Source organism: Actinomycetospora sp. NBRC 106375 (genome assembly GCF_030269665.1).
Taxonomy (GTDB): domain Bacteria; phylum Actinomycetota; class Actinomycetes; order Mycobacteriales; family Pseudonocardiaceae; genus Actinomycetospora.
Genome location: NZ_BSTS01000014.1, coordinates 113,592 through 170,134, shown reverse-complemented (window position 1 = coordinate 170,134; position 56,543 = coordinate 113,592). Strand labels below are relative to the sequence as shown.

At 75.5% G+C, this 56,543-nt stretch carries 51 protein-coding genes (2 of these 51 cut by a window edge); 27 read left to right on the top strand and 24 right to left on the bottom strand.

Annotated elements, in window-relative coordinates; all coding sequences use genetic code 11:
- The 4 genes from QSK03_RS22970 to QSK03_RS22955 all read left to right on the top strand — a co-directional run.
- Window positions 1-296 carry the end of a LysR family transcriptional regulator gene (locus tag QSK03_RS22970; RefSeq protein WP_285657131.1) on the top strand. Its footprint begins 631 nt before the window's first position, so the window shows 296 of its 927 coding nt (coding positions 632-927); its start codon lies beyond the left edge, outside the window; its stop codon occupies window positions 294-296.
- A 42-nt stretch (window positions 297-338) separates the two neighbouring features.
- Window positions 339-995 (top strand): glycoside hydrolase family 27 protein, encoded by a 657-nt coding sequence (locus tag QSK03_RS22965; RefSeq protein WP_285657129.1) that lies wholly within the window; start codon window positions 339-341, stop codon window positions 993-995.
- A gap of 117 nt (window positions 996-1,112) precedes the next feature.
- On the top strand, window positions 1,113-2,858 hold the full coding sequence (locus QSK03_RS22960; RefSeq protein ID WP_285657127.1) for a GGDEF domain-containing protein: 1,746 nt from the start codon (window positions 1,113-1,115) through the stop codon (window positions 2,856-2,858).
- Between the two features lie 370 nt (window positions 2,859-3,228).
- On the top strand, window positions 3,229-5,430 hold the full coding sequence (locus QSK03_RS22955; protein WP_285657125.1) for a phosphatase domain-containing protein: 2,202 nt from the start codon (window positions 3,229-3,231) through the stop codon (window positions 5,428-5,430).
- Here the strand turns inward: QSK03_RS22955 and QSK03_RS22950 are convergent.
- A complete protein-coding gene (locus tag QSK03_RS22950; protein WP_285657123.1) occupies window positions 5,424-6,287 on the bottom strand; it encodes a type 1 periplasmic-binding domain-containing protein in 864 nt (287 codons plus the stop codon). The two genes, QSK03_RS22955 and QSK03_RS22950, sit on opposite strands and share 7 nt — an antisense overlap.
- Window positions 6,287-7,159 carry a LuxR C-terminal-related transcriptional regulator gene (locus QSK03_RS22945; RefSeq protein ID WP_285657121.1) on the bottom strand — a complete coding sequence of 291 codons (873 nt, stop codon included), beginning with the start codon at window positions 7,157-7,159 and terminating at the stop codon, window positions 6,287-6,289. The genes QSK03_RS22950 and QSK03_RS22945 overlap by 1 nt, the downstream gene beginning before the upstream one ends.
- Before the next feature lie 143 nt (window positions 7,160-7,302).
- Here QSK03_RS22945 and QSK03_RS22940 point away from each other — a divergent pair, with 143 nt between their 5' ends.
- Window positions 7,303-8,355, top strand: coding sequence for an LLM class flavin-dependent oxidoreductase (locus tag QSK03_RS22940; RefSeq protein WP_285657120.1), 1,053 nt, complete (start codon window positions 7,303-7,305; stop codon window positions 8,353-8,355).
- Between the two features lie 16 nt (window positions 8,356-8,371).
- Window positions 8,372-10,573, top strand: coding sequence for a penicillin acylase family protein (locus tag QSK03_RS22935; protein WP_285657119.1), 2,202 nt, complete (start codon window positions 8,372-8,374; stop codon window positions 10,571-10,573).
- On the opposite strand, the gene QSK03_RS22930 is transcribed toward QSK03_RS22935, so the two are convergent.
- Window positions 10,548-12,416 carry a serine/threonine-protein kinase gene (locus QSK03_RS22930; RefSeq protein WP_285657117.1) on the bottom strand — a complete coding sequence of 623 codons (1,869 nt, stop codon included), beginning with the start codon at window positions 12,414-12,416 and terminating at the stop codon, window positions 10,548-10,550. The genes QSK03_RS22935 and QSK03_RS22930 overlap by 26 nt on opposite strands.
- Before the next feature lie 145 nt (window positions 12,417-12,561).
- Between QSK03_RS22930 and QSK03_RS22925 the strand changes: the two genes are divergently transcribed.
- Window positions 12,562-13,593 carry a glycosyltransferase gene (locus QSK03_RS22925; protein ID WP_285657115.1) on the top strand — a complete coding sequence of 344 codons (1,032 nt, stop codon included), beginning with the start codon at window positions 12,562-12,564 and terminating at the stop codon, window positions 13,591-13,593.
- Here QSK03_RS22925 and QSK03_RS22920 read toward each other — a convergent pair.
- The 3 genes from QSK03_RS22920 to QSK03_RS22910 form a co-directional block, all read right to left on the bottom strand.
- Window positions 13,571-14,074 carry an SCO family protein gene (locus QSK03_RS22920; protein WP_285657113.1) on the bottom strand — a complete coding sequence of 168 codons (504 nt, stop codon included), beginning with the start codon at window positions 14,072-14,074 and terminating at the stop codon, window positions 13,571-13,573. The two genes, QSK03_RS22925 and QSK03_RS22920, sit on opposite strands and share 23 nt — an antisense overlap.
- Entirely contained in the window at window positions 14,071-15,573 is a 1,503-nt protein-coding gene (locus QSK03_RS22915; protein ID WP_285657111.1) for a linalool dehydratase/isomerase domain-containing protein, read from the bottom strand. Before QSK03_RS22915 ends, QSK03_RS22920 begins: the two co-directional genes overlap by 4 nt.
- An 81-nt stretch (window positions 15,574-15,654) precedes the next feature.
- Window positions 15,655-16,056 carry a TOBE domain-containing protein gene (locus tag QSK03_RS22910; RefSeq protein ID WP_285657110.1) on the bottom strand — a complete coding sequence of 134 codons (402 nt, stop codon included), beginning with the start codon at window positions 16,054-16,056 and terminating at the stop codon, window positions 15,655-15,657.
- 61 nt (window positions 16,057-16,117) lie between these two features.
- On the opposite strand from QSK03_RS22910, the gene QSK03_RS22905 reads away from it, so the two are divergent.
- From QSK03_RS22905 to ptsP, 5 genes are all read left to right on the top strand, one after another.
- On the top strand, window positions 16,118-18,832 hold the full coding sequence (locus QSK03_RS22905) for an ATP-binding protein (protein ID WP_285657108.1): 2,715 nt from the start codon (window positions 16,118-16,120) through the stop codon (window positions 18,830-18,832).
- Between the two features lie 119 nt (window positions 18,833-18,951).
- Entirely contained in the window at window positions 18,952-20,295 is a 1,344-nt protein-coding gene (locus tag QSK03_RS22900) for an FAD-binding oxidoreductase (protein ID WP_285657107.1), read from the top strand.
- A gap of 99 nt (window positions 20,296-20,394) precedes the next feature.
- Complete coding sequence (gene dhaK / locus QSK03_RS22895) at window positions 20,395-21,396, top strand: dihydroxyacetone kinase subunit DhaK (protein WP_285657105.1); 1,002 nt, start codon at window positions 20,395-20,397, stop codon at window positions 21,394-21,396.
- Window positions 21,396-22,037, top strand: a complete 642-nt coding sequence (gene dhaL / locus QSK03_RS22890) for a dihydroxyacetone kinase subunit DhaL (protein ID WP_285657104.1) — start codon at window positions 21,396-21,398, stop codon at window positions 22,035-22,037. The genes dhaK and dhaL overlap by 1 nt, the downstream gene beginning before the upstream one ends.
- Window positions 22,034-24,484, top strand: a complete 2,451-nt coding sequence (gene ptsP, locus QSK03_RS22885) for a phosphoenolpyruvate--protein phosphotransferase (protein WP_285657102.1) — start codon at window positions 22,034-22,036, stop codon at window positions 24,482-24,484. The genes dhaL and ptsP overlap by 4 nt, the downstream gene beginning before the upstream one ends.
- Here the strand turns inward: ptsP and QSK03_RS22880 are convergent.
- Window positions 24,465-24,896: a pyridoxamine 5'-phosphate oxidase family protein gene (locus QSK03_RS22880; RefSeq protein WP_285657100.1), complete on the bottom strand. Its 432-nt coding sequence runs from the start codon at window positions 24,894-24,896 to the stop codon at window positions 24,465-24,467. The genes ptsP and QSK03_RS22880 overlap by 20 nt on opposite strands.
- Before the next feature lie 81 nt (window positions 24,897-24,977).
- On the opposite strand from QSK03_RS22880, the gene QSK03_RS22875 reads away from it, so the two are divergent.
- A complete protein-coding gene (locus QSK03_RS22875; protein ID WP_285657098.1) occupies window positions 24,978-25,754 on the top strand; it encodes an AraC family transcriptional regulator in 777 nt (258 codons plus the stop codon).
- Window positions 25,755-25,877: 123 nt separating this feature from the next.
- The gene (locus QSK03_RS22870; RefSeq protein ID WP_285657097.1) at window positions 25,878-26,078 is read left to right on the top strand and encodes a hypothetical protein; all 201 of its coding nucleotides are present in this window, start codon (window positions 25,878-25,880) and stop codon (window positions 26,076-26,078) included.
- Between the two features lie 28 nt (window positions 26,079-26,106).
- Here the strand turns inward: QSK03_RS22870 and QSK03_RS22865 are convergent, their stop codons facing one another.
- On the bottom strand, window positions 26,107-27,018 hold the full coding sequence (locus tag QSK03_RS22865; RefSeq protein WP_285657095.1) for an NADP-dependent oxidoreductase: 912 nt from the start codon (window positions 27,016-27,018) through the stop codon (window positions 26,107-26,109).
- 120 nt (window positions 27,019-27,138) lie between these two features.
- Here QSK03_RS22865 and QSK03_RS22860 point away from each other — a divergent pair, with 120 nt between their 5' ends.
- Entirely contained in the window at window positions 27,139-28,002 is an 864-nt protein-coding gene (locus tag QSK03_RS22860; RefSeq protein WP_285657093.1) for a polysaccharide deacetylase family protein, read from the top strand.
- Between the two features lies 1 nt (window position 28,003).
- On the opposite strand, the gene QSK03_RS22855 is transcribed toward QSK03_RS22860, so the two are convergent.
- Window positions 28,004-28,639 (bottom strand): ribonuclease H family protein, encoded by a 636-nt coding sequence (locus tag QSK03_RS22855; protein WP_285657149.1) that lies wholly within the window; start codon window positions 28,637-28,639, stop codon window positions 28,004-28,006.
- A gap of 15 nt (window positions 28,640-28,654) precedes the next feature.
- On the bottom strand, window positions 28,655-29,623 hold the full coding sequence (locus QSK03_RS22850) for an SDR family oxidoreductase (RefSeq protein ID WP_285657091.1): 969 nt from the start codon (window positions 29,621-29,623) through the stop codon (window positions 28,655-28,657).
- 102 nt (window positions 29,624-29,725) lie between these two features.
- On the opposite strand from QSK03_RS22850, the gene QSK03_RS22845 reads away from it, so the two are divergent.
- Window positions 29,726-30,565, top strand: a complete 840-nt coding sequence (locus QSK03_RS22845; protein ID WP_285657089.1) for a helix-turn-helix transcriptional regulator — start codon at window positions 29,726-29,728, stop codon at window positions 30,563-30,565.
- A gap of 60 nt (window positions 30,566-30,625) precedes the next feature.
- The gene (locus QSK03_RS22840; protein ID WP_285657088.1) at window positions 30,626-32,236 is read left to right on the top strand and encodes an acetate--CoA ligase; all 1,611 of its coding nucleotides are present in this window, start codon (window positions 30,626-30,628) and stop codon (window positions 32,234-32,236) included.
- Window positions 32,237-32,269: 33 nt separating this feature from the next.
- Here the strand turns inward: QSK03_RS22840 and QSK03_RS22835 are convergent, their stop codons facing one another.
- Window positions 32,270-32,983: an alpha/beta fold hydrolase gene (locus QSK03_RS22835; protein WP_285657086.1), complete on the bottom strand. Its 714-nt coding sequence runs from the start codon at window positions 32,981-32,983 to the stop codon at window positions 32,270-32,272.
- A 2-nt stretch (window positions 32,984-32,985) separates the two neighbouring features.
- Complete coding sequence (locus QSK03_RS22830) at window positions 32,986-33,960, bottom strand: alpha/beta hydrolase (RefSeq protein WP_285657084.1); 975 nt, start codon at window positions 33,958-33,960, stop codon at window positions 32,986-32,988.
- 163 nt (window positions 33,961-34,123) lie between these two features.
- On the opposite strand from QSK03_RS22830, the gene QSK03_RS22825 reads away from it, so the two are divergent.
- Window positions 34,124-35,104, top strand: a complete 981-nt coding sequence (locus QSK03_RS22825; RefSeq protein WP_285657082.1) for a DUF5996 family protein — start codon at window positions 34,124-34,126, stop codon at window positions 35,102-35,104.
- Here the strand turns inward: QSK03_RS22825 and QSK03_RS22820 are convergent.
- Window positions 35,052-37,820 carry a helix-turn-helix transcriptional regulator gene (locus QSK03_RS22820; RefSeq protein WP_285657079.1) on the bottom strand — a complete coding sequence of 923 codons (2,769 nt, stop codon included), beginning with the start codon at window positions 37,818-37,820 and terminating at the stop codon, window positions 35,052-35,054. The two genes, QSK03_RS22825 and QSK03_RS22820, sit on opposite strands and share 53 nt — an antisense overlap.
- Window positions 37,821-37,950: 130 nt before the next feature.
- Here QSK03_RS22820 and QSK03_RS22815 point away from each other — a divergent pair, with 130 nt between their 5' ends.
- Window positions 37,951-38,916, top strand: coding sequence for an alpha/beta hydrolase (locus QSK03_RS22815; RefSeq protein ID WP_285657078.1), 966 nt, complete (start codon window positions 37,951-37,953; stop codon window positions 38,914-38,916).
- Window positions 38,917-38,962: 46 nt separating this feature from the next.
- Here QSK03_RS22815 and QSK03_RS22810 read toward each other — a convergent pair whose 3' ends face one another.
- The 3 genes from QSK03_RS22810 to QSK03_RS22800 all read right to left on the bottom strand — a co-directional run bounded on the left by QSK03_RS22810 (window position 38,963) and on the right by QSK03_RS22800 (window position 42,740).
- The gene (locus QSK03_RS22810) at window positions 38,963-40,288 is read right to left on the bottom strand and encodes an MFS transporter (protein WP_285657077.1); all 1,326 of its coding nucleotides are present in this window, start codon (window positions 40,286-40,288) and stop codon (window positions 38,963-38,965) included.
- Between the two features lie 136 nt (window positions 40,289-40,424).
- Window positions 40,425-40,601 carry a hypothetical protein gene (locus QSK03_RS22805; RefSeq protein WP_285657074.1) on the bottom strand — a complete coding sequence of 59 codons (177 nt, stop codon included), beginning with the start codon at window positions 40,599-40,601 and terminating at the stop codon, window positions 40,425-40,427.
- Window positions 40,602-40,706: 105 nt separating this feature from the next.
- Window positions 40,707-42,740, bottom strand: a complete 2,034-nt coding sequence (locus QSK03_RS22800; protein ID WP_285657071.1) for a DEAD/DEAH box helicase — start codon at window positions 42,738-42,740, stop codon at window positions 40,707-40,709.
- Window positions 42,741-43,301: 561 nt separating this feature from the next.
- Here QSK03_RS22800 and QSK03_RS22795 point away from each other — a divergent pair.
- The gene (locus QSK03_RS22795) at window positions 43,302-43,568 is read left to right on the top strand and encodes an SDR family NAD(P)-dependent oxidoreductase (protein ID WP_352232026.1); all 267 of its coding nucleotides are present in this window, start codon (window positions 43,302-43,304) and stop codon (window positions 43,566-43,568) included.
- 221 nt (window positions 43,569-43,789) lie between these two features.
- Here the strand turns inward: QSK03_RS22795 and QSK03_RS22790 are convergent, their stop codons facing one another.
- Complete coding sequence (locus QSK03_RS22790) at window positions 43,790-45,301, bottom strand: CocE/NonD family hydrolase (protein ID WP_285657068.1); 1,512 nt, start codon at window positions 45,299-45,301, stop codon at window positions 43,790-43,792.
- 94 nt (window positions 45,302-45,395) lie between these two features.
- On the opposite strand from QSK03_RS22790, the gene QSK03_RS22785 reads away from it, so the two are divergent.
- Both QSK03_RS22785 and QSK03_RS22780 read left to right on the top strand, forming a co-directional pair.
- Window positions 45,396-45,983, top strand: coding sequence for a TetR/AcrR family transcriptional regulator (locus tag QSK03_RS22785; protein WP_285657066.1), 588 nt, complete (start codon window positions 45,396-45,398; stop codon window positions 45,981-45,983).
- 178 nt (window positions 45,984-46,161) lie between these two features.
- Window positions 46,162-47,358 carry a hypothetical protein gene (locus QSK03_RS22780; RefSeq protein ID WP_285657064.1) on the top strand — a complete coding sequence of 399 codons (1,197 nt, stop codon included), beginning with the start codon at window positions 46,162-46,164 and terminating at the stop codon, window positions 47,356-47,358.
- Here QSK03_RS22780 and QSK03_RS22775 read toward each other — a convergent pair.
- Both QSK03_RS22775 and lipP1 read right to left on the bottom strand, forming a co-directional pair.
- Window positions 47,274-48,266 carry a molybdopterin-dependent oxidoreductase gene (locus tag QSK03_RS22775; RefSeq protein ID WP_285657063.1) on the bottom strand — a complete coding sequence of 331 codons (993 nt, stop codon included), beginning with the start codon at window positions 48,264-48,266 and terminating at the stop codon, window positions 47,274-47,276. The genes QSK03_RS22780 and QSK03_RS22775 overlap by 85 nt on opposite strands.
- Before the next feature lie 29 nt (window positions 48,267-48,295).
- The gene (gene lipP1 / locus QSK03_RS22770) at window positions 48,296-49,225 is read right to left on the bottom strand and encodes a LipP1 family hormone-sensitive lipase (RefSeq protein WP_285657060.1); all 930 of its coding nucleotides are present in this window, start codon (window positions 49,223-49,225) and stop codon (window positions 48,296-48,298) included.
- A 150-nt stretch (window positions 49,226-49,375) separates the two neighbouring features.
- On the opposite strand from lipP1, the gene QSK03_RS22765 reads away from it, so the two are divergent.
- Entirely contained in the window at window positions 49,376-49,837 is a 462-nt protein-coding gene (locus QSK03_RS22765; protein WP_285657058.1) for a hypothetical protein, read from the top strand.
- Between the two features lie 33 nt (window positions 49,838-49,870).
- Here QSK03_RS22765 and QSK03_RS22760 read toward each other — a convergent pair whose 3' ends face one another.
- On the bottom strand, window positions 49,871-51,094 hold the full coding sequence (locus QSK03_RS22760) for a glycoside hydrolase family 183 protein (protein ID WP_285657146.1): 1,224 nt from the start codon (window positions 51,092-51,094) through the stop codon (window positions 49,871-49,873).
- Window positions 51,095-51,314: 220 nt separating this feature from the next.
- On the opposite strand from QSK03_RS22760, the gene QSK03_RS22755 reads away from it, so the two are divergent.
- Window positions 51,315-51,935 (top strand): L,D-transpeptidase, encoded by a 621-nt coding sequence (locus QSK03_RS22755; protein WP_285657056.1) that lies wholly within the window; start codon window positions 51,315-51,317, stop codon window positions 51,933-51,935.
- Between the two features lie 16 nt (window positions 51,936-51,951).
- Here QSK03_RS22755 and QSK03_RS22750 read toward each other — a convergent pair whose 3' ends face one another.
- Genes QSK03_RS22750 through QSK03_RS22740 form a run of 3 tightly spaced genes read right to left on the bottom strand, consistent with a single transcriptional unit; the run spans window position 51,952 to window position 53,401 of the window.
- A complete protein-coding gene (locus QSK03_RS22750; protein WP_285657054.1) occupies window positions 51,952-52,581 on the bottom strand; it encodes a maleylpyruvate isomerase family mycothiol-dependent enzyme in 630 nt (209 codons plus the stop codon).
- Window positions 52,578-53,057, bottom strand: coding sequence for an SRPBCC family protein (locus tag QSK03_RS22745; RefSeq protein ID WP_285657051.1), 480 nt, complete (start codon window positions 53,055-53,057; stop codon window positions 52,578-52,580). The genes QSK03_RS22750 and QSK03_RS22745 overlap by 4 nt, the downstream gene beginning before the upstream one ends.
- The gene (locus QSK03_RS22740) at window positions 53,054-53,401 is read right to left on the bottom strand and encodes an ArsR/SmtB family transcription factor (protein ID WP_285657049.1); all 348 of its coding nucleotides are present in this window, start codon (window positions 53,399-53,401) and stop codon (window positions 53,054-53,056) included. The genes QSK03_RS22745 and QSK03_RS22740 overlap by 4 nt, the downstream gene beginning before the upstream one ends.
- A gap of 75 nt (window positions 53,402-53,476) precedes the next feature.
- On the opposite strand from QSK03_RS22740, the gene QSK03_RS22735 reads away from it, so the two are divergent.
- Complete coding sequence (locus QSK03_RS22735) at window positions 53,477-54,610, top strand: MFS transporter (RefSeq protein ID WP_285657047.1); 1,134 nt, start codon at window positions 53,477-53,479, stop codon at window positions 54,608-54,610.
- A 72-nt stretch (window positions 54,611-54,682) separates the two neighbouring features.
- Window positions 54,683-55,477 carry a class I SAM-dependent methyltransferase gene (locus QSK03_RS22730; RefSeq protein ID WP_285657045.1) on the top strand — a complete coding sequence of 265 codons (795 nt, stop codon included), beginning with the start codon at window positions 54,683-54,685 and terminating at the stop codon, window positions 55,475-55,477.
- A 51-nt stretch (window positions 55,478-55,528) separates the two neighbouring features.
- Here QSK03_RS22730 and QSK03_RS22725 read toward each other — a convergent pair whose 3' ends face one another.
- Window positions 55,529-55,804 carry a hypothetical protein gene (locus QSK03_RS22725; protein WP_285657043.1) on the bottom strand — a complete coding sequence of 92 codons (276 nt, stop codon included), beginning with the start codon at window positions 55,802-55,804 and terminating at the stop codon, window positions 55,529-55,531.
- An 88-nt stretch (window positions 55,805-55,892) separates the two neighbouring features.
- Between QSK03_RS22725 and QSK03_RS22720 the strand changes: the two genes are divergently transcribed.
- On the top strand, window positions 55,893-56,543 hold the 5' portion of the coding sequence (locus tag QSK03_RS22720) for a chemotaxis protein CheB (protein ID WP_285657041.1). The gene runs 273 nt beyond the window's last position; 651 of the gene's 924 nt are visible here — the first part of the coding sequence; it begins with the start codon at window positions 55,893-55,895; its stop codon lies off the right edge, out of view.

Genomic DNA, 56,543 nt, shown 5'->3' with positions numbered 1-56,543 from the left:
CCGTCCGCACCGCCTGCCGGCGCGCCGGCTTCGACCCGCGCGTGCGGCACCGCGCCGACAGCTCCGCCACCGCCGCGGCCATGGTCGCGGCCGGCCTGGGCGTCACGCTCGTCAGCGACCTGGGCCGGATCTTCTGCCCGCCCGCCGGCGTGGACGTCGTCCCGCTCGCGCGCCCCCTGTCCCGCACGATCGTCGCCGTCCACCTGCCCCACACCGGCGAGCGGCCGACCGCGCGGGCCGTCCTCGAGGCGTTCGGGCACGCCGCGGTGACCCGGGGGCTCGCCCCGGCGACGTGAGCGCACAGGCTGTGCTCATCGGCGTCGGGAACCATCGCCGGGATGCTCCCCGGCCTCCTCGCCCGCCTGGTCGTGCTGCTCGGCGCCGCGGCGCTCGCGCTGGGCACGGCGGCCTCGGCGCCGGCCGGACCCGTGCACGCCGTCGCCGCCACCACCCCGCCGATGGGTCTGAACAGCTGGAACGCCGTCGGGTGCTCGGCGGCGTTCGACGAGGCCTGGGTGCGCGCCCAGGCGGACGCGCTCGTGCGCACCGGGCTGCGCGACGCCGGCTACCGCGACGTCGACCTCGACGACTGCTGGGCCGCGCCGGAGCGGGACACCGGCGGGCGGCTGGTCGCGGACCCCGCGCGCTTCCCCCACGGCGTCGCGGCGTTGGCGGACTACGTGCACGCCCGCGGCCTGCGCCTGGGCGTCTACACGAGCGCGGGAACCATGACCTGCGACGCCGCCGGGTTCCCCGGCTCGCTCGGTCACGAGACCGCGCGGCCCGACCCCGAGACCGGGGACGGCCGCCTCGTCCTGCGGCGTCCCCTGGCCGACGGGAGCGTCGCCGTGTCGGTGACCGCGCTCGGCGACCGGCCGGTCACGGTCCCCGCCGACGTGGCCGGCACCGACCTGCTCACCGGCGCCGCTGTGGTCCCCGGCGGGCCCGTCGCCGCCCACGCGACCGTGCTGGTCCGGACGGCCGCGGGTGCGTGATGCTCACCGGCGCGACGTCGACCGGACGACCGGGTGTCGGTAACGTCCTGATCCGACCGGGCCGATGACCCCCGTGGGTGCTGGGACGCCGGGAGGCGGGTTCCCGGGGAGGTGGTCGTGGCGCGACCGTTGCGGTTGGTCACCGAGGTGCAGCGCCTCGGCACGATCGTCTGGGTCGCCGCGTTCCTCATCGTCGCCATCTCGATCGGCCGGCTCGCCTACTCGGCGCTGGTGACCGTCCCGGCGGGCGACGACCTGCGTGCGGGCCTGCTCGCCTACGAGGACACGCAGAACGCGGTGCTCTCCACGGACTCCTCGCTGCGCGCCTACCTCGCCACGCGCGATCCCTACTTCCTCGACCGCGCGAACGAGATGGCCCCGCAGATCGCCACGGCCGAGACGACGATGGTGGCGACCCTGGACATGCCGGAGGTGTTCCCGCACGTCCTCGACCTGGTGGCCGCGCAGCGCCAGTGGCAGACCGGCTGGGTCGGCGAGCTGTCCGGCGTCCCGGCCGAGGGCGTCCCGGCCTTCCTTGCCCGCGGCGACGTGATGTTGCAGAACTACCGCGCCGCGAGCGCGGTGACCCGGGCGGCGGTGCTGGAGGAGATCGCGACGACCGACCGGTCGGTGCGGACCCTGCAGCGCACCCTGGTCGTCGTCACGGCGCTCATCGCGGTCGCCGCGCTGGCGGTCGCGCTGCGCGGCCGGCGGCGGCTGCTCGCCCACGTCGTCGCGCCGGTCGACGGGCTGCTCGCCTCGGTCCGCGGGATCGGCGAGGGTCGCCTCGAGCCGCCGCACCCCGTCGACGGGTCGGCGGAGCTGGTGGCGCTGCGCGACGGGCTGGCGGACATGACGGTGGCGCTGGCCCGCCAGCGCGAGGAGACCTCGGTGCAGGCCGAGCGGCTGCAGGCGCAGACCGACCGGCTGCGCACCATCCTGATCATGACCCGTGAGATCGCGGGCAGCCTCGACATCCGGCACGTCGTGGACTCGACGGTGCAGGCCGCGGTGGCGGTCGCCGACGGACGGGTGCTGCTGTGGCTGCTCGAGGACGACGGGGCCGGCCTCGAGCTGGTGTACGACTCCGACCGCGGCGCGGCGGCCCCCATGGAGGCCCGCTGCGCGCTGGGGCACGGCGTCGTGGGGCGCTCGGCGCGCTACGGGCAGATCTCGCGCGGCGACCCCGGCGTCGAGGAGGACGCGGCGGTCGCGGTCCCGCTCGTGGTCGGGGCGCGGGTCATCGGGGTGCTGGAGTGCCATGACTCGCCGGAGGGCGAGGTCGACGGGCAGCGGCTGTCGACCGTCGAGATGCTGGCGACCCTGTCCGGGTCCGCGATCGAGGCGAGCCGGCTGCACGCCGCGGCCGAGCGGCTCTCGCAGTTCGACCCGCTGACCCAGCTCGCCAACCGCCGCCGGCTCGGCGCCGACCTGGCGTCGGCGGTCGCCGCCGCGCGGGCCCAGGCGTCGCCGATGTCGGTGATCATGGTCGACCTCGACCACTTCAAGGAGCTCAACGACCGCTACGGCCATCAGCAGGGCGACGTGGTGCTCCAGGAGGTCGCCACGACCCTGCGCACGGCGATGCGCGACGGCGAGACCGCCTATCGCTACGGCGGCGAGGAGTTCGCGATCCTGCTCCCGCGCGGCGGCCCCGACGACGCGGAGAAGCTCGCCGAGCGGCTGCGCCTCCGCGTCGAGACCGACTTCCGGCGCGGGGACAAGCAGCTGGTCACCGCGTCGTTCGGCGTGGCGGGGCTGCCCGAGCACGCCGGGGACGGCGAGGCCCTGCTCAGCGAGGCCGACCGGGCGCTGTACTCGGCGAAGAACGCCGGCCGCAACCGCGTCCACCGGGCGGAGTAGGGAGACAGAGCGTGGTCCCGGGCGCCCGTCCCCGGGAGCAAGCCGGAGACGGACGTCCGGGGGCCCGGGAAGGTCGGGCTACCAGGCGTGCACCGGACGCCGTGGTGGCGGTCTCGGCGTCAGGGACCGACGACCGGCCGCTGACGCAGACCCACGGCTGTCTCCGCGGAACACGGCGGTGTCGCGTGGGTACCCGGGACCCGGGCACGGAGCCCGCCGGGGGACGGGACCTTCTCCTCCGGTCCCGCCGTGGCCGACCGCAGCTCCGTTGTCGTGAGTTGTACGCGCCCCTCGCTGTGCGGACAAGGGCCCGACCAGCGGTTCCTCGTCCTCCTTGTCGCGGACCGGCCGCCACGCCAGGCTCCTGACGGTGACCTCGGAGCCACCGGACCCGTCCTCCACCCGGCGCCTCGGGGTCGTCTACGACGTCGACGGCGTGCTGCGCATCGCCCCGCTGCGGCGGCAGTGGGGCCGGCTGCGCATCCTCATGACCCGCGGTCCGCGCGACCGGCGCTCGCTGCTGGGCATGCAGCGCCTGCTGCGGGTGCTCGCCGAGAGCGGGCCCGGCGTCGAGGTGTTCTTCCTGACCGCCCTGCCGGACACGCTGCACCGTCCGCTGCGGGCCGCGCTGCGCCACGACGAGTACCCCCCGGGCACGGCGCTGATGGCCGGGCGGCACCTGATCTCGGGCTGGTGGTGGGGCGCCGGGCTCGACCACAAGCGCGCCGCGCTCGACCGCCTCGCCGCGAGCCGGCCGGACACCTCGTGGGTGCTCGTCGGCGACGACGCCGGCCACGACCCGGACCTGTTCGCCGGGTTCGCGCACGACCACCCGGGTCGCGTCGCCGCGATCGCGATGCGGCACCTCGTCGAGGTCGACGACGTCGACCGGGACGACCGCGTCGACCACGACCCGCCCGTGGTGGAGGCGCCGAACGGCGAGGAGCTGCTGCCCCGGCTGCGCGCCGTGCTGGGCCTGGACCCGGCGGCCGGAGCACCCGCGATCGACGACTGGTTCCTCACCGCGCGCGAGCGCGGCAACCCGGCGACGCGGCTGCGGCCCTGGACCGAGGGCAACGCCGTGCACCTGCGTGTCCACGGGAGCGCCTACTACGCCGCCCTCGCCGAGCGCCTCGCCGCGACCGGCGCCGGCGACCTCCTGCTCGTCCTGGGCTGGCGCGGCGACGGCGACCAGCAGCTCGGCGACGACGGCCCGACGGTCTCCGAGGCGCTCGCCGCCGCGGCCGTCCGCGGGGCCCGGCTCGCGGTGCTGCTGTGGCGCTCGCACCTCGAGGCGTTCGGTTACCACGTCCTCCAGAACCGCCGCCTCGCCGCGGATCTCCTGCGCGCCGGCGGCGAGGTGCTGCTCGACCAGCGGATCCGGGCGCTCGGCAGCCACCACCAGAAGCTGGTGGTCATCCGCGACGGCAGACACGCGCCCGACGGGGACGTCGCCTACGTCGGCGGCATCGACCTCGTGCTCGGCGCCCGCGACGACATCGTGCACCGGGGTGACCCGCAGTCCGACGCGTCCGCCGACGAGTACACCCGCAGCCCGCGCCACGACGCGATGCTCGAGCTGCACGGGCCGGTGGTGCGCGACCTCCAGGACGTGTTCGCCGAGCGCTGGGAGGAGACGACGCCGCTGGCGCGGCTACCGTGGCACGTCGTCCCGGACCTCGTCCACGGCCTGCCGCGTCGGGGCCGCCCGCTCCCGTCGCCCGCGCCGGACCCGCCCGCGGCCGGGACGTGCGCGGTGCAGGTGCTGCGGACCTACCCGCGCCGGCGTCCGCCGCACCCGTTCGCGCCGCGGGGCGAGCGCAGCGTCGCCCGCGCGTTCATCAAGGCCCTGGGCCGCGCCCAGCGTCTGGTGTACGTCGAGGACCAGTACCTGTGGTCGGCCGACGTCGCGCGCGTCTTCGCCGCGGCGCTGCACCGGTGCCCCCGGCTGCATCTGATCGCCGTCGTCCCCCGCCCCGAGCGCCAGGACCCGGGCCCCGCGGTGCTCGGGCAGGGTGAGGCGCTCGCGATGGTGCACGCCGCCGGGGGCGACCGCGTGCAGGTGCTCGACGTCGAGAACGACGACGCGCGGCCCGTCTACGTGCACGCGAAGGTCTGCATCGTCGACGACGTCTGGGCCACCGTCGGCAGCAACAACTTCAACACGCGGTCCTGGACCCACGACTCCGAGCTGACCGCGGCGATCCTCGACAGCGAGCGCGACGCGCGGGAGCCCGCGGACCCCGGCGGGCTCGGCGACGGCGCCCGGGGCCTCGCCCGCCGCCTGCGCCTCGAGCTGATGCGCGAGCACCTCGGGGTGACCGACGACGATCTCCTGCTGGACCCCGATCGCGCCGCGGCGACGGTCCGGGCGCGCGCCGACGCCCTCGACGCGTGGCACGCGGGCGGCGAGCGGGGCCCGCGACCGCCCGGCCGCCTGCGCCGCCACGTCCCCGGGCACGAGCAGGTCCGGCTGACGCTGCAGCGCCGGTGGATCATCGACCCGGCCTACCGGATGGTGCTCGACCCGGACGGCCGACCGTGGGGCGCGCGACTCCGGCGCACCTACTGAGACATCTGGTGCGCCCAGGCGGGGACGACGAACTCGCTGTCCGCGTACGGGGCCGGGCTGACGACGCGCTGGCGCCCCTGCTGGATCTGGTGGACGAGGTGGGCCTGGGCCAGGGACGGGTCGCCCGCGGCGTCGCCGGACCAGGTCCGCGCCGTCTGCCCCGGCGTATCGAAGCTGTAGGCGCCGTTGACGCCCCGGTGGACGGTGCGGCGCAGGTGGTCGGCCACCGCGGAGAAGTCGCGGAAGTCGTGCACGGCGGCCCAGGCGCCGGCGACGAGGTGGACGCGGTCGTAGGCGATGCCCGCGTGCGAGCGGCCCGGGACCTCGCCGAACCGGCGGGCGTAGCGCGACGCGAACGCGAGCCCGAGGCGGTCGGGGTAGGTGCCGGTGGTCGTCGCCCACAGGACGCCGTCGGCGAGCGTCCCGAGCCGGCTCCGGAACTCGGGCACCGACGGCGCGTAGATGCCGTAGACCAGCGCCGGGTGCGGCGCCGCGCGGAACCCGCGGACGAGGGCGACGTGGTCGTCCACGAGGTAGCTGCCCACCATGATCGCGGCGGGGTCGGCGGCCGCGGCCCGCGCGCCCGCGTCCGTCCAGCCGTCGGCGGGCGGCGCGTCGACGGCCAGCTCCCAGCCGCGCTCGTCCGCGCGCCGGGCCGCGTGCTCGAGGCCGAGGTCGACGAGGTCCCACACGGCCTGCCGCACCACGAGCAGGCGCCGCGAGGTCGGCCGCCAGAGACCGCGGTCGCGCAGGTCGCTGACGTAGTCGACGAAGTGGGGGCCGTAGTGGACGTCGCTCGGGCAGACCTGGAAGACGCGCCCGAACCGGCCGGGGTCGCCCGTCGCCCGCTGCTCCATCAGCCCGAGGTGGCGGCGTGCAGGTAGGGGACGCCCGCCGCGGCCGCGAGGTCGTGGGCGAGGTCCTGGCGCGCCAGGTAGCCCGAGGTGAGGACGTCGACGTCGTCGGCGAGCAGGTCCGCGAAGCCGCGCCCGACCGTGCCGGCGTCCTGGGGGTCGACGTCGGCGACGCGGAGCTCGAGGCGGCGACCGGCGACCCCGCCGGTGGTGTTGATCTCGTCGAGGGCCAGGCGCGCGCCCTGCTCCATCTCGCGGGCGTCGGCGGCGGCGACCCCGGTGAGGGGGAGCAGGGCGCCGACGCGCAGGGGGCGACGGCGGACGGGTCGGGGCACGGACCGGCGGGTCGGCTCCTGGTCGGCGGCGATCAGGGCCCGGCCCAGACGGATCCGCTCGAAGCCCGCCGTCCCCCCGGGCGGGGGCACCACGACGAGGCCCTCGTCGACCGCGCGGGCGGCCGCAGCGCCCCGGGACGCGACGTCGAGCTTGGTCAACACGCGGTCGACGTGGGTCCCGACGGTGCGCGCGCCGATGGCGAGCCGGGCGGCCACGCCGGCGTTCGTGAGCCCGGCGACGAGCAGCGTGAGGACCTCGAGCTCGCGGCGGCTCAGGCCGTGGGGCAGGACCTCGAGCGGCTCGACGGCGACGAGCGCGGTGTCGTCCTCGACCGCCACGATCGCCCGCACGGGGCGACCGTCGAGGTGCAGGGCCCGCAGCTCGCCGGCGCCGGTGCGCAGCGCGCCGGCGGCGAGGCGCCGCAGCGCCGGCGGGACGTCGTCAGCGTCGCCGTCCTCCACCACGCGGACCCGACCCGCCGAGTCCACCCGCAGCGCGGCGCCACCGGGCGGATCCGCCCGAGGAAGCGTGACGCTCATGGTCGTCTCCTGCGTGCCGGTCCCGCGACCGTACCCCGGCCGGTTCGGCGGCGACCGTTCGTGACGTGATGGCTTCCCCGCCGCAACACGGGGTCCGTCGTTCGACGGATTCCCGTCGCGAGCCGCGGTCCTACCGTCCCGCCATGCGCCTCGGAATCTTCGCCCCGACCCTGTCCGGCGGCTGGGTCATCTCGACCGCGGCCCCCTGGTGGAAGCCCGACTGGTTCCTCATGCAGGAGACCGCGCTCAAGGCCGAGAACTACGGCTTCGACTTCCTCCTCGCGCCCAACAAGTACAAGGGCATGGACGGGGAGATCCATTTCTGGAACTACGCGCTCGACTCGTTCACGACGATGGCGGCGCTGGCGGCCGTCACGCGCAAGGTCATGCTGATCCCGTCGATCTCGCTGCTCTCGGTGCCGCCGGTGTACGCGGCGAAGCAGTGCAAGACGATCGCCGACATCGCCGGCCCGGGCCGCTTCGGCGTCAACATCATCAGCGGGTGGGAGAAGCCGGAGTGGGCGTCGATGGGCCTGTGGCCCGGCGACGAGTACTTCGGCTACCGCTACGACTACGCCGCGGAGTACATGCAGGTCATGCGGGAGCTGTGGGAGACCGGGCAGACCGACTTCGACGGACAGTTCTTTCACATGCGCGACGCCCGCCTGGAGCCGTGGTTCGACGACGGGAACATGCCCAAGGTGATCTGCGCGGGCCAGTCCGACCGCGGCATGCAGTTCACCGCCGAGCACGCCGACTACCAGTTCATGGGCGGCAAGCTCGACATCGCCGAGCTCACCGAGCAGATGGGCCGCGTGAAGACCGCGTCCGACAAGGCCGGGCGGCCCATGGAGGCGTTCCCGCTCTACCAGTGCGTGGTCCGCGACAGCCTCGCCGAGTGCGACGACGTCATCGGGACGTGGCGCGAGAGCCAGGAGATCGAGGTCGTCAAGACGATGACCGGGCACGCGTCGATGAACTCCGAGGCCGACGAGAACTCGCTGCACGCGACCCTGCTCGGCAACGACAACTTCATGCTGTGGGAGATCATCAAGGGCGACCCGAAGAGCGTCGCGGAACAGCTGCGCGCCATCGCCGACGTGGACGGCGTCAGCGGGGTCATGTTCACCTTCCAGGACTACCTGACCGACATCGACCGCTTCGGCCAGCAGGTCATGCCGCTGCTGGCGGACTGATCCCGCAGGGAGAACGATGCCCGACGACGTCGAGGTCGCCGGTCTCGAGCACAGCGTCGAGGTGATCGTCGACCGCTGGGGCGTGCCGCACGTCTACGCGGGCTCGGCGCACGACGCCTTTCTCGCCCAGGGGTTCCAGGCCGCCCGGGACCGGCTCTTCCAGATCGACCTGTGGCGCCGTCGGGGCCTGGGCCGCCTGGCCGAGGTGTTCGGGCCCGAGCACCTCGACCAGGACCGGGCCCGCCGGCTGCTGCTCCACCGGGGCGGCCTGGACCGCGAGTGGGCGGCCTACCCCGACACCACGCGGGAGATCGTCGGCGCCTTCGTCGACGGCGTGAACGCCTACGTCGACTGGGCCCTGGTCGACCCGGGCGAGCGGCTCCCCCCGGAGTTCGCGGCGCTCGGCCACACCCCGGCCCGGTGGCGGCCCGAGGACGTCGTCCGCATCCGCACCCACGGCCTGTTCTACAACGTCGAGCAGGAGCTGGCGCGCGCCCTGACCGTGCGCGACCTCGGCGTCGCGGCCGAGGAGCTGCGGGCCGTGCGGGGGCCGGACGGCCCGCTGGTCGTGCCGGACCCCGCCGTGCTCGAGCACCTGGGCGAGCACGTCCTCGACGTCTACCGGCGCGCGTTCGAGCCCGTCGACCTCGCCGGCAGCAACAACTGGGTCGTCGCCGGCCACCGGACCGCCACCGGGCGCCCCGTGCTGGCCAACGACCCGCACCGCGCGATCACGGTGCCCTCGCTGCGCTACCTCGCCCACCTCGAGGCGCCGGGCCTGTCGGTGATCGGGGCCGGCGAGCCGGCCCTGCCCGGCATCTCGATCGGCCACAACGGCCGGGTCGCCTTCGGCCTGACGATCTGGCCGATCGACCACGAGGACCTGCTCGTGTACGCCCTGCACCCCACCGACGACGGCCGCTACGGCGTGGACGGGGGGTGGGCGGACCTCGAGGTCGTCGAGGAGGACGCCGGTGTCGCCGGCGCGGTGCACACGCTGGCCTTCACCCGGGACGGGCCGGTGCTCCACGTCGACACCGAGGCCCGCGTGCTCGTGGCCCTGCGCGCCGCGTGGCTGGAGCCGGGCATGGCGCCCTACCTCGCCAGCCTCGCCCACCAGGACGCCGCCGACGTGCACGCCTTCCGCGCCGCCCTGGCCGGGTGGGGTGCGCCCGGGGTCAACCAGGTCTTCGCCGACGTCCACGGCTCCATCGGGGTGCAGGCGTGCGGCCGCGTCCCGCGCCGGGCCGGGTGGGACGGGGCGCTGCCCGTCCCCGGCGACGGGCGGTTCCCGTGGGCCGGCGTCGTGCCGCTCGACGAGCTCCCGGGCGAGATCGACCCGGCCGCGGGGGCGCTGACCACGTCGAACCAGGACACCGGCGACGCCTCCGGGGCGACGGTCGACTGGTACTCGAGCGCCCGGCACGAGCGGCTGGCGGCGTGGCTCGCCGAGGACACGGCGGTCGACGTCGCCGCGAGCCTGCGGTGGCAGACGGACGAGCTCAACGCGCACGGCCGCGCCCTGCTCGACCGGCTGGCCGGGCTGGAGGTGCCCGGACCGTGGTGGGCCGAGCTCCAGGCCTGGGACGGCGTCGAGGACGCCGGCTCGCGGGCGGCGCTGCTCTTCCAGGTCTGGATGCGCCGGCACTGGCGACCGTGGCTGGCCGCCCGGTGCCTGGAGCACCTCGGTCACGACCCCGCCGCAGTCGGCCGCCTGGCCCGCGACGACGCGCTGTTCTCGGACCTCCGCCCGGACCTGCGGATGCTCGAGGTCGTCGATCCCGCCACCCTCGCCGACGGCGTCGCCGCCACCCTGCGCGCCGCGCTGACCGAGATCGAGGGGCTCCTCGGCGCCGATCCCGCGTCGTGGTCCTGGGGCGCCCTGCACCGCACCGAGCTGCGCCACCCGGTGCTCCCGGACGCGTCCCTGCCGCCGGTCCCTCGGTCCGGCAGCGGCGACACCGTCGGGCTCGCCGGCCACGACGCCACGTTCAACGCGGTGATGGGCAGCAGCTTCCGGATGGCCCTCGACGTCGGTGACTGGGACCGCAGCCGCGTGCTGAACGCCCCGGGGCAGTCGGGTGACCCGCGCTCGCCCCACTACGCCGACCTGCTCGACCGGTGGGCCGCCGGCGACGCGTTCCCGCTGGTCTACACCCGCGCCGCGGTCGAGGAGGCCGCCGAGCACCGGCTCATCCTGCGCCCGGCTCCTTCGTGACGTCGTCGATCGTCAGCGTCCCGAGGTCGGTGTTGGCGACGTAGACCTCGCTGCGGTCCGGGGACACGGCGAGGACGACGGCGTCGGCGTAGGGCTCCACGAACCACCCGACCTCGCTCGTGCGGTCCTGCGGATCCACCGCGGCGAGGACCGGGGGGTCGCCGCCGAGGGCGAGGAACACGCGCCGGCCGTCCCGCGAGACCGTCAGCGCCGTCACCGGCCCGGGCAGCGGCACCGAGGCGACGACCTCGCCGCGCGCGGCGTCGAGCACGGACAGGGCGTGGCGCGGCTCGGTGCTGCCGACGTAGAACGCGTCACCGTCCGGTGCGGCGACCACCACGTGCGCGGGGGCGTCGAGGGGGATCGCCGCCAGCAGGCGGCGCGTGCCGACGTCGATGACGTCGGCGGTCGAGCGGCGCTCGTCCACGGCGAGCAGGCGGGTGCCGTCGGCGCTCACCGCGAGGCCGGTGGCCGTGCGCCCGAGCGAGCCCACGACGCGGCGGCCGCCCAGGTCCACCACGAGGGTGTCGCGGGCCGTCGGGACGAAGGCCGTCGTTTGGCGGGGGTCGACGACCGGGGCGCCCGTCGGTGGCTCGGGGAGGGCGATCGCGGCGACGACCGACGCCGTCGTCATGTCGACCACCACCAGGCCGAGGCGGCCCGTGGTGGTCACGACCATCTGCCCGCCCGCGGCGTCCGCGGAGGCCCCGACGGTCCGGCCGCCGAGCGGGATCTGGGCGACCCCGGTGCGTGCCCCGGTGTCGAACACCGAGACGCCCTCGGAGCCGGCGTTGGCGAGGTAGGCCTCCCGGCCGTCGGCGGTGAACGCCACGGCGACCGGGCTGATCCCGATGGAGATGCCGTCGCCGACGTAGCGACGGGTGGCGACGACCCCGCCGACGATCAGCGCGACGGCGAGCGCGGCCACGAGCGTGCGCCGCGCCCACCGGGTCCGGACGAGCGGCGGCGCCCACCGGTGCAGCGCCCGCCCCAGGCCGTCGGCCGGGATCGTGGTCAGGCGGGTGAGCCGGGCGGTCGGCCGGCGGCGCAGCGCCGCGGACGCGGCCGCCGCGAACGCACCCGCGGACGGCGGCCGCGCCGCCGGGTCTTTCGCCATGCCCTGCGCGACGACCTCGCCGACCGCGGCCGGGATCGTGTCGTCGACCAGGGTGGGCGGCGAGAGGTACAGGTGCGCGCCGACGAGCGCCGACGGGTCCTCGTCGCCGAACGGCGGGCGGCCCGTGAGGCACTCGTGGAGCAGGCAGGCGAGCGAGTACACGTCGGAGCGCGCGTCGGCGGGCTCCGCGCGCAGCCGCTCGGGCGCCATGTACGGGAGCGTCCCGATCACCGTGCCGTCGTGGGCCGCCGTCACCGAGCCCGTGGGGCGGGCGATGCCGAAGTCGGCGAGGTAGGCGAAGTCGCCGCGGCCCACCAGGACGTTCGACGGCTTGACGTCGCGGTGCACCAGGCCCGCCGCGTGCGCCGCGTCGAGGGCGGCGGCGACCTGGGTGACCAGGCCGACCGCGCGCGCGGGCGCCAGGGGCCCCTCGCGGATCAGGGTGTCGAGGCCGACCCCGTCGATGAGGCGCATGTCGAGGAACAGCTGGCCGTCGATCTCGCCGAAGTCGTGCACCGGGACGACGTGGGGCTCGCGCAGGTCGGCCGCCGCCTCGGCCTCGCGCCGGAACCGCTCGCGGTAGGCCGGGTCGGCGCCGAAGCGGGGGTGGAGCAGCTTGAGAGCGACCCACCGGTTGCGCCGCGTGTCCCAGGCACGGTGGACCTCGCCCATCCCGCCGCTGCCCAGCGACGGGCCCAGGCGGTAGGGACCCAGATCCGCGGACACGGCCTCCAGCGTCCCCGAGGACCGGGGCCGGTGCCCAGCGTCAGCCGTGCGCGGCGATCTTCGTGAGCGTGACCACCGCGCCCAGGGCGACGGGTGACGGGGACGCGGGGAGCGGGAAGCCGGGTCGGTGTGGACCCTGCGGATCGTGCCGAACCTGCGCAGCTCCGTGGTGGAGGAGATGCCCGCGACGCAGGAGGCGCTCTTCACCTCGGCGCTGGGCGACGCCGACCCCGCCCTGCTCGCGGACCCGCGCGTGCGGCCCTTCACGTGGCGACGGCTGCTCGCGGCGCTGCGCGACCCCGAGCTCGCGCTGCTCGAGGTCGCCGAGCCGCTGTGGGCGGGGGAGTGGGTCCGGGCCCTGCGCGCCGTGGCGCTGGTCAAGGTGCTGCGTCGGGACGTGGCGGTCGCGACCTACGCGATCGAGAACCTCGACGCCCGCGAACGGCTGGGCTCCCGGCGGCGCGCGCTCGCGGTCGGGGCCTCGATGCTGACCCTGGACGCCGTGGCGTTCGGGACGTCCGGTGCGGCGACGAACTACCGGCGGGCGTTCGGGTGGTCCCTGCGCCGCACCGAGCACGCCGTCCTGCCGCCGCGGCTCGGCGACTGCCGGGTCTGCGGGCCGGGCGACGCCGAGCGCGACCGGACCGTGCTGTTCCTCGGCGCGCCGAGCGACCGCAAGGGGTTCGGGGTCCTCCTCGACGCCTGGACGCGGTGCGGGGCCGCCGACCGGGGCTGGCGGCTGGTGGTCGCCGACCCGTCCGGCGCGGTCGAGCGGGCGGTGCCGCCCGGGGTGTCGATCACGTCGCCGACCCGCGCCGCCGTGCACGACCTCCTGCGGCGCGCCGCGGTGGTCGCCCTGCCGTCGGTGCGGCGCCCGGGCTGGCGCGAGCAGATCGGGCTGCCGCTGGTGGAGGGGCTGGCGCACGGCTGCCGGGTCGTGACGACGACGGAGACGGGGCTCGCCGACGACCTGCGCGGGCACGCGCTGGTCACCCTCACCACTCCGGGCGACCCGGGGAGCCTCGCCGACGGTCTGGCGCGGGCGATGGGCGGCGGGTCGCACGACGTCGCCGAGACCTACCCCTCGGGCGGCGCGGGGTACGCGAAGAGCGACGTCGTCGCCTGGTGGCTGCAGGCCACCGGAGCCGCCGGTGTCACCGCGCCGGCGCGGCGGTGAGCGCCGCGGCGAGGTCCGCGGCGATCGTGGCGGCGTCCGCGGTGTCGGGCCAGTGCCGGGCCAGGCGCCTGTCGGGCCCGACGAGGTAGGTCATGGCGGTGTGCGGCACCGCGTACCCGTCGGGGTCGTCGGGGTCGGGGCGACGCCGGGCGAACACCCGGAACGCGCGCTTCGCGGTCTCGACCTGCTCCGGGGTGCCGGTGAGCCCGGTGAAGCGCGGGGAGGACGCGGCGAGGAACGTCCGCAGCACCGCCGGGGTGTCGCGCTCGGGGTCGACGGTGACGTAAAGGGGACGCAGCCGTGCGTGCTCCCCGACCCGCTCGAGGGCCTCGCCGAGCTTCGCCAATGCCCGGGGGCACACCACCCGGCACGCGGTGAACCCGAACTGCACCAGCAGCCAGTCCCCGCGGTAGGAGTCGGCGTCGACGGGCGTGCCGTGATGGTCGACGAGGTCGAAGGCGATCTCCGTCGGTGCGCTCACGGCACCAGCTCGAGGTCGTGCGCGGGACCCGGCGGCACGTCGACGCGCAGTCCCTCCGGCACCGCCCGCACGCCGTCGCCCGAGCGCACGATCTCGCCGTCGAGGCGCACCTGCGCGCCGTCGGGCACGCGGTCGAGGACGACCGCCCCGTGGTCGCCGTCGCCGTCGCCGTCATGGAGGCCGAGGCGGCGCAGCCGGGCGTGCAGGACCCCGTCGACGACCTCGGCCCGGCTCACCTCGACGTCCCGCCCGACCTCGGTCAGCGCCGGCTCGGCGAAGTGCTCCGGGCCCCACGGGCGCTGGTAGAGCTCGTGGAGCCCGTCCGGGACGTCGAGCCGGGCGTAGCCGAGCAGGACGTTGCCGGTCATGGGCTCGATCTCGGTGCGGTGGCCGTCGGCGTCGTTCGTCGTGTCGTTGCGCGGGTAGTAGAGACCGCCGTCCTGCCAGGTCGGCGCCATGAAGCGGTCGGCGTGGGCGAGGATGCCGTCCAGGGTGGCGCGGTCGCCCATCTCCGCCGCCCAGGCGGCCACCCAGCCGAGGTCGCAGGTGTCGGTGACGACCCTCTGGCCTATGACCTCCATGGCCGGCGTCGACCGCACGGCGATGGTGCCGTCGGGGCCGTGCTCGAGGAAGTCCGCGACCTGGCGCGGGTAGTGCTCGCGCACGAAGTCGCGGTTCCAGGTGTTCATCAGGGCGCCACACCAGGCGTCCACCCACGGCGCCTGCAGCGCGTTCGGCCGCACGACCTTCGAGTCCTCGAGGATCATCTGGTTGTAGTGGCCGGTGTCGTCGAGGCGGCCGAAGTCCGCCCAGGCCTTCTCGTAGCCGGCGACGACCTCGGTGGCGCGGTCGCCGCCGGTGATCGCGTCGTGCAGCCGGAACCCGAGGATCGCGGGCTGGTTGCAGATCTGGAACACGCAGTTGGGCTCGCAGGCCACGCCGAGGTAGCCGTTCTCGACCATCTGCCAGTAGAGGTGCTCGTTCAGCGAGTCGCGGTCGTAGGCGAACCGTTTCGGCTCGCCGCCCCAGAAGAACGACCAGTGCTCGAAGGTGAGCGCGCCGGGCTGCGCGTAGCGGTCGTCGGCGAAGAGGTGGTCGTGCAGCAGGGCGCACGACTGCACGTACGCCGAGTACATGATGTTGTCGCGCACCACCGGGTCCCACTCCTCGTGGTAGCCGTCCGAGAGGTGCGCGTTCATGACCATGCCGCCGCGGGAGACGTCGCGCCAGTAGAGCCAGACGTCGGGCATGAGCAGCTTCTCGATCAGCCGCTGGATCGTCGGCCGGAAGAGCCCCGGCGCCGCGGGGAGGCGGTGCCGGTGGGCGAGGGCCAGCCCGTAGATCATGTAGGCGAGCTGGAAGCGGTAGCTGCCGAAGTCGTCCTCGCCGGCGCCCTTGCCCTGCATCTGCGACCAGTCGTGGGGCAGCCGGCGGGACAGGTTGTCCCAGTGCCGCAGATGGCCGATCTGGTTCGCGTCCAGCACCGACGGCGTCGTCATGTACCCGGACGCTAGCCAGGTCCGACCCACCGCCGGTAGGCCTCGGCGTCGACGACCGGTCGCCTGCACGGGCGGCCCCGCTCAGCGGCCGGAGCGGGGCGTCTCCACCGACACCATCGTCGACTTGATCACCGCGATCGCGAGGTCGCCGACCTTGAGGTCCAGCTCCTGCACGGCTTCGGTGCTCATCAGCGAGACGATGCGCGCCGGCCCGCACTGCATCTCGACCTGGGCCATGACCGTGTCCGTCACGACGTCGGTCACCAGCCCGACGAGACGGTTGCGCGCCGAGCGGTTCACGCCCGACGGGTCCTCGACCTGGTGCGCGCGGCGTTGGGCGAGCTTCGCGAGGACCTCGCCGTCGACGACGCGGCGGCCCGAGGCGTCGAGCGTGGTCACGCCCTCGGACTCGGCCAGGCGCCGCATGGTGTCGTCGCTGATCCCGAGCAGGTTCGCGGCCTCGGCGATCCGGTACGTCGGCACCCTCGACAGGCTAGCGACCGGCCCCTGGTCTCCGGACCGGGCGGCCGCGATGCTGACCGGTGTGGTGCCGGGGGAGACGGTCGAGGGCCCGCTGCGCTGCGGGGTCCTGGGCGAGGTCGTCCTCGTGGCGGGGTCGCGGACCGAGCCCGTCGCCGGCCGCCGGACCGCCGAGGTGCTCGCCGCGCTGCTGGTCGACGTCTCGTGCCCGCGGTCGGTCGACGAGCTCGTGGCCGCGGTGTGGGGCGACGACGCCCCGCCGACCGCGGCGACGATGGTGCACGGCGCGGTCCGACGGCTGCGCACCGCGGCCGGCGGCGACCGCGCCCGCTTCGTGGTCTCCCGCGGCGGCCGGTACGCGGTGGCCCCCGAGGTGGCGCTCGACGCCGCGGAGTTCGAGGCGCTGGTGGCCGGGGCCCGGCCCGAGGTGGCGTCCTCGCCCGCCCGGGCGGCCCGGCGGCTGACCGCGGCGCTCGCGCTGTGGCGCGGTCCGGCTTTCGCGGGCGTCGAGCAGCCCTTCGCCCGGGACGCGGCGGCGCGACTCGACGCGCTGCGCGTCGAGTGCGCCGAGCTGCTGGCCGAGGCCGAGCTCGCCCTCGCCGAGCCCGCCCGCGCGGTGGCCGTGCTCGCACCCCTCGTCGCCGCCGACCCGTCCCGCGAACGCGCGGCCGCCGTGCTGATGACCGCCCTGGCCGGCGCCGGCCGCACCGCCGAGGCGCTGCGCACCTTCGACCGCGTGCGCACGGCCCTGGCCGAGGACCTGGGGCTGGAGCCGGGCCCGGCGCTGCGGGAGATCGCGGCCGGGCTCCGACGCGGGGACGACGTCCCGGACCGGGGATCGTCCCGGGCGCTGCGGGGCCCACCGCGCCCGCTGGGCTCGTTCGTCGGGCGGGAGGACGACCTCGCCCACCTCGCCGGCCTCCTCGCGGACCACCGGCTGGTCACCGTGACCGGTCCCGGAGGGGCCGGCAAGACCCGGCTCGCCCTCGAGGCCTGCGGCCGCGGGTCGGCGCGGGTGGTGTTCGTCGACCTCGCCCGCGCGGCGTCCGGCGACCGGTTCGAGGACGTGGTCGCCGACGCGACCGGGGTCCGGGCCGACCCCGGCGCGGTCGCGGCCGCCGTCGCCGTCGCCCTCGCCGACGCACCGACCCTGCTCGTGCTCGACAACGCCGAGCACGTGCTGGACCGCTGCGCGGCATTCGTGCGCGAGCTGCTCGAGAGCACCGGCGGCCTCGGCGTGCTGGTGACCAGCCGGGAACGGCTCGGGCTGCCCGGCGAGCAGGTGTCGGTGCTCGACCCGCTCCCGCTGCCCCCGCCGCGGGCGGAGCCCGGCGAGATCGGGCGATCGCCGGCCGTGCAGCTGTTCGTCCGGCGCGCCGCCGCGGCGCGGTCGGGATTCGCGCTCGCCGCGGACAACGCCGAGGCCGTCGCCGAGGTCTGCCGCCGGCTCGACGGCCTGCCGCTCGCGGTCGAGCTCGCAGCGGCGCGGACCGCGGCGCTCCCGCTCGCCGAGCTCGAGGCCGGCCTCGCCGACCGGTTCCGGCTCCTGGCCCCGTCCGCCCGCCGCCACGACCCGTCGCGCCGTGCCGGCCTGGCCGCCACGATCGCCTGGAGCCGCGACCTGCTCGACGACGCCGAGCAGCGACTGTTCGCGCGCCTCGGCGTCTTCCCGGCGGGCTTCGACCTGGACGCGGCGCGCGGTGTCACCGGGGAGCGGGACGCCGCGGCGACCCTGGGGCGCCTGGTCGACGCGAGCCTGGTGCGCCCCGAGGACACGGCCGCCGACCGCTGGCGCTACCGGATGCTCGAGTCCACCCGGGAGTTCGCCGTCACGTGCCTCGCGCCCGGCGACCTCGACCCGCTGCGCCGGCGCCACGCCCACCACTTCCTCGCGGTCGGCCGCGACGTCGCCCCGCACCTGCACCGGGCCGGCGCGGGCCCCTGGCTGGACGCGCTGCACGCCGAGCGCGACAACCTGCGCGCCGCGCTCCGCTGGGCCGAGGGCACCGGCGGCGACCGCGAGGTGCTGATCGGGCTGTGCGATGTCCTGTGGCACTACTGGGACGTGCGCGGGTCCCGCGCCGAGGGGCTCGGCCCGCTGACCGCGGCCCTGGCGGTCGTCGGCCCCGACGACCCGCGGCGCCCGGCGCTGCTCTCCGCCTGCGCGCTGCTGCACCTCGGGCGGGGCGAGTTCGACGACACCGAGCGGGTGGCCGGCGAGCAGCACCGTCTCGCCCTCGCCGCGGGGGACCGGCGCTGGGAGGGCGACGCGCAGGCCCTGCGCGCCACGGTCGACTGGGCGCGAGGCCGCTTAGACCGCGCCCAGCAGCGCTACGAGGACGGCATCGCCGCGTCGCTGGCCGGGGGCGACGTGTGGCGCGGGGCGATGGCGGAGGCGCAGCTGGCGCGCTTGCACCGCGACCGCGCCGAGCCCGACGCGGCGCGTGCCCTCGCCCGGCGCGCGACGGACCACGCCGACGAGGTGGGCGAGGACCTCGCCCGCGGGCTGGCCCTCGACGTCCTGGCGTCGATCGAGCAGCGGTGGGGCGACCCGGCCGACGCCCGCCGCCTCGTCGAGGCCGCCCTGGAGCACTACCGGCTCGTCGGCTACCGCGAGGGCGAGGCGTCGGCGCTCGCGCTGTCGGCCCGGATCGCGGCGGCGGCCGCGGACGTCGAGGGGGCCCGGCGCGGTTTCGACCAGGCCGGGAGCATCTTCCGGCGCATCGGGCACCGGGCGGGCGTCGCGGCCACCGCGGAGGAGCTCGCCGCGCTCGGGTGATCGTGAACTCGGTGACGATCCCGCGCAGATGTGACCGGCATCGTCACCGGGACGGCGATCGAGACCGCGCCGGCCTCGGGTTAGGGGCGAGTTAGCCGCGCCCCGGACCGTCGTCGCCCATGAGCACACCGATCACCCTCGACCACGACCCGGCCACCGTCCTGCGCCCCGCCGACGCCGGGTACGACGCCGCCCGGTCCGTCTTCAACGCGATGATCGACCGGCGTCCCGCGGCCATCGTGCGCTGCCGAGACGCCGGGGACGTCGCCCGGGGGATCGCGCTGGCCCGGACGCACGACCTCGCGCTGTCGGTGCGCGGCGGCGGGCACAACGTCGCGGGCACCGCCGTGTGCGACGGCGGGGTGATGCTCGATCTGTCCGCGATGCGCGACGTCCACATCGACCCGGTCGCCCGGACCGCGGTGGCCGGCCCCGGCTGTCTGCTCGGGGACCTCGACCGCACCACCGGGGCCCACGGTCTCGCGACCCCGCTCGGCGTCATGTCGGGCACCGGGATCGCCGGGCTCACCCTGGGCGGCGGGCTGGGCTGGCTGAACGGCCGCCACGGGCTGGCCTGCGACAACCTCGTCGCCGCCGAGGTGGTCACCGCCGACGGCGCGGTGCGGCGTGTCGACGCCGACCACCACCCCGACCTGCTCTGGGGCCTGCGCGGGGGCGGCGGCAACCTCGGCGTCGTCACCGCGTTCACCTACCGGCTCCACCCGGTCGACACCGTCCTCGCGGGCGGCCTGTCCTGGCCGTGGGCGGCGGCCCGCGACGTGCTGCGCCGCCACGACGACCTCCTCGCCACCGCACCCGACGAGATCGCGACCGCCGTCTCGTTCACCCGGGACCCGGAGGCCGGGCCGGTCGTCTCGATCGCCGTCTGCTGGAGCGGGGACCCCGCGGCCGGCGAGCGCGTGCTCGCGCCGCTGCGCTCGGTCGCCACCCCGACCGTCGACGCCGTCGCGCCGACGTCCTTCGTCGCCTGGCAGAGCGCCCCCGACGCGGGCTACCCCCTCGGGCGGCGCCACTACTGGAAGTCGGGCTACCTGCGCGAGCTCACCGACGACGCGATCACGGCGCTGCTCGACCTGGTGCCCCACATCCCGTCGGCCGCGAGCGGTGTCGGGATGCAGGCCCTGCGGGGTGCGGCCGCCCGTGTGCCGGTCGACGCCACGGCCTTCCCCCACCGCGCCCGGCAGTACGACCTGCTCCTGCTCGGGCAGTGGGACGACCCCGCCGACGACGAGCGCAACGTCGCGTGGGGTCGCCGCTCCTTCGACGCGCTCGCGCCGCACCTCGCCGACGCGGTCTACGTCAACAACCTCGGCGCGGAGGGCCCGGACCGTGTGCGCGCCGCCTACGGCCCCAACCACGCCCGCCTCGCCGGGCTCAAGCGGACCTGGGACCCCGACAACGTCTTCCGGCTCAACCAGAACGTCGCACCGGCGCGGGGCTGAGTGGACCACGGTGCGTGGTCCCGACGGGTCCTGGCGCGCCACCGGTGAGGGCAGGAGTCTGAGAGGTATCTCAGTGGCTCTCGGCTCAGGAGTGGATCCGTGAAGAAGCTTCTCAACGACCCGGGCGACCTCGTCGCCGAGTCCCTGCGCGGGCTGGACCGTGCGCACCCCGAACTGCGCGTCGACCACGAGAACCGGATCCTCTACCGCGCCGACGCCCCGGTGGCCGGCAAGGTCGGGCTGCTCTCGGGCGGCGGCAGCGGCCACGAGCCCGCGCACGGCGGCTTCATCGGGCCCGGCATGCTCGACGCGGTCTGTGCCGGCGAGGTGTTCACCTCGCCCGTGCCCGACCAGATGGCCGAGGCCACGAAGAACATCGACGGCGGCGTCGGCGTCCTGCACCTCGTCTGGAACTACACCGGCGACGTCATGAACTTCGACATGGCCGCCGAGCTGGCCGCCGCGGAGACCGACACGCGCGTCGAGGCCGTGGTGATGAACGACGACGTGGCGGTCGAGGACAGCCTGTTCACCGCGGGCCGGCGCGGCACCGGCGCCGCCATCGCCGTCGAGAAGATCGTCGGGGCGGCCGCCGAGCAGGGCCGCAACCTCACCGAGCTGGCCGACCTCGCGCGTCGCGTGAACGAGAACAGCCGCAGCATGGGGATGGCGCTCACCTCGTGCACGGTCCCGGCGAAGGGGAGCCCGACGTTCGACCTCCCCGACGACGAGATCGAGATCGGCATCGGGATCCACGGCGAGCCGGGGCGCCGCCGGGTGCCGCTGGCGCCCGCCCACGACATCGCGCAGATGCTCGTCGACCCGGTGCTCGCCGACCGCGACTTCACCGGCGGCGACGGCGTGCTCGTGTTCGTCAACGGCATGGGCGCCACCCCGATGCTCGAGCTGTACCTGATGTACGGCGAGATCGCGGCGCTGCTCGACAAGGCCGGCGTCGTCCCGGCCCGCACCCTGGTCGGGCCCTACGTCACCAGCCTGGACATGGCCGGCTGCTCGGTGTCGATCACGAAGCTCGATGACGAGATGATCCGGCTCTGGGACGCACCGGTGGCCACCGCGGGCCTCCGGTGGGGCATGTGATGGCGGGAGTCGACGTCGAGACCCTGCAGCGCTGGCTGCGGGGCTTCGCCGCGTCCGTCGCCGAGCAGCGCGACGCCCTCACCGCCCTCGACGCCGCCATCGGCGACGCCGACCACGGCGCGAACATGCACCGCGGGATGACGGCGGTGACGGAAGCGGTGACCGCGACACCGCCCGCGGACCCGACGGCGCTGCTCAAGCAGACCGCGACGGTGCTCATCCGCTCGGTCGGCGGGGCGTCCGGCCCGCTCTACGGGACGCTGTTCCTGCGGATGGCGTCGGCCACCGGCGGGGAGACGGTCCTCGAGCCCGCGACGTTCGCGAAGGCGCTGCGGGCGGGGCTCGAGGGCGTGATCTCGCGCGGGAAGGCCGAGCTCGGCGACAAGACGATGGTGGACGCCCTCGCCCCGGCCCTCGACGCGCTCGACGCCTCGCTGGCCGAGGGCGGGTCCCTCGCGACGGCCCTGCACGCCGCGTCCGAGGCCGCCGACGCCGGGCGCGACGCCACGACGCCGATGATCGCCAGGAAGGGGCGCGCGAGCTACCTGGGCGACCGCAGCGCGGGTCACCAGGACCCGGGCGCCACCTCGGCGGCGCTGCTGGTGGCCGCGGCGGCGGCGGCCGTGTCAGGCGACGGGTGACCGTCGGGATCGTCGTCGTCTCGCACAGCCGGGCCCTCGCCGAGGCGGCGACCGCCCTGGCCGGGGAGATGGTGCGCGGCGGCGACCTCACGATGGAGGTCGCCGCCGGGCTCGACGACGGCGGCTTCGGCACCGACGCGGTCGCCATCAGCGAGGCGATCACCGGCGCCGACCGCGGCGACGGGGTGGTCGTGCTCATGGACCTCGGCAGCGCGGTCCTCTCGGCCGAGCTCGCGCTCGAGATGGTCGACGACGACGTCCGCGAGCGCGTCGTGCTCTGCCCGGCCCCGCTGGTCGAGGGGCTCGTCGTCGCCGCCGTCAGCGCCGCGGGCGGGGCCTCGGCAGCGGAGGTCGCCGCCGAGGCCGGGGACGCGCTGGAGGCGAAGGTCGGGCACCTCGGCGGTGCGGCGGCCGCGACCCCGGCACCCGTCACGGCGAGCGGCGACGAGCGGCGGGCGACCTTCACGGTGTCGATGCCCCACGGCCTGCACGCCCGCCCCGCCGCGGCGCTCGTGCAGGCGGTGCGCGGACTCGACGCCGAGGTCCGGCTGCGCAACGTCACCCTCGACGGGCCCGAGGTCTCCGCGGCGAGCCTGTCGAAGGTCGCCACGCTCGGGGCGCTGCAGGGACACGAGGTCGCGGTCCGCGCCGTCGGTGGCGACGCCGCCGAGGCGGTCCGCCGGGTCGTCGGGCTCGCGGACGAGGGGTTCGGGGAGGCCACCGCGACGCCGGCAGCCTCGCAGGCGACGGCCGGCACCCACGGTCCGATCCCCGCCGCACCGGGTATCGGGATCGGGCCCGCGCGGGTCGCGGCGCCCGCGGCGGTCGCGGTCCCCGCCGCGCGTCCCGGCACCCCGGACGAGCAGCAGGCCCGCCTGGACGCGGCCCGCGCCGAGGCCCGCACCCGCCTGGCGGCCGTCCGCGACACCGCCGCCCGCGAGATCGGGGCCGCGGAGGCAGCCATCTTCGACGCCCAGCTGCTGCTGCTCGACGACCCCGACCTGCTTGCGGACGCCGGCGCCCGCGTCGACGCCCACGCCGACGCGGCGCGCGCCTGGGCGGACGCCCTCGACGCGGTCGAGCGCGACTTCGCCGGCGCCGCGGACGAGTACCTGCGCGCCCGCGCCGCCGACGTCCGCGCCGTCCGGGACCAGGTGCTGCGCGCCCTGGGCGGTGTCGCCGAGGACGCCACGCCCGCGGACGGCATCCTCGTCGCCGACGACCTCACGCCCGCCGAGGCCGCCGCCCTCGACCCCGCGCGCACGCCGGCGGTGGTGCTGGCGGGCAGCAGCCCGACCGCGCACGCCGCGATCCTGCTGCGGGCCCGCGGCGTCGCGGCCGTGGTGGGGGCGGGTGCGGCTCTGGTCGCGCGGGCCGGGGAGGGCGCGCTGCTCGTGGTCGACGGCGCCACCGGCGAGGTCGTCGTCGACCCCGACCCCGCGACGCTGTCGGCGTTCCGCGACCGCGCCGCGGCCCTGGACCGGCGTCGCGACGACGCCGCCCGCCGGGCCCACGAGCCGGCGGTGACCCGGGACGGCACCACCGTGCTCGTCGGCGCCAACGTCGGCTCGGCCGCCGACGCCCGGGCCGCCCTCGGGGCCGACCTCGCCGGCCTGGTCCGCACGGAGTTCGGCTTCCTCGACCGGCAGCAGGCGCCCGACGTCGCCGAGCAGGAGGCGGCGTACCGGGCGATCGCCGAGGCCATGAACGAGGACGGCATCGGGCGGCGCGTCACGCTGCGCACCCTCGACGTCGGCGGCGACAAGCCGCTGGACTACCTGCCGGTGGCGCCCGAGGCGAACCCGTTCCTCGGGGTGCGCGGCATCCGCCTCGCGCTGGCGCGGCCCGAGCTGCTCGCCGACCAGCTGCAGGCGATCGTGCGGGTCGCCCACGACCACCCCGTCGACGTCATGTTCCCGATGGTCGCCGGGGTGGACGAGCTGGCCGCGGCCCGCGCGGCCCTCGACGGCGCGGTCGACGCCGTCGGCCGGGGGCGCCCGGACGGGTTGCGGGTCGGGATCATGGTCGAGGTCCCGGCCGCCGCGCTCAAGGCGGCCGCGTTCGCCCCGCACGTCGACTTCTTCTCGATCGGCACGAACGACCTCACCCAGTACGCGCTGGCCGCGGAGCGCGGGAACGACCGGCTGGCGACGCTCGCCGACCCCCTCGACCCGGGTGTGCTGGCGCTGATCGCGGCCACCGTCCGCGGCGCAAGGGACGACGTGCTGGTGGCGGTCTGCGGCGAGCTCGCCGGCGACGAGCAGGCGGCCGCGTTGCTCGTCGGTCTGGGGGTCCGCGAGCTCAGCGTCGCCCCCGCCGGCGTCGCGACGATCAAGGAGGCCGTCCGCGCCGTCGACGTCGGCGAGGCCCGTGCCCTGGCCGCGGCGGCCCTCGCCTGCCCGGACGCGGCCGGCGTCCGGGCGCTGCTCACGCCGGCCCGCGCGTGACCCGGCGCGGGTGCAGCACGATGCGGCGCAGGTCCTCCTCCCGGGAGTACAGCGCGAGCAGCTCCCGGTGCTCGGGAGTTGTCGTGTCCTTCCAGTAGCGGTCGGCGAGGCGCCGGGCCAGGTCCGCGGCGCCGTCGGCGTGCACCGTCACGTCCGCCTCGATCGACACCCAGCCCTCCGGCTCGTCGGGCAGCGTCATCACGACGAACGACGCCCGCGGGTCCGCCTGCAGGCGGCGCACCTTCAGCGCGTCCGCCATCGAGAACAGCGCCACCTCGCCGTCGGCCGTCGTCTCGAACCACACCGGACGCGGCGCGGGCAGCCGGCGCGGGCCCGGCGGGATCGTGAGCAGCCCGTGCAGGGGGCGGTCGAGCAGGGCCCGGTCGGTGGCGGTGATCGTGTCGTCGGCCATGGCCCCAGACTGCGGCACGGTGATCGCCGCGCCCATGCGCGCGGCTCCAGGACACCTGCGCGAGCGTCTACCGTGGACGGCGTGGCGACGGTCGACGGGCTGCTCGGCGCGCTCCACGTCGGCGACCCGGAGCTCGGCGTCGCGCGGCTCGGGCCCGGCCCGACGTCGGTGCCCGCGGGTGACCGCTGGAGCCTCCTCGCGGTCGCGCGCGGCGAGGTCGACGTCCTCGGCACCACCCTCGGTCCCGGGGACGCCGTCCTGACCCGCGGCCGCGGCGCCCTCGCCGTCCGGGTGGCCGGCGAGGGCGCGACGGTGCTGGTGACCCGGTTCGCCCTGCACGGCGAGGCCCGCCGTCTGGCGCGACTGCCGGAGCCCGCCGTCGTGTACGCGGACTCGGAGTTCTGCCGGTTGCTGATCGAGCGGGTCACCGGCGAGGTCGAGCAGCACCGGACCGCCGACGTCGTGTCCGCTCGCCTGCTCGACTGGCTCGTCGTCGACACCGTGCGCGACGTGCTCGCGGGGGAGCCGGCGACGATCGCCGACCCGGACGTCGCGGCCGCGCTGGCCGCCGTCCACGCGGACCCGGCCGCCGCGTGGACGGTCGACGGGCTCGCCCGGCGCGCCGGCGTGGGCCGCGCCGCGTTCGCCCGCCGGTTCCGCGAAGCGGTCGGCACCGCGCCGCTGTCCTACGTCCGCGAGCACCGCCTCGACCTCGCCGAGCGGGCGCTGCTGGCCGAGCCCGACGCGACCGTCGCCGCGGTCGCCCGCCGTGTCGGCTACGCCAGCCCGTTCAGCTTCAGCGCGGCCTTCCGCCGCCACCGGGGCGTCGCCCCCAGCGCGCTGCGATCCCTGCTCTGACCGGCGACACCCGCTGACTGATGTAGCCGCATGGCGGACGAGGTCGGTCGACCGAACCCCGACCCGCCGGGCGACGAACGCCATCGCACGGTCCTCACGGGCCGGCGAGGAGGCTCGAGCACCGTGACCAGCCCCGTGGCGACGGCGTCGCCGTTCGACGAACCGTGGTCGGTGCTGCTCGTGGTCACGGGCGTCCTCGTCCTGCCGGCCGGGACGGGCCTGCAGGTGCTCTGGCTGATCGTGGTCGGCCTCGCCGCCGCGCTGATCCGTGTCCGCGCCCAGGCCGTGCCGCCCTCCCCGCCGACCGAGAGCGCCGAGCGGTAGCGCCCCGGGTGGCGGACCGGTGCCGTCGTCACCGCACCACCAGCACCAGGCGGCCCCGGACGTGGCCCTGCTCGCTCACGCGGTGGGCGTCGGCGATCCGGTCGAGCGGGAAGGTGCGGTCCACCGGCAGCCAGAACCGTCCGGCCTCGACGAGCTCGCCCACCGTCGCGAGGGCGGCGAAGCCGTGGCCGTCGACGAAGCCGTTGCTGAAGTGCACCCCGTGCTCCTCGGCGCCCGCGAAGTCGGCCAGCGTCACCACGTTCTCCGCCCCGCCGGCCAGCGCGACGAGGTCTCCGAGCACACCGCTCCCGGCGACGTCGAGGGCGACGTCGACGGCGTCCGGCGCGAGCGCCCGGACCCGGTCGGCCATGCCGTCGCCGTAGGTCACGGGCTCCGCCCCCAGCAGGCGCAGGTAGGTCGCGTTGGCCGCGCTCGCGGCGCCGATCACGCGCGCGCCCCGCGCCGCCGCCAGCTGCACGGCTGTGCTGCCGATCCCGCCGGTCGCGCCGTTGACGAGCAGGACGGTGCCGTCGCCGACGCCGAGCTGGTCGAGGCCGCGGGACGCCGTCTCCAGCGCGCAGGGCAGGCCGGCGGCGTCGACGAAGCCGAGCGAGCGGGGGATGGGCGCGCGGAAGGTCAGCAGGGCCAGCTCGGCGGCGCCGGCGCCGTCGTCGGAGATGCCGAAGAGGCGGTCGCCGACGGCCACGTCGGTCACGCCGTCGCCGAGCTCGTCGACGACCCCGGCCACGTCGCGGCCGGTCGTCTGCGGGAGCTCCGCCCCGAAGCTCAGCTCGCCGCGGCGCAGCTTCGGTTCCGTGGCGTTGATCCCGGCGGCGTGGACGGCGATCCGGACCTGGCCGGGCCCCGGGTGCGGATCGGGGAGGTCGACGATCTCGAGGACGTCGGGATCGCCGTACCGGCTGAACTGGGCTGCTCTCATACGAACAGTATTCGTTGAACGAACGTTGTTCGCAACGACGGCGCGTCGCCGATCGTGGACGCCTCGCTCGCTCTACCGTGTGACAACTGCGACACGAGTGAACGAGGGTGCGGGGGTGACGTGCTGGCCGAGCGACGGCGGGTGATCCTGCGGCAGGTCATCCGTCCGCCCTACGTGTACCGGTGGGCCGGCCTCGCGGTGGCGGGCGCCCTGTTCGTGGGCACCTCGACCGCCGTCCTCGTCGACCCCCGCCCACCCCTGGTCCTCGCCGCACCGACGTGGGCGTCCTGGAGCGCGCTCCTCCGGGGTACGTCCGAGGACGCCGGCCCGCCGCCCGACCGGGGGCACCGGTTCGGCGACGCGCGCCCGCACGTCGGCCCGGGGCTCCTGTCGACGGTCGAGAGCGCCGCGCCGGGCTCCCGGACCGTGGCGCTCACGTTCGACGACGGCCCGTGGCCCGAGAGCACGCCGGCCGTCCTGGACATCCTCGACCGCGAACGGGTCCCCGCGGTGTTCTGCATGATCGGCCAGCAGGCGAGCGCGCACCCGGACCTCGTCCGGCGCGTGGTCGCCGAGGGCCACCGCCTGTGCGACCACACGCTCACGCACGACCCGACCGTCGCCACCCGGCCCGCGCCGGAGATGGACGTCCTGCTCGCCCACAGCCGCGACACCCTGCTCGCCGCCGCGGGACCCGGCGCGACCGTCGACTGGTTCCGTGCGCCGGAGGGCCGCTGGACGCCCACGCTGCGGGACGCGGTCGCGCGGGCCGGGATGCGCCCCCTCGGCTGGTCGGTCGACCCGCTCGACTGGACGCGACCGGGCACGTTCGCGATCGAGCACCGCGTCGCGGCGGGGGCGCACCCGGGGGCGGTCGTCCTGATGCACGACGGCGGCGGGCGGCGCGAGCAGACGGAGTCCGCCCTCGCCGATGTCATCGCCGATCTCCGCGACGCGGGCTACACGTTCGTCTTCCCGACGTAGGTCAGGAGGCGGCGACCGCCTTCGACTGCTCGACCGCGAGGCGGTCGACCAGGTCGTTCATCTCGTCGCCCGAGTGGCCCTTCGTCCACCGGAAGGAGACGTCGCCACGGTCGTTGACCATGGTGATCAGCGGCTCCCACAGGTCGCGGCTGACGACCGGCTTCTTCGCGCTCGTCACCCACCCGCGGGCCAGCCAGCCCCGCCACCACCCGTCGCGGAAGCAGTTCACGACGTAGGTCGAGTCGCTGACGACGACCAGCGGGCCCTCCAGGGCGCGCACGGCCTCGAGCGCCGCGCGGATCTCCATGCGCTGGTTGGTGGTGCCGGGCTCGCCGCCGCTGTCCTGCCGTCCGTCACGGGTGGCCCACGCCCAGCCGCCGGGGCCGGGGTTGCCTGAGCACGCGCCGTCGGTCCACACCTCGAGCGCGCCCTCGGCGGCCGGCATGTCCGGCCGCGGGGCCTTCGCGGGCTTCGTCGCCGCGGTCGTCGACGGTCGCTTCGCCGACGAGCCGGCGGCGGTGCCGGCGGTGTCGGCGCATTCCGCGTGCGCCCAGCGCTCCCCGGCGCGCGCGATGCTCTCGCCCGGCGACACGGCCCCGGCGCAGACCCCGCAGGTGGTGGCGTACTTCGCGGTCATCGGCACCGGGCCAGGCTAATCGGCGCCCCGCCCGGCCCGTCCCGGGCGCCCGCGCGACACCGCCGTCAGCTCCTCCGAGACCCGCCAGATCCGCTGCGCGTCCTCGGCGCTGCGCAGCGGCGCGTAGAGCTCCTGCTCGGCGGGCGGGCCGCTGAGGTTCCCGAGCCCGCTCGGCCCGTAGAGGCGGCCGCCGCGCGCGTCGGCGGACGTCGCTGCGTACAGCGCCGGCAGCGGCGCGGTGTCCAGCGACCCGAACAGGATCCCGCGCGCGGACAGGGCGCGGATGACGCGCCCACCCGGGGTCGGCCGGTCACGGCCGATCTCCGGCCGGGCGGTGAGCAGGTTGGTCGGCGCCACGCCGGGGTGGGAGAGGTTGCTGGTGATGCCCCAGCCCTCGTCGCGGCTGCGTCGGTCGAGCTCGAGGGCGAACAGGCCGAGCGCGATCTTCGACTGCCGGTAGGCGCGCATGCCGTCGTAGCGCCGCTCGGCGTTCAGGTCGTCCCAGTCGATCGCTCCCGAGCGGGCCGCGATGCTCACCTGCGAGGTCACCCGTGCCCCGCCCGCCCGCAGCAGCGGGAGGAGATGGGCGACGAGCGCGACGTGCCCGAGGTGGTTGGTGCCGAGCTGCAGCTCGAACCCGTCGCCGGTCGTCTGCCGGTCCGGCGGGGTCATGACCCCGGCGTTGTTGATCAGGAGATGGACGGGGCGGCCCTCGTCCCGCAGGATCGTGCCCAGCGCGGCGACCGAGGCCAGCGAGGACAGGTCCAGGGTGCGCAGCGACACCGCCGCGCCCGGGGTCCGCTCGCGGACCGCGGCCACCGCGGCCTCGCCCTTGCGGGGGTTGCGGACGGGCAGGACCACCTCGGCCCCGGCGGCGGCGAGGCGGGTGGCGAGGCGGAGCCCGACGCCGTCGCTCGCGCCGGTGACGAGGGCGCGCTTCCCGGTCAGGTCGGGCACGGTGATGTCCGGTCGTGTGCGTGGCATGACACTGAGCCTCGGCTGTCGCGGGAACGGCATCCACGGCCTCCGGAGCCACGGATCGGCAGGCCGTGGCTCCGGGGCGGGGCCGGCGGTAGGAACGACGTCGTGATCGATTGGACCGGGCTGGCGGAGTTCCTGCGGCGCCGACGGGAGTCGCTGCAGCCCGAGGACGTGGGGCTCCCGCGGGGGCAGCGCCGCCGGACCGCGGGGCTGCGGCGCGAGGAGGTCGCGGCGCTCTGCCACATGTCGACCGACTACTACGCGCGGATCGAGCGCGAGCGCGGGCCGCAGCCCTCGGAGCAGATGATCGCCGCCATCGCGCAGGGGCTGCATCTCTCGCTCGACGAGCGCGACCACCTCTTCCACCTCGCCGGGCACCGGCCGCCCCAGCGGGGTGTCGTCGGCGAGCACGTCAGCCCGGGGATGCTCCGCGTGCTCGACCGCCTCGGCGACACCCCCGCGGAGATCGTGACCGAGCTCGGCGAGACGCTGCGCCAGACCCCGCTCGGCGTGGCGCTCACCGGCGACACGACGGTCCACGACGGTGCCGCCCGCAGCATCGGCTACCGGTGGTTCACCGACCCCGCGACCCGGGCGGTGTACGCCCCGGAGGACCACGCGTTCCTCTCCCGGATGTTCGCCTCGGGGCTGCGCGAGGTCGTCGCCCGCCGAGGACCGGGCTCACGGGCCGCCCACCTCGCCGACCTCCTCCTCGCCGGCAACGAGGAGTTCCGCACCGTGTGGGACGACCACGAGGTCGGCATCCGGCCACGGGACGTCAAGCGCTTCGTCCACCCCGAGCTCGGCCGTCTCGAGCTCACCTGCCAGCAGCTGCTCGACCCGGACCGCTCACACGCGCTGCTGGTCTACACCGCGGTGCCGGGCAGCGAGAGCCACGAGAAGCTGCAGCTCCTCGCCGTCATCGGGGGGCAGACCCTGTCCTGACACGCGGCGGCGCGCCTACGGTGGGAGCTCCCTCACCGTCGAGGAGCCCCGGGAGGCGCCGTGGAGCGTCCGATGCTGCGTCCGGCCGCGAGCTACGAGGAGCTCTGGCGCCAGGTCGACTTCGCGACCCTGGCGATCCCGGAGCGGTTCAACCTCGGGGTGGCGTGTGCCGACCGCCAGGACCCGGAGGCCCGGGCGATCACCGTCGTCGAGGTGGACCGCACCTCCCGCGACCACACCTTCGGCGAGCTGACCACGGCGTCGAACCGGCTGTCGAACGCGCTGACCGCGCTCGGGATCGGGCGCGGCGACGTCGTCGGGCTGGTCAGCCCGGCGTCGTTCGAGACCGGCGTCGGGTTCGTGGCGATGTTCCGGATGGGCGCGATCGCCCTGCCCCTGTCGTCGCTGTTCGGACCGGACGCGCTGCGCTACCGGCTGCGCAACGCCGGCGCGAAGGCCGTGGTGACGGCCGCGGCGAACGCGGAGCGGGTGCGCGAGGCGCTCGACGACGGCGGCGAGCAGGTCCCGCTGCTGGTGATAGACGGGGTGGGCCCGGAGTCCTGGGACGACGCGCTGGCGGCGGCGTCGCCGGAGTTCACGCCGGTGGACACCGCGGCCGAGGACCCGGCGTTCCTCATCTACACCTCGGGCACCACCGGCGACCCGAAGGGCGCGCTGCACGCCCACCGGATCGTGTTCGGGCACCTGCCGGCGTTCGAGGCGATCTACGAGTTCTACCCGCAGGCCGGCGACGTGCTGTGGTCGCCGGCGGACTGGGCCTGGATCGCCGGGATCATGGACATCCTCGTGCCCGCCTGGTTCCACGGCCTGCCGGTGGTGGTGGACCGCCAGCCGGCCTTCACCGCCGAGCGCGCGGTGTGGCTGATGCGCGAGTTCGGCGTCACGCTGACGCTGCTGCCGGCCACTGCCCTGCGGATGATCCGCGCGGCGGGGATGGAGGGCGGCGGGTTCGCGTACCGCTCGATCGGCTCCGGTGGCGAGGCGCTGGGCGCGGACCTGCTGAAGTGGAGCGAGGAGTTCTTCGGCGCGACCGTGAACGAGGGCTACGGGCAGACCGAGCTCAACGCGTGTATCGGCAACTGCTCGTCGGTCTACCCGATCCGCCCGGGGTCGCTGGGCAAGGCGCTGCCCGGGTTCACCGCGGTCGTGCTCGGCGACGACGGCGAGCCGGTGCTCGACACGGTCGGCGAGCTGGCCCTCGACCGCCGGACGCCGTCGACGATGCTCGAGTACTGGCGCAACCCGGAGGCGACCGCGGAGAAGTTCCACGGGAATTGGCTGCTCACCGGCGACCTGGCCCGCCAGGACGCCGACGGCTACGTGTGGTTCGAGTCCCGCAAGGACGACGTCATCAACTCCGCCGGCTACCGGATCGGCCCCGGCGAGATCGAGCAGAGCCTCGGCGGGCACGACGCGGTCGCGATGGCGGCGGTGATCGGCGTCCCGGACGAACGGCGCGGGCAGGTGCCCAAGGCGTTCGTCGTCCTGCGCCCCGGCGTCACCGCGTCCGACGACCTCGCCGACGAGCTGCGCGCCCACGTCCGGGCGCGGCTCGCCGCCCACGAGGTCCCGGCCGCGATCGCCTTCCTCGACGAGCTGCCCCGCACCACCACCGGCAAGATCCTGCGCCGGGCGCTCCGGGAGGACTGAGGGTCCCCGCCGGAGCGCCCGACCACGGAACGATCAGCGCTCGGTCGCCCGGATCGCCTCACGGATGATGTCGGCGGACTCCTTGGGGTGCGACAGCATCACCACGTGCGAGGAGTCGATCTCGACGGTCGTCGCGCCGGCCCGCTGGTAGCCGAACCGCTCGACGTCGGGGTTGATCGAGTGGTCCGATGTGGACACGATCCCCCAGGACGGCTTCGTCTTCCACGCGGCGGCCGAGGCGGGCTCGCCGAACGCGACGGCCGCGAGCGGACGCTGCGAGACCGCGATGACCTTGGTGGTCTCCGTGTCGAGATCCTGGGCGAACACATCGTGGACCTTGGCGGGGTCGACCGAGAGCTCGACGCCGGTCGTGCCGTCGGGCAGGGGGTAGTTGCCCTGCACGAGCGCGGTCGCGAGCGGGGAGTCGGGGAAGCCGCCCTGGAGCTCGCCGAGGCTCTCGCCCTCCTGCAGCGCATAGCCGGCGAGGTAGACCAGGGCGCGGACGTTGTCCTCGACCCCGGCCACGGTGATCACGGCGCCGCCGTAGGAGTGCCCGACGAGGATCACGTCGCCCTCGATCTGGCGGACCACCGACGCGATGTAGGCGGCGTCGCCGGAGAGGGAGCGGTTGGGGTTGGCCGGGGCGACGACGGGGATGCCGTCGGCGAGCAGCTCGGGGATCAGGGTGCGGAAGCTGGAGGCGTCGGCGAAGGCGCCGTGGACGAGGACGACGGTCGGGGTGGCCATGGTCAGTTCTCCTGGGTGAGGGCGAGGGCGTCGGAGAGGAACTCGCCGCCCATGCGGACGGCTCCGCGGGCGGCGTGGGTGTCGCGCATGGCGTCGACCATCACGAAGTCGTGGATGATCCCGCCGAAGCGCACGGCGGTGGTCGGGACGCCGGCGGCCCGCAGCTTGGCCGCGTAGGCCTCGCCCTCGTCACGGAGGACGTCGGCCTCGGCGACGATCACGAGGGCCGGCGGCAGGCCGGCGAGGTCGTCGAGGGTGGCGCGCAGGGGGGACGCGGTGATCTCGGCGCGCTGCGCGGGGTCGGTCGTGTACTGGTCCCAGAACCAGTGCATGCCCTCGCGGGAGAGGAAGTAGCCGGTCGCGAACTGCTCGTAGGACGCCGTGTCGAAGCCCGCGTCGGTGACCGGGTAGTACAGCAGCTGTGCCGCGATCGACGGGCCGCCGCGCTGCTTGGCCATCAGGGTGACCGCCGCGGTCATGTTCCCGCCGACCGAGTCGCCCGCCACCGCGATGCGGGTGCCGTCGATGCCCTGCTCGGTGCCGTTCGCCGCGATCCACTGCAGGACGGTGAAGACCTGCTCGATCGCCGTGGGGTAGCGCGCCTCGGGGGACAGGTCGTAGTTCGTGAAGACCACGGCGGCGTTCGCCCGGACGGCGAGCTCGCGGACCAGGCGGTCGTGGGTGTGGGCGTTGCCGAACACCCAGCCGGCCCCGTGGGTGTAGAGGAGGGCGGGCAGCGTGCCGGTGGACCCGGCCGGCCTGACGATGCGGATCGAGACCTCGCCGGTCGGGCCGCCGGGAACGGTGAGGTCGGTGATCTCGGCTTCGGGGCGCTCGACCCCCGCGCCGTTCTGGACGTCGTCGACGGCCTTGCGGCCCTCGACGGGTCCGAGGTCGTAGAGGAAGGGCGGTTTCGCGGTGGCGTCGGCGAAGTCCTGGGCGGCCTGCTCGAGCACAGGCGTCGGTCGATCGGTCATCGGGTCCCTCTCGCGCCGGGGTGACGGAATGCGACCAGCATGCGGGCGTGTGTCCCCCGTTCGGTATCGGTCGACCGACCGGTCTTGGCGCTCTGTGTCGCTCGATCGAGGAACCGTCGACCGACCGATGCGCCCGGGACGTCCGAGGGCCGAGGCCGGACGCATGACCGAGCTCTTCCCCGCGCTCCCGTACGAGGACTGGATCCCGACCCGCGAGACGCTGCACCGCTTCGCCCAGATCGTCGGGAAGGTCCGGCTCGCGGCCAGCCCGCGCCGCAACCACTGGTGGAACGTCCCGCTGCACCTGTCGGGGCGGGGACTCACCACGCGGCCGATGACGGTCGACGGTGCGCGGATCTTCTGCCTCGACCTCGACCTCGTCGACCACCGGCTCGACCTGACGACCGCCGACGGCGGCCGCTGGTCGTTCTCGCTGCGTGACCGGTCCGTGGCGTCGTTCTCGACCGACCTCACCGCCGGGCTGGCGGCACTGGACCTGCCCGTGGTGATCGCCGATCCCCGGCCGTTCGACCTCCCCGATCACGAGCGCCCGTTCGCCGCCGACACCGAGCACGCCACGTACGACCCCGGCGCGGTCACGCGCTACTGGCGGATCCTCGGGCAGGTCAACCTGCTCCTCGAGCAGTTCGCCGGTCGCTACAGCGGCAAGACCAGCCCGGTGCACCACTTCTGGCACACCTTCGACATCGCGCTGACCCGGTTCTCCGACCGGGTGATCGGCCACGGAGCGGAGACCGATCCGGTCACCCGCGAGGCCTACTCGCGCGAGGTGATCAGCTCCGGGTTCTGGTTCGGCGACCCGACCTTCCCCGAGCCGGCGTTCTACTCCTACACCGCGCCGGAACCCGACGGACTCCCGTCCGCCGCGCTCTCCCCGCCGTCCGCGAGGTGGCTCGAGAAAGGCGGCGCCCATCTGGCCGTGCTGACGTACGCGGACGCCCGGGCCACCGCCGACCCACGCGCCACGGTGCTCGACTTCTACGAGACCGCCTACGACGCCGGGGCGGTGCGCGCGGGTTGGCCGGCGTCCGACCTCGCGTGTGCCGGAGGTGTCACCGATCCGGTGCTCGCTACGTCTCGGGCAGCTCGCCCAGGAACTCCCGCAGCTGGTGCCGTCCGCTGACCCCGAGCTTGGGGTAGGCGTTGTGCAGGTGCGACCCGACCGTGCGGGGCGAGAGGTAGAGCTGCTCGGCGATCTCCCGGTTCCGCAGGCCGCGGGCTGCCAGGATGACGATCTCCCGTTGCTGCGAGGTGAGGGCGGCCAGCGGATCGGTGGGTGGCGACGACGCGCGATCGGCGCCCCCGCTGGCCCGCAGCTCCCCGCGGGCCAGACCGGCCAGGCCGGCGGCGCCGAGTCGGACGAAGGTGTCGTGCGCCGAACCCAGCAGCGGCCTGGCCTCGAGCGGACGACGGCGCCGACGCAGCCACTGGGCGTACTGCAACCTCGCGAGCGCCCGCTCGAGGGGCCACTGCTCGCCGGCCGGATCGATGACCGCGAGGCGATGGCTGCGTTCGACGGTCGTGTCCGGCGTGTCCTCGTCGGCGAGCAGGGCCTCGGCGCGGTGGAGCAACAGCCGCAGTCGCGTGGTCGGGCGTTCGCCGACCCGGGCGCGCACCGCGGCGACGATCGGCGCGGCGACGTCCTGGGCTCCCACGGCGCGGGCCGCGTCGGCGAGGTCGGCGATCGACCGGGCGGACAGGAAGAAGTGGCGGGGCTCGTCGCGCGGGGCGAAGAGCGATTGCAGGTGACGGAAGGCGGCGTCGCGGTCGCCCGCGGCGGCCGCGGCCAGCCCGGCGGCACGCAGCAGACGCGCATGGGTGGCGCGGTTCTCGTCCAGATCCACGGCCGTCCACGCGGCGGGATCGACCTCGGCGCCGGGCAGGCCGCGGCGGGCGGCGAGCTCGGTGCGCAACGCGGCGACGTCCGCTTCGGCGTACCGGTGGCGGTGCACCACCGCCAGCTCGCCGATCTCGTCGAGCAGCGTCGTGGCGTCGCCCCACCGACCGGTGTCGATCATCGCCGAGGCCATGGCCGGCAGGCACATCACCACCATCCCGAGAGCGCCTTCCGCGCCCAGCGCGGAGCGCGCCCGACGGAAGGCGTCGAGGGCGAGGTCCGGCGCGTCGGCGAACCACGCGGTGCTGCCGAGGCACAGCAGGCGGGCCACGTCCGCGGGACCGTCGAGCGGTCGGTGGACCGCGGCCCCGGGGTCCTCGAGGATCCGGTGTGCGTCCGGGTCGGGGCGGAGCTGTGCGCGGATGCTCTCCATCATCGCCGGGTGCGCGGCCGGCGGGAGGAGACCGGAGGCCTCGACCGGAGGGGCGGTCGGCGCGCGGGCGAGCAGGGCGGCGACGCGGCCGCCGTGCTCGGGGAGCCCGGACTGGACGTGGACGGCGGACAGCACGCCGGTGAGCGCGACCGTCGTGCTCGCCCGGCGCGGCCGCCGTCGCGTGAGGGAGTCGTCGAGGAGCGAGAACGCCTCCCGTTGGAGCCCCGACAGGCACAGACCGTGCCCGGCGGCGGCCGCTGCGGCTCCGAGCAGGTCGGGGTCGTCGGTGAGCCGCAGGAGCTCCTGGTGGAGCTCACGGATCCACGCCGGATCGCCGTAGTCGTCGGCGGCCGCGAGGGCCAGGGTGTAGCGGCGGGCCCGTTCGTGGGTGTCGGGCGTCCGCTCGGCCGATCGCTGCAGCGCCCGAGCGGTGGCGTGGACCCCGCCACGCTTCCGGGCGAGCGTCGCGGTCTCCTCCAGCGCCGCGGCCACGGACTCGTCCGGCGCGATGGTGGCCTCGGCCAGATGCCAGGCGCGCCGGGCGGGATCGTGGACGAGGGCAGCGGCGAGGTCGCGGTGGGCGCGCGATCGCAGGCCGGCCGGTGCGCCCTCATACGTGGCGGCACGGACCAGCGGATGCCGGAAGGCCACCGAGTCGCCGCCGACCACCACCAGCCCCGCCTCCTCGGCGGGTGCCCACCCGGACAGGTCCTCGCCCGTCCCGGCGGCGGCCACCGTCGTGGCGAGGTCCTCCTGTGCCGCCGCCGCGGCGTAGACGAGCAGGCGGCGGGTGGGCTCGGGGAGACGCGCCAGCCGGTCGGAGAACATGTCCTGGAGCCGGGCGGGGGCTGCCAGACCCGCCCGCGCCAGCCCGCCCTCACGGGCGACGACGCTCGCGAGCTCGACCAGGGCCAGCGGATTGCCGCCCGCCTCGGCCAGGACGTCGAGCCGGGCGCGTCCGGTCGGTGCGTCCGGGAGGCTGTCGAGCAGGCGCGCGGCGTCGACGTCGGGCAGGGGTCCCAGCGAGATCGCCGGGACGCCGGCCTCGATGCCGGCGGGTCGCACCGTCGACCGGGCGGCGATCACCACCGCGAGCCGCTCGGTGGTGAGCCGTCGGAGCACGAAGGTGAGGACCTCGCAGGTGTCCCGGTCCACGAGCTGGACGTCGTCGACGACCAGCAGGAGCGGCCGCTGCGTCGCCACCGCCCCGAGGAGCCGCAGCACCCCGGTCCGAACCGCGGCGGCATCCACCGGCTGCTGGTCCGCGACGAGCCCGACGGCGGCCCGCACCGCGCGGGCCGTGCTGGCGGGCAGAACGGAGAGCTGCGGGAGCAGCGGCGCGAGGAGCTGGTCCAGCACCGCGAACGACTGCTCGGCCTCGGCGGCGCACCCCGCGCCCGCCACGACGGTCATGTCGCGCGTGCCCGCGCGCACCGCGGCGGCGTGCAGCAGGGTGGTCTTCCCGGAACCCGCCTCGCCGAGCAGCAGCAGGGTGCGGGGCCCGGACAATGCGCCGTCGACGACCTCGTGCACCGCGCGGGTCTCGTCCTCCCGGCCGACGAGGTCCACGGGTCCTCCTCGGGCGCCGCACGGTTCGGCCTCCCAGTGTCGCCCAACCGGGGTGTTCCGCGACACCGTCCGACCATGGAAGCGCGTCATACGGGCGCCCTACGCTGATCGCGGAGAGGGGACGGGACGAATGGGATCCGAGGAGGCCGGTCGGTGGCCGGAGCTCGACCCGGTCGTGGCGCGGCTCGTGCGCTCCTCGGCCGGTCCGCCGCACCTGCACGACCTGGGCCCGGACGACGGCCGGCTCGCCCTGTCGGAGTCCCAGGGTTACGCGATGGACGATGCGGCCCGGTTCGGCGTCGCGCCGGTGGGTCCGTCGGGGCTGGTCGGCTTCTGGACGGTCCGCGCCCCGGCCGGGCCGGCGGCTCCCCCGGTGGTCGTCTACCTCCACGGCGGGCGGTGGATGCTCGGTGATGCCCACACCCACGCGCGGCTGATCCGGGACCTCGCGGCCGCGTCCGGTGCCGCTCTCGTCGTCCCCGAGTACACCCGCACACCCGAGGCGCGCTATCCGGTCGCGGTGGAGGAGACGTCCGCGCTCCTCGCGTGGGTGGTGGAGCACGCCGAGGAGCTGGGCGTCGACGGGCGGCGGGTCGCCGTCGCGGGCGACTGCGCGGGCGCGACGATCGCCACGGCCCTCGCCGTCGTGACCGCGCGTCGCGGGGGCCCGCGCCTGCGTGCCCAGCTGCTCTATTACCCGTTCGTCGACGACCGGTGCGACGCGGCGTCCCACCGCGAGCTCGGCGACGACTATCTGCTCACCCGTCGGGAGGCGCTCTGGTACTGGAGCCAGTACGTCCCCGACCCGACGGATCGCGCCGCGCCCTCGGCGGTCCCCGCGCGCGCCACCACGACCGACCTTGCGTCGATGCCGCCGTCACTCGTGATCACCGCCGAGGCGGACGTGCTGCGCGACGAAGGGGAGCGGTATGCGGACCGTCTGCGTGCCGCCGGCGTCGCGGCCTCCGCGTCGCGCTATGCGGGCACGGTCCACGACTTCGCGTCGCTGCGCCCGCTGGAGGGCATCCCGGCCACCCGTGCGGCGGTCGCCGAGGGCGGGGCCTTCCTGAGTGCGGCCCTCGCCGTCCACGACTGAGCCACGACGGACTCATGACCGACCCCCGCCCGACGCGCGACCGGACTCACGCGGCGACGGCCTCGGGCTCGCGCGTCGTGGCCTTGTACGGGTCGGGCGAGAACAGCGCGGCCACGACCGTGATCAGCACCATCGCCGACATGTAGACCGCGATCCAGCCCCAGCCGCCGGTGGCGTCGAGCAGTGCGGTGGCGATGACGGGGGCCAGGCCGCCGGCGAACACGCTCGCCCCCTGCGCGCCGATCGACGCGCCGCTGTAGCGGACCTCCGGCTCGAACAGCTCGGAGAACCACGCCGGCTGCGGGGCGTAGACCGCCGAGTTGCCGACGTTCACGGCGATCACGGTGGCCAGCACGATCAGCGGGACCGACCGCGTGTCCAGGGCCCAGAAGTACGGCCAGCTCATGGCGAGCAGCACCAGCGAGCCCCAGAGCACCACCGGACGCCGTCCGAAACGGTCCGCGGCCCAGCCGTAGAGCGGGATGCTCGCCAGCCCGACGGCCGACGAGACGATCACCGCGAGCAGGAGGTCGCCGCGCGCCATGCCGAGCACGACGGTGCCGTAGGTCAGGACGAACGTGGTGTGGATGTAGAAGGTGCTGTTCTCGGCGAACCGCAGGCCGGCCGCGCGCAGGACGTTCAGCGGCTGGCGGCGCAGCACCGCGACCACGGGCTGTCGCTCGATCTTCCCGGCGTTCCGCGCCTGCTCGAAGACCGGCGACTCGGCCACCCGCAGGCGGATCACGACGCCGACGACGACGAGCACGATCGAGGCCAGGAACGGTATCCGCCAGCCCCAGGCGAGGAACGCCTCGTTCGAGACGACCGCGGAGATGACGAGCAGCGAGAGGTTCGCGACGAGCATCCCGGCCGGCACGCCGGTCTGCGGGAAGCTCCCGAAGAAGCCGCGACGCTGCGGTGGCGCGTACTCGACCGCCATGGTCGCGGCGGCGCCCCATTCGCCGCCGAGACCGATGCCCTGCACGATCCGCAGCACCACGAGCAGGATCGGCGCGAGGATCCCGATCGTCTGGTAGGTCGGCAGCAGCCCGACGAGGAACGTGCCGCCGCCCATCATCACGACCGAGAGCACGAGCATCGACTTGCGGCCGATCCGGTCACCGAAGTGCGCGAAGATCACGCCACCGAACGGGCGGGCGACGAACCCGACGCCGAAGGTCGCCAGCGCGAGCAGCGTGCCGGTGAGCGGATTGGCCGACGGGAAGAACAGCTTCCCGAACACCAGGGCGGCCGCGGCGCCGTAGACGAAGAAGTCGAACCACTCGATCGACGTGCCGATCAGCGTCGCGGCGGCGACCCGGCGGGTCTCCGCGGCGGTCGGCTCTGGGCGTGTGCTGGGCGCACCATCCATCTGGAACCTCCGGCCCCCCGCGAGGCGGACATCGGACACTCGATGTGACGGAGACCATACGGAGCGAAGTCCACGGGACGCCAGAGGTGGCGCACGAGCGACGACCCCGCGACCCGGAGCCCCCGGCCGGTGGCGTCTACGGGTGGTCGCGGAGGCGCCGACCGAAGGACCCCCGGCTGAGGCGCGCGTCCCGCGCGAGGTCCGCGAGGTCGACGACGTTCTGGGTGCGCAGCCAGTCCGAGAGGCTCGGGATGCCGACCGGGGGCGTCTCGAGCTCGTCGGGCGCGACGACGGGCCGCTCGGTCTCGGGCACGGGGAACTCCTCGCCGCGTCTCGGCCGGGCCTCGTACTCGACCATTCGGTGGACTGTTGTGCGCGGAACGTACTCCTCGTTCGTGTGGCGCAGCCCACGGGGCTCTCAGGAGGACAAAGCGTCCGTCAGCAGCGCGACGAGCGCGGCGTGCTGCATGTCGGCCGACGACCCGATCTCCTCGTCGGACCCGTCGAGCGCCACCGCGGCCAGGCCCGCCTTGTCGTCGATCAGCGTCGCGATCCGGGCGTCGATCGTCTGTGCAGCGATCATGCGCCACGCGGTGACCGGCTCCGACTGCCCGATGCGGTGGCTGCGGTCGATCGCCTGCGTCTGCTCCGCGGCGGTCCACGGCAGCTCCGCCAGCACGATGTTCGAGGCGACCTGCAGGTTGATGCCGACCCCGGCCGCGGTCAGCGAGCAGACTGCGATCGCGACGTCGGGGTCCTCGACGAAGGCGTCGATGTTGCGCTGTCGCACGCTCGGCGTCTGGTCGCCCCGGATGGAGGAGAACCGCACGCCCTGCTGGGCGAACGTCTCCTCCGCGGCGTCCATGACGTCGACGTGCTTGGCGAAGAACACCACCTTGCCCGCGCTGCGGGCGAGCTGGGCGGCGTAGTCGGCGGCGAGCGACGCCTTCGCCTGCCCGATGCGGCGCATCATGCTGAACACGTTGTCGCCGCTCGACGAGCCGGCCGCGTCCTTCTGCTCCCACGTCGCCACCTTGGCGACGAGGTCGTGGTCGATCCCCTCGACGGGGCCCGCGCCGCGCGCGGCCACGGCGTCCTCGTAGCGCGCCACCATCCGGCGGGCGAGGTCGCGCTCGGCCGCCCGGATCGAGCGTCCGGTGGGGCCGTCCAGCTCGACGGGCAGGTCGGCGACGCGGCGCTCGGGGATGTCGGCGGCGACGTCGACCTTGCGGCGCCGGACGATGCCGCGGTCGATCACCGCCTGGCGCGCGGCCGCGGCGAAGCCCCGGTCGGCGGGTGTGAGGCCGGTGTCGGACAGGGCGTCCATGAGGTCGGGGAGCGGCTTCTTCTCGTCGATCCAGCCGAGGAACTCCCAGATGGCGAGGAAGTCCTCGATGTCGTTGATCAACGGGGTGCCGGTGAGCGCCATGAGCAGCGGCGTCCTCGCGAACGAGCGGATGCGCTCGGCCAGCGACAGGACGTGCTGCGAGCGCTGCGAGCTCTTGTTCTTGATGAAGTGCGCCTCGTCGACGACCATGCCGCGGAAGCCGAAGTCGCCGAGCCACCCGGCGTGCCGGTCGAGCACCTCGTAGTTGACCACGACGATGTCGGCGAAGCCGTTGACCGAGTCGCCGTTGCCCTGGATCGCGGTCGCCTCGCGCCGCGGCGACCACAGGCCGGCCTCGCGGACCCAGTTCGTCTTGACGACGTTCGGCACGACGACGAGCAGCGGGTAGGCCTTCGCCGCCTCGGCCGCGAGCAGCGCCTGGGCGGTCTTGCCCAGCCCCGGCTCGTCGGCGAGCAGGAATGTGCGGTGCCCCGCCGCGACGGCCGCGACGACGCGGGCCTGGTGCGGCATGAGCTCGCGTCCACCGGGAGCCTGGCGCGACCCGGGCGCGGGCAGGTCCATGCAGGCCGAGACGCCGTCGCCGGCGCGCTCGAACGAGCGCAGCAACGGGTCGAGCAGCTCCCAGCCGCTCAGCGGGGTGGGGCGCGCGGCGCTCGGGCGCGCGGCCGAGAAGTCGGGGGCGAGGAAGGGGTTGGCCATCTGGCGGGAGACGACCGACTGCGGCACGACGCCCGGCTTGGTCGGGGCCGTGGTCGGCTCCTCGGCCGGCGGCTCCTCGTCGGGCGCGGTCTCGATACCGGCGCGGCGCAGCATCTCGCGCTCGAGGGAGCGGGCCTGGTCGGAGACGACGGCGTCCTCGCCGAGGAGCGCGAGCAGCGCCTGGTCGCGGACGGCGATCTTCGCCAGTGACGTCGCGATCTCGTCGAGGCGCTCGAGCCGGTCGGTCCGGCGGTTGTCGCCGAGGTCGGTGCGCGCGCGGACCCGGGCGCGCTCGTCGCGCAGCATCAGGGCGACGGCCTGGAACTTCGTGCGCGTGGACGGGGTCACCCGTCCGCGCTCGAGGGCGGTTCGCAGCTCCCGCACGGCCTGCGTGAGCACGGACATGACGTCCTCGCGCCGGCGGTTGCGTCCGCCCCTGGTGGTGCTGCCGTGGCGGTCCCTGTTCTGGGGCCTGCCTCGTCGAGCCATGGACTTCCTTTCCGGGGTGCCCTTCCGTCGCGCGGTCTCCGACCGGCGCGGCGGGAACGTGTCGTCGACCTCGCCTGCCATGCGATCTCGGCGAGATCGCGGGCCACGGTCCGAGCGGTCTCCGCTGGGACGGCGTCACCGATGGGGGATGACGCGGTACGCGGCGCACCCGACGTGCTCCTCGACGGGAACACGGCGATCCGGGCGTTGATTCCATCATACGCGTCGGCGGACGGCGGGCGACGCGACGCGCCCGGCGAGGGAGATCCGGTGATCTGGATCATGGGCGGAGGCGGGATCGGCCGTGTGCTGATGGTTGTTCTGAGGCCGCCGAGCAGCCGGCCCCGCTGCGGATCGCGGTGAACAACACGGGGATCGGCGGCCCGGCGCTGCCGGTCGCGGAGTACCCGACCGAGGCGTGGCGCTCGGTCGTCGACGTGAACCTCCCGGGTCGTCGGCGTACGTGGCCACGAAGCCCTGCTGGGCCTGACCAAGAACGCCGCCCTGGAGCACGCGGGCGACCTTGTGCGCGTCACCGCCGTGGGCCCGGGGTTCATCGCGACCCCCCTGCTCGAGGCGAACCTCGATCGGGAGGCGCGCGAGCAGATCGCCGCGGGGCACGCGCTGAACCGGCTCGGCACGTCGGAGGAGGTGGCGAACCTCGTCGCCTTCCTGGCCTCCGACGCCGCCACCTTCATCACCGGCAGCTACCACCTCGTCGACGGCGGTGACGCGGCGCGCTGAGCGGGCGCGACGTGGTGGAGCGAGGGACGCCGTCGCTGCGTCGTACGCAGCGAAGGACGCCCTCGCTCCCGCACCCGCGACCCGATTCAGCCCGCCCTGGAGGTCCCGGAGGTCCCGGAGGTCCCGGAAGTCTTGGAGGTCCCGGAGCTCCGTATTCGCGCTGCGGACCGGCGAGCGCCGGCGCGCGGAGGACGACTGAGCGAGACCACCAGGCGAGACGACTAGGCGGGCACCACGGGCACCAGCAGGTGCGAGGCGTGCTCCCCGCCGACGTGGATCGTGGCCCCGGTCGCGGGCCGGCGGAGGGTCGGGTGGTCGTGGGCCATCATCTCGAGGTCGCCGTCGTCGGTCACCAGCTCGAGACGGAGCCGCTCGCCGGGGGCGAGCGTGATGCTGGTCGGCCAGATCTCCACCTCGAGCAGCGTGGGCTCGCCGGGGGTCAGCGGGACCTCGCGGTCGTGCGGGTGCCACGGGCGGGCCGGCTCGGAGCGTTCCGGGTCGGTCTCGCGGTGCGAGGCACGCAGCCAGCCCATCGCCATCGGCACCGGCCCGCCCTGCGGCCCGACGCCCGGGATCGGGTTCCCGTCGACGTCGAGGTGCTGCACGCGGGCGAGGACGTCGAGGTCGTCCCCGTCGGCCGAGACCCAGAGCCGCAGGGCGACCGGGCCGGTCAGCTCGAGGGTCTCCTCGACCGGCGCCGTGTCGAAGGTGGCGGGGTAGGTGACCTCGGCGGCCGCGCCCGGCGCGGTCCAGTCGAGGTCCTTCTCGCCCAGGTGGAGCTCGCGCCACGCGGTGCCGGGCAGGGGGAAGTCCGTGGCCTCGCGCCACACGACGTCGCGCCCGTGGCGCACGGCCATCTGGACCGGCGCGACGCCGTCCATGCGGCCGGGCTGGTCCTTGAGGTACCGGTCGAGGAAGCGCAGCTGCAGCTCCAGGGCCCAGTCCGCGTAGTAGGGGTCGATGTGGGTGCCGGTGTGCACCACGAGCCACTTGTCGGCCGACGCCGCCCGCCGCCAGCCCTCGATGTTGCCGCGCAGGTGCAGGTGCAGCGCGCCCCAGTTCGCCGCGGAGAGCACGGGCACGGTGACGCGGTCGAGGTCGGTGGTGCGCGCGCGGTGGTAGTCGTCGAGCAGTGGGTGCCGCGGGAGCACCTCACGCCAGTCGTCACCGTCCCGACCGGTGCGCTGCGGCTCGATCTGGCGTGCCCACCAGAACTCCATGAACCCGTGGGTGTAGAGCCCGCCCTGGTAGGCGCACTCGCGGTAGAAGTCGGTGGAGCCCTCCCACGCGATCACCGCGGCGAGGTGGGGCGGCTGGAGCGCCGCCACCCGCCAGCCCATCATCGCCAGCCAGGAGATGCCGCTGGACGCGACCTTGCCGGTGCTCCACGGCTGCTCGGCGGCCCACTCGACGACGTCGTAGAAGTCCTCGGCGTCCTGCGGGCCGTAGAGGTCCAGCCGGCCGGGCGACTTCCCGGTGCCGCGGGTGTCGGCACGCAGCAGGGCGTAGCCGCGCGCTGTCCACCACTCGGGGTCCGGTGTCTCCCAGACCATGTGGTCGTTGTGGGGCACGACCTCGTAGAGCGGGTAGCGCTCCGGCCAGTGCACGTCCTTGCCGTAGGGGCTGATCGACGCGATCACCGGGGCGGGCTCGTCGCCGTCGGGGCGGAAGACGTCGACGGCGATGGTGGAGCCGTCGCGGGTGGGGACCGCGACGTCGCGATCGATCTGCATCGGGTGCTCCTCGTTAAGTCCAGTCGACTGGCGAGAGCAGTGTGGGACCGCCGCGACCCGAAAAGCAAGCGGGCTTGCGTTAGGGTGCGTGGCGATGAGCGAGACGGAGGTACGGCGGCGTCCCGGCGGTCGGTCGGCGCGCGTGCGGGCGGCGGTCCTCGACGCGACCGTCGAGCTCCTGCGCGCCCACGGTCTGGAGGGCCTCAAGGTCGGCGACGTCGCGGAGCGGGCCGGGGTGCACGAGACGTCGATCTACCGGCGCTGGCGCAACCGCGAGAACCTGCTGATCGACGCGCTGCTCGCGGCCAGCGAGGTGCTCCGGGTGCCCGACACGGGCCGCGTCCGCGACGACCTGATCGCCTACGCGACCGACCTGGCCGCGTTCCTCGCGACGCCGACCGGTCACGCGCTCGAGCACACCCTCGCCATCGCCGGCGACGACCCGGTCATGCGGCAGGCGCGCGACCGCTACTGGGCGTACCGCTCCGAGCGGTCCCAGCAGATGATCACGCGCGCGGTGGCCCGCGGCGAGCTCCCCGACACCGTCGACCCCCGCCTGGTGATCGAGATGCTGGTGAGCCCCGTGCACTTCCGGGTCCTCCTCACCCGGGAGGAGATCGAGGACGGGATGCCGGCGCGGGTCGTCGACGCGCTGCTGGCGGGGATCAGCCCCGTGCGCTGACGATCCACCGGGACGTCCACAGCAGATTCACAACCGTTTGCCCGCACCTCATTCCCGCCATTGTCGTAATGGATCTGTGATACCGGGAAAATAATGGCGATATTCGTGGCGCGACCTTTCCCGGGGGTCCCGTCGAGGGGAAGGTGTCCCCACCGTGCGGACGGGGGAGGTCGACGGGATGACGGTTCACGAAGGCAGGCACGTGATGCCGGGCTGGCGCGGCTACCTGCCGGACAGCGTCGACCGGGCCTCCCGGGGACGGCCCGGACGCCGCAGGACCCGCCGCGTCGCCGCGGTCGGGGCGCTCGCGGTCTGCGTCGTGGCCGGCGGCGCCGTGATCACCCAGACGCGATCGCTCCCGGGCCCGGACCCGGCGGCGGAACCGGACGGCGCCGGGGACCCCGCCGCGTCCGTGACGGCCCGGAGCGCGGCCTGGACGCAGGAGGCGGGCCCCGTGCTGGGCGCGGTCGAGCACGAGCTCGGCCGCGTCGACGCGATCCGGAAGCGGTGGGAGGCGTCGCCGGCGGCCCGGCGGCCCGGACCGTCGCCCGGCGCGGTCGTGGCCCTGCTCGCACGGCAGGCGACGCTGGCCGAGCACCGCACGGCGCTGCGTGACGCCATGGCCGCCGTCCGCGCGCGTCCGGCGTCCGAGCCCGCGCTGGACGGCGCCCGCGGGCAGCTCTGGTCGGCACAGCAGATGCTGCGGGCCATCGACGCCGGCCGCGGTGCGCTCGGGGACCCGGTGGAGGCAGCGGTGATGAGGCTCGTCGACGGCGTCGCCGCGCCGCCCGAGGACCGCCGCGCGGGGTCCGTGGCGCCCGGAGCTCCGGTCCGGGACGCGACGGTCGAGCTGGCCGCGACGACGGTCGACGCCGTCGAGCGCCCGGTGACCCGGGCGGTACGCGCCGCCGGGACACCGGAGGCGCGGACGGCGGGTGCGGCGAGCTCCGTGACGTCAGCGAGCGCGGCGGACGTCGAGCCGGAGGCGCCCGTCGCGTCACCGAGCCCCGCGACCGCGCCCCCGGGCGCCGACCCGCAGGACAGGAGCGAGCGCGCCGCGCCGGCCGTCGCGGCGCCCGCCGACGTCGACGACGGTGCGGACGAGGGAGATCCCGGGGCGGATCCGGAGGTCCGGGCCGCCCTGGTGCCCAACGCGGGATCCGTCGAGGACCCCGGCGCCTCGCCGGCGCCGGCCGGCGAGGACGCGGGGCCCGTCGACGCGGGGCCCGTCGACTCGATCCTGACCTTCGACCGCACCGCGGCGGACGGCACCACTGCCGCGACCGCGCGTCACCAGGTGCAGGACTCGCCGTCCGACGACGCGGACGGCACCGACACGGTCACGACGGCGTTGCGCGCGCCGCGGAGCGGCTGACACCGACCGGCCGCATCGCGCGCGCGGACCAGGGCGACGCACGCGCCCGACCCCGCCACCGACGGCTCCGCGACGAAGCGCCGCCACCCGAAGGGCCCGCCGACGGCCGGGGAGAGCTCGGCCCCCACCCAGTCGCCGACGCCATCGGGGGCGGGTCCGACCCCGACCTCGACCCCGGCCACCGGCTCCGCTCCCCACGCCCACCCGGCCACGCGCAGCACGGGGCCGTCGCGGCGGACCTCGGTGACGAGGCTGTTGACGTCGAGATCGCGGACGGGCTCGAGCGCTCCCGTCCCGGGCGCGCGGCGCTGGTAGAGCGTGGTGGTGAACAGGTGCTCCGGCCGGCGGTCGGACACCGTGAGCGACCGCAGCCACTTCACGTTGTTGGTCCCGAAGTAGCCCGGCACGAACAGCCGCACGGGGTGGCCGTGCTCGGCGGTCAGCGGCTCGCCGTTCATCTCGTAGGCGAGGATCCCGCGCTCCCGGACGACGTCGAGCGGGAGGTCCTTGAGGTACTCGGTGCAGGGCGTGTCGTCGAAGACGCCCCGGTCGTGCCCCTGCGCGACCAGGACGGGCCCGTCGGACGCGCCGGCGAGGTCGAGCACGGCGGCGACCGGCGCGCCCCGCCACACCACGTTCCCGGCCCGGCGGGTGGGTTCGTCGGGCCGCAGCGGGTTGCCGAAGCACTCCAGCACGGCGTGCACGGTGCGATCCGGTAGTGCCCGCAGGGCGTCGAGGTCCAGCTCCAGGGGCCGGTCGACGCGACCGTCCACCCGCAGCCGCCAGCCCTCGGCGGGGACGTGCGCGATACCGAAGTGCCCGATGACGTAGAGCGCGTCGACCGGGGTGGTCGGCGCGGCCAGCCGCGCCGGCGCGGGCTGCCACTTCGTCGTCTCCGCCGGCACCATCCGCGGGAGGCTCGTCGAGGGGCCGGCGGTCACGCCAGTGCCGCGCGCAGCGCGTCCCCGGCCCGGTCGAGGGTCTCGCGGGCCTTGTCGACCACGCCGATCATCGAGATGAAGCCGTGGATCATGCCGTCGACCGCCAGCAGCTCCGCGTCGACGCCGGCCTGGCGAAGTTTGCCGACGTAGGCCGCGCCCTGGTCCCGGAGCGGGTCGAACTCCGCGGTGACGAGCAGCGCCGGCGGGAGCCCGCCGAGGTCGTCGTGGCGGCCGGGGGAGAACCGCGGGTCGGCGCCCTGGTCGGGCGAGTGGAGGTAGCAGCCGTAGAACCACTCGATCCACGCCCGGGAGAGCAGGGGACCGGCCACGTTCTCGGACATCGACGGGCTGTCGTCGAAGCGGTCGGTGGCCGGGTAGATCAACAGCTGGAAGGCGACCCGCGGTCCGCCCCGCTCCTTCGCGAGCTGGGAGACGACGGCCGCGAGGTTCCCGCCCGCGCTGTCCCCGGCCACGGCGAGCCGGCCCGGGTCGCCACCGAAGCCGCCGATCTTCTCCCCGGCCCAGGTCAGCGCGGCGTAGGCGTCGTCGACCGCGGCGGGGAAGCGGTGCTCGGGGGCGAGCCGGTAGTCGACGGCCGCGACGAGGCAGCCCGAGCGGGCGGCGAGCGCACGGCAGACGGCGTCGTGGCTGTCCAGGCTCCCGATGACCCAGCCGCCGCCGTGGTAGAAGACGACCACCGGCAGCGGGCCGTCGCCCGGCGGGACGTAGACCCGCACCGGGATGTCGCCCTCCTGGCCCGGGGCGGTGGTGTCCTCGACCCTGGCGAGCTGCGCGGGCGGCCCGCCGAGCCCGGCGAACTCCTCGATCATCGCCCGGTTCTCGGCGACGGTCATGCTCTCCGGCGCCCTCGCGCCCTGCTCGACCATCTGCGCGAGCAGGGCCTCGATCTGCGGGTCGAGCGGCATGGGGACGCTCCTCGGTGTCGGCGCCGGGACTGCCCGTGGAGTATGCGGCGCCCGCCGGTACCGCGGAACCGATCGCGGCGCCGGCCATCAGGGCCGGTCGGACACGGACCCGCCTGGACGGCCGGGGGCGCCTCGGGCACTGTTCGGTCCATGACCGAGCCGGAGGGTTCCCGCGCCGAGGCCGCCAGCGTCGGGACCGACGGCAGCGTCGCCGTCGCGGGCAGCGTGGACACCACCGGCAGCGTGGGCGTCGCGGGCAGCGTGGCGACCGTCAACAGCATCGGTGTGCTCCGGAGCGCGGGCACGGCCGGCAGCATCGCCGTGGCGGGGAGCGCGGCGACGGCCGGCAGCGTCGCGGTCGCCGGGAGCGTCGCCACGGCCGGCAGCGTCGCGGTCGCGGGCAGCGCCGGGACGGCCGGCAGCGCCGGGATCGTCGCCAGCGTGCTCACGGTGGTCGGCGTCGGCCTGCGCCGGTGCGTGGCGACGCTCGCCTGCGTGGACTGCGTCCGGTGCGTCGCGTGCGTCGGGTGCGTGGACTGCGTCGACTGCATCGGGTGCGTCGGCTGTGTCGGGCTGCGCGGCGCGGTCGGGCAGCGCGGTGTGCACGCCTGAGGCATTCCCGCCCGGTCCATTACCGCCGGTCCGTCATCGCCGGGGGCAGGCGGGCCACCAGCGCTGCAGCCACCACGGCGCCGGCCACGCGGCCGGCGGCGGCGAGCAGGTCGGCAGGCCCTCGGGCTGCAGCGCGAGCCGCGTGCGCATGAGGTCGACGCCGTAGTCCTGGTACCGGGACAACGTGTAGACGACGTCCGGTCCGTCGTTCCACACCGGTGTGATCGCGGGGGCGTAGGCCTCGGGGAAGTCCCGGGTGGTGGCGACGACCTGCGGCGGGCTCCACGGGCCCTTCGGCGACAGCGCGCTGCGCAGCACGATCTCGTGCGTCGGGTCGACGAGGTACATCATCAGCCAGCGCCCGTGGTAGCTGTTGTAGCCGACCGAGAGCTCCCCGACCGGGCCCGGCACGACGTCGACGGCGTCCCGCTCGTCCTTCGACCACCCCTGGGCGCTGCGGTAGCGGTAGGCGGAGCGGTCGCCCAGGCGGTCGGCGGGGACCCGGGCCAGCGAGGCCGGACCGGAGCGGCCGGCGGGGATGCCGTAGACGAGCACGGTGTCGCTGCCCGCGGGCTGCGCGTAGGCGACCTGCGCGAACCGGCTCGAGCCCGACCAGACCGCACCGGGGTCGCGGACCCAGGTCTGACCGTCGTCGTCGGAGTGCGCCATCCCCGAGTCGTTGGTGGTCCAGTGACCGGCCTCCTCGAACTGCCGCACCGACATGTAGTGCAGCCACATCCGCGAACCGGTGGAGATCCCGGCCGTGGGGATGACGGTCTCCTCGTCGCCCACGACGTGCTTCGAGTACAGGAGCTCCTTGGCGTGGTCGGGACGGTCGGTGACCATGTCGGCCAGCCGTCGGGTGGGTGACGGCGCGGCGGGGGAGTCGAGCCATCCCAGGGTGCTGCCGCGCCGGTCCGGGTGCGGCACGGAGAAGAAGGGGTCGGCGGGCGGGTCGCCGTAGGTGTCGCCGAACAGCATCGCCAGCCGCCCCCGGTGCAGGAACACGTGACCCAGGTCCGCACCCTGCGCCCCGAACCGTTGGGCGGTGTCAGCGGCAATGCCGCGGCCCATCAGCGTCACGACCGGTCTCGTCGAGGCGGCGTCGACCACCGGTGCCCACGGCCCACCGGGCGACGGGGGGAGTGCCGGGGCCGGCGGCGCGGCGACCGTCGGTCCGGAGCACCCCGCGAGGACCGCGGCGCCCACCGCGACAGCCGCCGCGCCGGACATCAGCGCGCGCCGTCCCTTCGCCATCACGGCGCGGCACCGTAGGCGTCGCCGGCTGCCCCGGCGATCAGGCCCCGCGTGCGCCGCGCCACACAGCCCGACGGTCACGCGCGCGCTGCCCTCCCGTGCGGCTGTCGGCCGACAGCTTTCACCCGTTCGGCTGCTGTAGCGCCGGCGCCGTTTCGTCGACGGAAGGGCAGGAGATGGCCCGTGCCGTCCGCACGCCCACCGACGAGGAGGACGCCCGATGAGCCCGGACCCGACGCAGCGCGGTCGCCATCGCCGCCCCGGCGGCCGGGGGGCCCGCCGGCGCCACCCGGGGCGTGTCGTCGCCGTCCTGGCCCTGACGGTGTCCGCCGGCGGCGCGGCCGTGGCCGTCCCGGCGCTGGCCGCGCCGGCGAGCCAGAGCCCGGAGGCGAGCCCGGCCGCGCAGGCCGCGCACGCCGAGGCGCTCGTGCCCGGCACACCCTGCTCGGTCTCCGCGCGGGCGTGCGTCGACCTGGAGTCGCAGCGGGCCTGGCTGATCCGCGACGGCAAGGTCACCCGCGGCCCGATGACCATCGCGTCCGGGGGCGAGGGACGGGCGACCCCGGTGGGCCACTCCCTGCGCGTCTACCGCAAGGACCGCGACCACACCTCGGGCGAGTCCCGCACGCGCGACGGACGCCCGGCGCCGATGCCGTACTCCGTGTTCTTCGCCGACGGAGGCATCGCCTTCCACGGCGGGGACCCCTCGCGCTCGTCGGCCGGCTGCATCCGGATGGAGACGCCCGACGCGAAGGCCACGTTCGAGACCCTGCGGGAGGGCGACAAGGTGCAGGTCGTCAACGCCTCCCAGGAGAACGCCGCGCGGGGCGCCGCTGCCTGACCGTCGGCCTCCGCGATCAGGTCAGGCGTCCGGCGAGGACGTCGCGGCCCGGTCCGGAGACCTCGTCGAGGGCGTCGGCGCGACCCGCCATGACCATCAGCAACGGCTCGGCCGGGCCCTCGACCGCCGGGCCGCGGCCCGACGACCACCCGATGTCGGTGGCGACGAGGCGCAGTCCGCGGACCCGGGAGAACGCCCGGATCGGCGGGGCGACCCTGGCGAACGGCAGTGCCGCGGCGAGCCGCTCGGCGGGGACCTCGCGGGTGGCCCCGAGCGCGCGCCGGATGTCCTGGTGGTGGATGAGCCCGTCGACCAGCCCGATGCGACCTCCGAACCGCGCGGTCAGCCCGGCCGGCCGCAGGTGGGCGGTCAGTTCGGCGAGCAGCTCGTCGGACGAGAGGTGCGCGTACTCGTCGACGCCGACCTGGTTGGCCTCGTCGGGGTCGAAACGGCCGCGGGCGAGGCGCCCGACGAAGCCGGTGGGGCCGAGGTGGTCGTAGCTGATGACGTGGGCGACCACGTCGCGCACGCTCCAGCGATGGCACAACGAGGGCGCGTCCCACTGCTCGGCGGGGAGCCCGGCGAGGAAATCGGCGAGCTCGGTGCGCTCGTCGCGGGCCAGCTCTCGCGGATCTGCCTCGCTCACCGCGAACCCTCCACGATCTGCGCGTAGGCGGCGAGCAGCGCCACCCAGCCACCGCCGCCGTGCTCGATGGCGCCGTGGACGCCCTCGCCGCCGACGAGGCGCTCGAAGTGGCGGTGCTCGACCTCGACGGTGGTCTGTTCGGGCCCGTCGGCGTGGAAGCGGACCTCGATCTCGCTGGCGTGCGCCGGGTCGGGGTCGAACTGCCAGTCGCCGCCGATCTGCCAGGTGAAGACCACGCGCTCCGGGGGCTCCCAGACCAGCACCCGGCCCCAGTCGCACTCGCTGCCGTCGACGCCGCGCTCGAACCACCGGCCGCCCACCCGCGGCTCGAGGATCACGTCGGCGACCTCGGCCGCGCCGATGTGGTACTGCCGGGGCCACCAGGCCCCGAAGTGGCCGGTGAACAGCTCGAACGCGCGGTCGCGGCCGACGTCGACGGTGGTCTTGCCCTCGATCGCCGGGATCGGTGTGGTCATGGCTGCTCCTCGGTCACGTGGTGGGTGGTCTCATCGGCGACGGTCTGTTCAGCGAACTTGTGAAAGTCGGCCAGGGCGTGCTCCCAGACGCCGTCGAGCCAGCTCCGCAGCGCGGCCACGCCCTGCGGGTCGAGCCGGTAGATGCGACGGGTGCCCTCGGCGTGCGAGACGACCAGCCCGCCGTCCTTGAGGGCCTTGAGGTGCTGGGACACGGCCGGGCGGCTGATCGGGAGCTGCGCCGCGAGCTCGCCGACCGAGCTGGGCCGTCGCGCCAGCGTCTCGAAGATCGCGCGGCGCATGGGGTCGCCGAGCAACCCCAGACCGGCATCTTGGTAAGCTGACACGAACGGTAAGTCTAGAGCGACCGAGCAGCTCCGCAAGGGTCTCGTCGGAGGGGCGCCAGGCGTCAGGATGGGCCGATGACCGGCACGACGCGCGTGATCACCGGCGCGGTGCTGCTCGACCTCGCGGTCAGCCCGCTGTTCGCCTGGGACGTCTTCACCGGCGTCCTGGGCCGCGAGCTCGGGGCGGGCGGGACCGCGCTGGCGGCCGTGTTCTCCGTCGGTCTGGTCGCCTTCATGGCGGCCGTGGTGGTCGGCGGGCGGCTCGCCGACCGTGTCGCTCCCCGGCGCCTGGCGGCGGCCGCCGCGGTCGGGATGGTCGCGGGCCTGCTCGGCAGCGGCGCCGCGAGCTCGGTGGCGGCGACCGTGCTCGCCTTCGGTGTCGTCGTGGGTGCGTCGAGCGGGCTCGGCTACGCGACAGCCGTGCGCGTGGCCGGCACCCTCGCCTCCGGGCGCGGGCTCGCGCTCGGTCTGGTGGTCAGCGCCTACGCGATCGGCACCGCCGTCCTCGCGCCGGTCGCTGCGGCGCTCCTGACGGCGGTCGGCCGGGGGACCACCTTCGCCGTGCTCGCCGGCGCCCTCGGCGTCCTGCTGGTCGTCGCGGCCGTCCTGGTCCCCGGCGGTGCTCCGCCGGGACGGACCACCACGGCACCCTCCGATCGGGCCGCTCGGCGGCGCGGTCCCGTCGTGGCCCTGTGGCTGGCTTTCGGCCTCGGAAGCGCCCCCGCGCTCGCGGCGTTCGCCCGGGCCGGCAGCCTCGTCGGCCCGACCGCGGCCGTCGCGCTCGCGGTCGCCCTGCTCAACCTCGGCAACTTCGCCGGACGCCTCGTCGCGGGCCCGCTCTCGGACCGCATCGGACGCCGTGCCGCGCTGCACGGCGACGCCGCCCTGCTCGTGGCGGCCTGCCTCCCGCTCGCGCTCGGTGCGAGCGGCCCCCTGGTCCTCGCGACCCTGTTCGTCCTCGGGGCGCAGTACGGGGCGCTCTCCGCGCTCACCCCGGCCGCCACGTCCGACGTGACACCGCCCGAACGCTTCGGCGCGACCTTCGGGCTCGTCTTCACGGGCTGGGGCCTCGCCGGGCTGTTCGCCCCGGTGGCCGCGGCGTCGCTCGCGCCGGGGATCGGCGACGACGGTGTCTACCTCCTCTTCCTCGGGGTCGCCGCCGTGGCCTGGGCCTGCGTGGCCGCGTTCGGCGCGCTGGTCCGTACCTGACGACGCTTGTCGCCGCCCGGCCCGCGGGACGATCCTGGGGCCTCCACCGAGCGAGGTCCGGAGGTCGGAGACATGGCCCAGGCGAGCACCCAGGACTGGACCGTCGTCGACGAGGGGTGGGGCCGGCGGGCCGTGGACTTCGCGACGCTCGGCGAACCCGCGAACTGCCGCGAGTACGTGGCGATGCACCACTCGCTCGGCGTCGACGGCGGCGACCGGGTGCTCGACGTCGCCTGCGGCTCGGGCCTCGCGCTCGAGCTCGCCGCCCTGCGGGGTGCGACCTGTGCCGGCATCGACGCCTCGGCGCGGCTCGTCGCCGTCGCCCGCGACCGCAACCCGGACGCCGATGTGCGGGTGGGCGACATGCACGCGCTGCCGTGGGCCGACGACAGCATGGACGTCGTCACGAGCTTCCGCGGCATCTGGGGCACCACCCCGGGCGCGCTCGCCGAGGTCCGCCGGGTGCTCGCGCCGGGTGGCCGCCTGGGTCTGACCGTGTGGGGCCACATCAAGGTCTCGCCCGGCGCGTGGGCGCTCGCCCCCTTCCGGCTGGCCGATGACCCGGCCGTCGCCCACCAGGCGGCGATGGTGGCGCTGGGGCGTCCCGGCGCGGGGGAGGACCTGCTCGCGTCGTTCGGGTTCGCCGAGGTCCAGCGGGTCGCCGTCCCCTTCGCCTGGGAGTTCGCCGACCCGGAGTCCTACGCCCGGGCCCTCGCCGCGACCGGCCCCGCCTACGAGGCGATCCGCGTCGTCGGCGAGGACGCGTTCCACGACGCAGCGGTGGCGACGGCGAGCCGGCACGTCCGGGCGGGGCTGCCGCTGCGGGCGGAGATCGCCGTGGTCGGCTACCTCGCCCGGACGAGCTGAGCGGCGTCGGTCGCCGCGGCGCCTCGGCGGACCGGTTTCGAGAGGTCGACCTCAGGCCTCGCCGCTCCCCGGACCCGGCTCCTGCCCCGCCCGGACGTGGCGTGCGTGCTCGCGCTCCCGCCCGGCGAACTCACGCGCCTCGCGGGCGGCGTCGTTCAGGCGGTCCGCGGCGTGGGGGCGCAGCCGCGCGGCGTCCTCGTAGGTCTGCGCCACCTTGTCCTCGGAGTCCGCGATCTGGTCGGCGACCCGGGCGAGCCGGTCGGTGAGCTCGGCGGAACGGCGCCAGGCCCGGCTCGACGCCGACTCGGTCCGGGGTTCCTCGTCCACGGCGGCCTCCCGTCCCCGCGGGATGAGGATTCCGCGCGGGTTTTGTCGCTACCCTGCCACAACGGACAGCCGGCCAGGGGGCGCTGCCATGAGCGACCTGAGGGTGATCGGGGTCGGCGCGTCCGCCGGTGGGATCGAGGCGTTGCTCGACCTGGTCAGCGGACTCGACACCGACCTGGACGCGGCCGTGCTGGTCGTCGTGCACCAGGCGCCGGGGACCCCCTCGGTGCTGGCCGACCTGCTCGCCGGACGATGTGCGCTCCCCGTGGCGTGCGCGCGCGGCGACGAACGCCTCGAGCCGGGCCGCGTGCTGGTCGCGCCCCCGGACGGGCACCTGCAGGTGGCCGACGGTCGGGTCGGGGTCTCGCGCGGGCCACGGGAGAGCGGGCACCGTCCGGCGATCGATGTGTTGTTCCGGTCGCTGGCGCTGAGGGCCGGGCCCGGTGCAACCGGGGTCGTGCTCAGCGGTCTGCTCGACGACGGCGCGGCCGGCCTGCGCGACATCGTGCGCCACGGCGGGACGGCCGTGGTGCAGGACCCGAGGGACGCCCGCTACGACGGGATGCCGACCGCCGCGCTCCACCAGGTGCCGCAGGCCGTGGTGTGCCCGGCCCGCGGCATCGGAGCCGCCCTCGCAGAGATCGCCGGGCGCGCCCCGTCGGCCGCCGGTCGCTCGTCGGTCGGCCGGGCCGGCGACGCGGTCGTGAGCCGCGGCGACGAGCAGGCGGCGACCGATCAC

Bases quoted from the DNA above. Each gene is read 5' to 3' on its own strand.
- QSK03_RS22965 (WP_285657129.1), top strand. From the start codon at position 339: ATGCTCCCCGGCCTCCTCGCCCGCCTGGTCGTGCTGCTCGGCGCCGCG.
- QSK03_RS22950 (WP_285657123.1), bottom strand. From the start codon at position 6,287: ATGGAGCAGCGGGCGACGGGCGACCCCGGCCGGTTCGGGCGCGTCTTC.
- QSK03_RS22945 (WP_285657121.1), bottom strand. From the start codon at position 7,159: ATGAGCGTCACGCTTCCTCGGGCGGATCCGCCCGGTGGCGCCGCGCTG.
- QSK03_RS22940 (WP_285657120.1), top strand. From the start codon at position 7,303: ATGCGCCTCGGAATCTTCGCCCCGACCCTGTCCGGCGGCTGGGTCATC.
- QSK03_RS22935 (WP_285657119.1), top strand. From the start codon at position 8,372: ATGCCCGACGACGTCGAGGTCGCCGGTCTCGAGCACAGCGTCGAGGTG.
- QSK03_RS22915 (WP_285657111.1), bottom strand. From the start codon at position 15,573: ATGACGACGCCGTCGGTGCTGGACGCGAACCAGATCGGCCATCTGCGG.
- QSK03_RS22900 (WP_285657107.1), top strand. From the start codon at position 18,952: ATGAGCACACCGATCACCCTCGACCACGACCCGGCCACCGTCCTGCGC.
- dhaL (WP_285657104.1), top strand. From the start codon at position 21,396: ATGGCGGGAGTCGACGTCGAGACCCTGCAGCGCTGGCTGCGGGGCTTC.
- QSK03_RS22880 (WP_285657100.1), bottom strand. From the start codon at position 24,896: ATGGCCGACGACACGATCACCGCCACCGACCGGGCCCTGCTCGACCGC.
- QSK03_RS22865 (WP_285657095.1), bottom strand. From the start codon at position 27,018: ATGAGAGCAGCCCAGTTCAGCCGGTACGGCGATCCCGACGTCCTCGAG.
- QSK03_RS22855 (WP_285657149.1), bottom strand. From the start codon at position 28,639: ATGACCGCGAAGTACGCCACCACCTGCGGGGTCTGCGCCGGGGCCGTG.
- QSK03_RS22850 (WP_285657091.1), bottom strand. From the start codon at position 29,623: ATGCCACGCACACGACCGGACATCACCGTGCCCGACCTGACCGGGAAG.
- QSK03_RS22835 (WP_285657086.1), bottom strand. From the start codon at position 32,983: ATGGCCACCCCGACCGTCGTCCTCGTCCACGGCGCCTTCGCCGACGCC.
- QSK03_RS22830 (WP_285657084.1), bottom strand. From the start codon at position 33,960: ATGACCGATCGACCGACGCCTGTGCTCGAGCAGGCCGCCCAGGACTTC.
- QSK03_RS22825 (WP_285657082.1), top strand. From the start codon at position 34,124: ATGACCGAGCTCTTCCCCGCGCTCCCGTACGAGGACTGGATCCCGACC.
- QSK03_RS22815 (WP_285657078.1), top strand. From the start codon at position 37,951: ATGGGATCCGAGGAGGCCGGTCGGTGGCCGGAGCTCGACCCGGTCGTG.
- QSK03_RS22810 (WP_285657077.1), bottom strand. From the start codon at position 40,288: ATGGATGGTGCGCCCAGCACACGCCCAGAGCCGACCGCCGCGGAGACC.
- QSK03_RS22800 (WP_285657071.1), bottom strand. From the start codon at position 42,740: ATGTCCGTGCTCACGCAGGCCGTGCGGGAGCTGCGAACCGCCCTCGAG.
- QSK03_RS22790 (WP_285657068.1), bottom strand. From the start codon at position 45,301: ATGCAGATCGATCGCGACGTCGCGGTCCCCACCCGCGACGGCTCCACC.
- QSK03_RS22785 (WP_285657066.1), top strand. From the start codon at position 45,396: ATGAGCGAGACGGAGGTACGGCGGCGTCCCGGCGGTCGGTCGGCGCGC.
- QSK03_RS22780 (WP_285657064.1), top strand. From the start codon at position 46,162: ATGACGGTTCACGAAGGCAGGCACGTGATGCCGGGCTGGCGCGGCTAC.
- QSK03_RS22775 (WP_285657063.1), bottom strand. From the start codon at position 48,266: ATGGTGCCGGCGGAGACGACGAAGTGGCAGCCCGCGCCGGCGCGGCTG.
- lipP1 (WP_285657060.1), bottom strand. From the start codon at position 49,225: ATGCCGCTCGACCCGCAGATCGAGGCCCTGCTCGCGCAGATGGTCGAG.
- QSK03_RS22765 (WP_285657058.1), top strand. From the start codon at position 49,376: ATGACCGAGCCGGAGGGTTCCCGCGCCGAGGCCGCCAGCGTCGGGACC.
- QSK03_RS22760 (WP_285657146.1), bottom strand. From the start codon at position 51,094: ATGGCGAAGGGACGGCGCGCGCTGATGTCCGGCGCGGCGGCTGTCGCG.
- QSK03_RS22755 (WP_285657056.1), top strand. From the start codon at position 51,315: ATGAGCCCGGACCCGACGCAGCGCGGTCGCCATCGCCGCCCCGGCGGC.
- QSK03_RS22745 (WP_285657051.1), bottom strand. From the start codon at position 53,057: ATGACCACACCGATCCCGGCGATCGAGGGCAAGACCACCGTCGACGTC.
- QSK03_RS22735 (WP_285657047.1), top strand. From the start codon at position 53,477: ATGACCGGCACGACGCGCGTGATCACCGGCGCGGTGCTGCTCGACCTC.
- QSK03_RS22730 (WP_285657045.1), top strand. From the start codon at position 54,683: ATGGCCCAGGCGAGCACCCAGGACTGGACCGTCGTCGACGAGGGGTGG.